Consider the following 54,737-nt stretch of genomic DNA (forward strand, 5'->3'; position numbering starts at 1 on the left):
CACCGGAAGGGGGGGGCGGCGGCGGCGGCTCAGGAGATCTTCTTGAGCAGCCGCACCAGCGTCTTGCGCTCGGCCGCGGTGAGCGGGCCCAGCGTCGCCTGCGAGATCGCGCTGACATCGGCGCGCCGCCGCTCGGCCAGCGCGCGGCCCTCCGGCGTGACCTCGAGCAGGATGCGCCGGCGGTCGGTCTCGTCGCGATGGCCGACCACCAGCCCGCGGGCCTGCAGCCGGTCGGCCACGCCCTTGATCGTCGCCACGTCCATCGCGGTGCGCCGGCCGAGCTCGTTCTGCGAGATCGGCCCGTCCTGCGCCACCGTGACGAGCGCGGAGAACTGTGTCGGCGTCAGGTCGGTGACATGCTCGGAGAAGATCGCCAGGTGCCGCTGCTGCACGCGCCGGATCAGGAAGCCCACCTGCCGCTCCAGGCTCCAGTCCTCGCCCTCGGACGCTGTCTCCCTCGCCGTGTCCATTTCTTGATCCATCTGCCGGGTTGTTGTTCACTCGAATGACGAGGCTGGACGGCATCGCCGCCCGCAGACCGGCCCCGATCCGATCCGCGTGGCTGCCCCATGACATGCCGTGCCGATCGCGATCCGTCCAGATGTTTGATCCTGCGGCATGCCCGGGCGGCCCGCCCGCCGGCGGTGCCGCGAGCGCCGCCGGACCCCGCCCCGGGCGCCGCGCGGCGCGCAAAACTGTTGACAGGGCGGGCGAAGCGGATTTTGTTAGTGTGCAAACAATTTTTCCAACAGGGCTGGCGCGATGGACTATCTTCTGGCGACGTCTCTGAACCAGGCACTGGACGCCCTTGCCGACCCCGCCGCCGGGCTGCGGGTGGTGGCCGGAGGCACCGATGTCTATCCGGCGCTGCGCGACGGCGCGCTCACCGATCCGCTGCTCGACGTCACCCGGGTGCCGGGGCTGCGCGGGATCGCCGAAACCGGGGCCGGCTGGCGAATCGGTGCGGCGACGACCTGGACCGACGTGGTGCGGGCGCCGCTGCCGCCCTGCTTCGACGGGCTGAAGGCGGCGGCGCGCGAGGTCGGCTCGATCCAGATCCAGAACGCCGGCACCGTGGCGGGCAATCTCTGCAACGCCTCGCCGGCGGCCGACGGGGTGCCGCCGCTGCTGGCGCTCGAGGCCAGCGTCGAGCTGCAGTCGCGCCGCGGCAGCCGGCTGGTGCCGCTCGGCGGCTTCGTCACCGGCGTGCGGCAGACCGCGCGGGCGCCGGACGAGCTGGTGGTGGCGGTGCATGTGCCGCGCCGCCCGGCGGCGACGCGGAGCGCCTTCCTCAAGCTCGGCTCGCGGAAATACCTGGTGATCTCGATCTGCATGGTGGCGGCGGAGATCACCCCGGACGCGGCGGGCCGGGTGGCGCGGGCGCGGGTCGCGGTCGGCGCCTGCTCGCCGGTGGCGCTGCGGCTCGAGGCGCTGGAGGCCAGGCTCGCCGGCCTGCCGGCCACCGCGGCGGCGCTGACAGAGGCGGTGACGGCGGCGGATCTCGCGCCGCTCGCCCCGATCGACGACATCCGCGGCGGCGCCGGCTATCGCCGCGACGCGGCGCTCGAGCTGGTGCGGCGCACGCTGGCGGCGGCGGCCGGCACCGGCGGCATTTCGGAGATGGGCCATGGATGATTTCGCCGACCGCCCGACGGGCGCGCTGTCCTTCACGCTGAACGGCCGCGCGGTCGAGGTCGCGAGCCTGCCCGGCGAGCGGCTCTCGGAGACGATGCGCGAGCGCTGCGGCGCGCGCGACGTGAAGATCGGCTGCAATGCCGGCGATTGCGGCGCCTGCACGGTGCTGGTCGACGGCGCCGCGGTCTGCGCCTGCCTGACCCCGGCGCACCAGGTCGCCGGCGCCCGCGTCGAGACCGCGGCGGGGCTCGCCGCCGGCGATCCGGTGGCGGAGCGGCTGAAGGCCAGCTTCGCCCGCCGCGGCGCCGCGCAATGCGGGATCTGCACGCCGGGGATGATGGCCTCGGCGGTGGCGCTGCTGCGCGCGGTGCCGGCGCCGACCGAGGCCGAGGTGCAGGACGCGCTCGGCGGCGTGCTCTGCCGCTGCACCGGCTACCGCGCGATCGTCGAGGCGGTGGTCGCGGCCGGCCGCGGCGCGGAGCCGGCGCCGGAGATCGCCGGCCGGGTCGGCGCGGCCAGCGCGCGGATCGACGGCGCGCGCAAGATCGACGGCACCGAGCTGTTCGGCGACGATGTCGCCCCGGCCGATGCGCTGGTGGTGCGGGTGCTGCGCTCGCCGCATCCGCATGCCCGCTTCAGCTTCGGCGATCTCGACGGCTTCGTCGCGGCGACGCCGGGGCTCGACTGCATCCTGACGGCGGCCGACATCCCGGGCACGAACCGCTTCGGGGTGATCCCCGGCTTCCACGACCAGCCGGTCTTTGCCGAGGGCACGGCGCGCCATCGCGGCGAGGCGGTGGCGGCGCTGGTCGGCTCGGCCGAGGCGATGCGCGGGCTCGATCTCGCCGCGGTGCCGGTGACCTGGGAGCCGCTGCCGGCGAGCCTCACCATCGACGAGGCGCTGGCCGAAGGCGCGCCGCAGCTGCACGAGGCCGCCGCCGGCAACGTGATGTGCCGCGGGCTGGTGCAGAAGGGCGATGCCGAGGCGGCGCTGGCCGCGGCCGAGGTCACGGTCGAGGGCCGCTTCGTCACCAGCTTCGTCGAGCACGGCTATATCGAGCCCGAGGCGGGCTTCGCGCAGATGGTCGGCGACCGGCTCGAGGTGCATGCCTGCACCCAGGCGCCGGTGATGGACCAGGAGGCGCTGGCGATCATCCTCGGCCTGCCGAAGGCGCGCATCCGCATCGTGCCGACCGCGGTCGGCGGCGGCTTCGGCTCCAAGCTCGACCTCTCGGTGCAGCCCTTCCTGGCGCTCGCGGCGATGCGCACCGGGCGGCCGGTGCGGATCACCTATACCCGCCAGGAATCGATGCAGTCGACCACCAAGCGCCATCCCGGCGAGATCGTGCTGAAGATCGGCGCGACGCGGGACGGGCGGCTCACCGGCTTCGACTTCGACGGCGCGTTCAACACCGGGGCCTATGCCTCCTGGGGGCCGACGGTGGCCAACCGCGTGCCGGTGCATGCCTCCGGCCCCTATCACGTGGCGGATTACCGGGCGCGCTCGGCGGCGGTCTATACCAACTGCCCGCCGGCCGGCGCGTTCCGCGGCTTCGGCGTGCCGCAATCGGCGATCGCGCAGGAATCGCTGATGGACGAGCTGGCCGGGCGGCTCGGCATCGACCCGCTGGCGCTGCGCATGCAGAACGCGCTCGGCAACGGCCAGCCCACGGCGACCGGGCAGGTCTTCGAGCAGGGCGTCGGGATCGGCGCCTGCTTCGCGGCGCTGCAGCCCGGCTGGGCGCGCGAGCGCGCGGCGGCGGAGGCCTTCAACGCCCGCGCCGCGGCGCAGGGCCAGCCGCTGCGCCGCGGCGTCGGCGTCGCCGGCGGCTGGTATGGCTGCGGCAACACCTCGCTGCCCAACCCCTCCACCATCAAGTGCGGGCTGCGCGCCGACGGCACGGTGGTGCTGCACCAGGGCGCGGTGGATATCGGCCAGGGCTCCAACACGGTGATCGCGCAGATCTTCGCCACCGCGCTCGGCGTCGGCATCGAGGCGCTGGCCCTGCTCGGCGGCGACACCGACATCACCCCCGATGCCGGCAAGACCTCGGCCTCGCGCCAGACCTTCGTCAGCGGCAATGCCGCCCGGCTCTCGGCGCTGGCGCTGCGCGAGCGGATCCTGCGCCTCAGCAACGCCGCCGAGGATGCCGCGATCCGGCTCGATCCGGGCTCCGGGCAGATCCGCATCGAGGATGGCGGGCAGGTCCACACCGTGGCGCTCGGCGACATGGCGGCGGATGCCGACGGCTATGTGCTCGCCGCCACCGAGAGCTGGGACCCGCCGATCAGCCCGCTCGACGCCAACGGCCAGGGCATCCCCTATGCCCAGTTCGGCTATGCCGCGCAGATCGCGGTGGTCGAGGTCGATACCCGGCTCGGCACGGTGCGGCCGCTGCGCTTCATCGCCGCCCATGACGTCGGCCGCGCGATCAACCCGATGCTGGTCAGGGGCCAGGTCGAGGGCGGCATCGCGCAGGGCCTCGGCATGGCGCTGATGGAGGAGTTCATCCCCGGCCGCAGCGAGAACCTGCACGACTACCTGATCCCCACCATCGGCGACATGCCGGAGGTCGAGACGCTGATCGTCGAGGAGCCGGACGCGCACGGCCCGTTCGGCGCCAAGGGCCTCGGCGAGCACGTGCTGATCCCCACCTCGCCGGCGCTGTTCAACGCCGTGCGCCATGCCACCGGCGCACGGCTGACCCGGGCGCCGGCAACGCCGGAGCGGGTGCTCGCCGCGATTCGTGAAGCAGAGAGCCGCGAGGCGGAGACCGACCGCAATGTCTGAGACCCAGAGCAAGCCCGCCGCGGCGGGCAAGATCCGCTGCGATGCCTGCCCGGTGATGTGCTACATCGCCGAGGGCAAGTCCGGCGCCTGCGACCGCTATGCCAACCATGCCGGCGAGCTGGTGCGGCTCGACCCGCTCACCGTGATCGAGGCGCGCCAGGGCACCGAGGGCGGCGTCGTGCCGTTCCTCGAGGCCGGCGATCCGGAGGACTGGGACGGCGACCTGCTGGCCGGCCAGCGCAGCTTCCTCACCGCGGTCGGCGCCGGCACCACCTATCCCGACTACAAGCCGGCGCCGTTCATCGTCAGCCAGAAGGCGGGCGATGCCGACATGGTCACCGTGGTGACCGAGGGCATCTTCAGCTATTGCGGCGCCAAGGTGAAGATCGACACCGATCGCCATATCGGCGAGGAGCGCGCCGTGGTGCGGGTCGACGGCGAGCCGATCGGCCATGTCACCACCAGCGAATACGGCTCGAAGATGCTCGCCCTCGGCGGCGTCGAGCACCTGACCGGCGGCTCCAAGAAGGAGGGCCGGGTCACCTGCGACGCGCTGATGACGCTGTGCAACCGCGGCCCGGTGGAGATGACCATCGACGACGGCGCCCGGCTCACCGTGCAGGCCGGCAGGGCGCCGGTGATCGACGGCGACACCGAGCGGCTGATGCGCGTCGGCTGCGGCTCGGCGACCATCGGGATGTTCGCCAAGCAATGGGTCGACCATGTCGACGAGGTGGTGGTGGTCGACGACCACATCACCGGGGTGATGTCGGAGCACCAGGCCGGCAAGGTGCTCGACGTGCCGCCGACCGGCATCAAGATCAAGGGCCGGCGCTCGACCCCCGGGCGCTATTTCCAGGTGGCCGATCCCGGCACCGGCTGGGGCGGCACCAACATCGACGACCCGCTGGCGATCCTCGGCCCGTTCGACGGGAAGCACGCGCGCCCCGGGCTGCGCATGCTGATGGTCTCCACCACCGGCGAGCAGCACGCCTATTACGAGCTCGACGAGAACCTCGTGCCGGTGCCGGCGGCGCTGCCCGCGGCGCTGCAGGTCAGCGTCGACCGCATCGCCGAGAACTGCGAGCCCTCGGTCTGCTCGGTGCTGTTCATGGGCGGCGCCGGCGGTTCGCTGCGCGCCGGCGTCACCGAGAACCCGGTCGGGCTCACCCGCTCGGTCAAGGACCTGCTGACCTATGTCAGCTGCGGCGGCGCGCCGGCCTATGTCTGGCCCGGCGGCGGCATCACCATCATGGCCGATGTCGAGGCGATGCCGGAGGCCTCGTTCGGCTATGTGCCGACCCCGGCGATCGTCGCGCCGATCGAGTTCACCATGCGGCTGTCGGACTACCAGGCCCTCGGCGGGCACATGGACGCGGTGGTCCGCATCGAGGATGCGCTGGCCAAGGCCGGGCGCCGCGTCGGCCGCGCCGAGGAGGCGCCCTGGCCGGTCGACGACCGGCTGTATCGCTGGGGGCGGCAGCGGTGAGCGCGGCCGGCGCGGTGTCCGGCGGCTGGCGCGAGGGGCCGGTGGCCACACTGACCCCGGACGGCACGCGCCCGCGCCTGATGCACGGGCCGATCGACCTGATCCTGCTGGCCGAGGGGCCGGAGATCTCGGTGCGCATGGCGCATCGCCGGGCCTGGGAGCGCTTCCGCACGATCCTCGAGGAGCTGGTGGCCGAGCTGCCGGCGCTGCGCGCCCCGGCGCATCCCGGCGGCCCGGCGATGCGCGGCGCGGTGGCCCGGCGCATGGCCGCCGCCACCGCGCCGCATGCCGCCGCCGGCTTCGTCACGCCGATGGCCGCGGTCGCCGGCGCGGTGGCCGACGAGGTGCTCGGCGCGATGGCCACCGTGGCCGGGCTGACCCGCGTCGCGGTCAACAATGGCGGCGACATCGCGCTGATGCTGGCGCCCGGCACCGGCTTCCGCGCCGCGATGGCCGACATGCGCGGCCCCGGCCTCGGCGCGGTGGAGATCGCCGCGGCGCAGCTGCCGCCGCATGGCCGCGGCGGCATCGCCACCAGCGGCTGGCGCGGGCGCAGCCATTCCCTCGGCATCGCCGATGCGGTCACCGTGGTGGCGCGCTCCGCCGCCGCCGCCGATGCCGCGGCGACGCTGATCGCCAATGCGGTCGATCTGCCGGGCCATCCCGCGATCCGCCGCGAGCCGGCCGCGGCGCTGGCGCCGGACAGCGATCTCGGCGACCGTGCCGTCGTCACCGCGGTCGGCCCGCTGGCCCCGGCCGACCGGCAGGCGGCGCTCGCCGCCGGGCTGGCCCGGGCCGAGGCGATGGCCGGCGCCGGCCTGATCCATGCCGCATCGCTGCATCTCGGCGGCGATGCGGTCGAGACCACCCCCGCGCCGGCCCTTCCGGGCGGCGCCAACGAGCCAGAATCCTGACGGGAGACCCAGATGGCAGCACCCGAGATCCGCAAGACCCTCGTGCAGGTGGAAGAGATCTTCCACGAGGGCGGCCCGCGGGCCGAGACCCCGCTCCTGCGCGGCGCGATCCTCAGCGTGGTGAAGAACCCCTTCGCCGGGCGCTACGAGCCGGACATCCAGCCCTGGATGGAGGACCTCAAGCCGCTCGGCATGGCCATGGCGCTGCGCCTGATCGAGGCGCTCGGGGGCGATCCGAAGCGGATCGAGGGCTATGGCAAGGCGGCGATCATCGGCCAGGCCGGCGAGATCGAGCACGGCGCGCTCTGGCACGCCCCCGGCGGCTACGCGATGCGCGAGGCGCTCGGCGAGGCGAAGGCGATCGTGCCCTCCTCGAAGAAGGTCGGCACCGTCGGCACCCGGCTCGACGTGCCGATCACCCATGTCAACGCCGCCTATGTGCGGAGCCATTTCGACGCCATCGAGGTCGGGCTCAACGACGCGCCGCGGGCCGACGAGATCGTCTTCATCCTCGCCATGACCACGGGCGCGCGCATCCACAACCGGGCCGGCGGGCTGCCGGCCGGCGAGATCAAGGGAGAGGACGGGCTGAGATGAAAGCAGACATCCGCAAGCTGGTGGTGACGGTCGAGGAGACCCGCACCGAGATGGGCCGCGCGGTGGAGCCGCCGGTGCGCAAGGCGGTGGCCGCGGCGGTGATCGCCAACCCCTTCGCCGGGCGCTATGTCGAGGACCTGACGCCGCTGATCGAGATCGGCGCCGAGCTCGGCGGGCTGCTGGGCGAGAAATGCGTCGCCGCGCTCGGCATCGAGCCGGCGGCGGCCGAGAGCTACGGCAAGGCCGCGATGGTCGGCGAGAACGGCGAGCTCGAGCATGCCGCCGCGCTGCTGCATCCGAGCATGGGCGCGCCGCTGCGCAAGGCGGTCGAGAAGGGCGCGGCGCTGGTGCCCTCGACCAAGAAGCGCGGCGGGCCGGGGCAGGATCTCGACATCCCGCTCGGGCACAAGGATGCCGCCTATGTGCGCTCGCATTTCGACGGGGTCGAGATCCGCATCAACGACGCGCCGCGGGCCAACGAGATCCTCGTCGCCATCGCGGTGACCGACAGCGGCCGGCCGTTCCCGCGCGTCGGCGGGCTGAAGGCCGACGAGATCTCCAAGGGCGACGGGCTGCGCTGAGCTCCACCCCCGCACCGGGCCTTCACCGGGCCCGCTTCGGGCCGCGGGAGCCGAGGCCCCCGCGGCCGGCGGCTCAGCCGGCGACGATCTCCGGGATCGTCTTCGCCGGCGGGGTGTTGCGGCTGCGATGGCTGCGCACCACGCCGTCGATCACGGTCATGCCGACGCCCGGCAGGTTCCCGAGCTGCACCGATTCGAGGATGGTGGCGCCCGGCGCGTGCTGGGCCTGGTCCATCAGCACGAAATCCGCCGCCCGGCCGACCTCGATGATGCCGCAGTCGAGCTCGCGCATCCGCGCGGTGTTGCCGGTGCCGAGGCAGAAGGCCAGCTCCGCCGGCAGGTCGCCGAGGCTGGACAGCAGCGCGATCATCCGCAGGATGCCGAGCGGCTGCACGCCGGAGCCCGCCGGCCCGTCGGTGCCGAGGATGATCTGGTCGAGCTTGCCGAGCTCCCTGGCGGTGCGCAGGGTCAGCAGCGCCGCGCGCTCGTTGCCGTTGTGCACGATCTCCAACCCGGCCTGGCAGGCCTCGCAGATGCAGGTGATCTGGTCGTCCGGCAGCGCCGAATGCCCGCCATTGATGTGGCCGACGACATCGGTGCCGGCCTCGAGCACCACGTCCTTGTCGATCAGCCCGGAGCCGGGGATCGAGGGGCCGCCGGTGTGGATCGTGCTCTGCAGCCCGTATTTGCGCGCCCATTCCACCATGCGCCGGGCGGTCGGCCCGTCCTTGACGCCGCCGAGCCCGACCTCGCCGAGCAGCTTGACGCCGGCATCCGCGAGGTCCTTGAAATCCTCCTCGACCATCTCGTGCTCGATCACCGGCGCGCCGGCATGGACCTTGACGCCGGAGGGGCGGAAGTTCTCGTACCAGCGCTGCGAGGCGATCGCGAGCGCCTTCAGCCCGACCACGTCCTTGGGCCGGCCGGGCAGATGCACCTCGCCGGCCGAGATCATCGTGGTGACACCGCCGTTCAGGGTCGAATCGATCCAGTGGAGCTGGTGCTGGCGGGGCGTGTAGTCGCCGATCACCGGGTGGACATGGCTGTCGATCAGGCCCGGCGCCAGCGTCACGCCCCTGGCGTCGATCACCGTGTCGGCGCCCTCGGCATCGATGTCGGCGGCGCGGCCGATGGCGGCGATGCGGCCGTCCTCGCAGAGCACCGTGTCGGCATCGAGGATGGGCTCTTCGAGCTTGCCCGAGAGCAGCAGCCCGATATTGCGGACGACGAGTCTGGATTGGGTCATGGTCCCATTGCTCCTTGAACTGCGGATCAAACCTCTGTTGGCCTGCGAATGCGGCAGGCTGCCCGCCCGCCGCCGGGGCGGCGCATCCCGGCCCTGGCGCCGAGATTACCGCCTGCGCGCCCGAATCGATGCGTTTCCTGTCCCCTTCCACATCGGTTTCGGTTAGCGCTTGACAGCTCACGCTATCCGCCGGATTGTTCGTATGCAAACGAATAAACTCGCGGCGTGAGCACCGACGAGAACCCTGGGGCGAGGGCCCCGTCAACAGCAGGGAGTCAGCAATGACACAGACGACCGGACCATCCCGCACGCGGAAATATGCCTTCGCGGCCGCCACGATCGCCGCCGCGCTCGGCCTTTCCGCCCCCGCAGCGGATGCGGCGGACAACTACATCCTCTGCGGCGGCAGCCCGGGCGGGCTCTGGTCGCTGCTCGGCGCCGGCCTCGACGCGGTGGTGAAGGCCGAGGACCCGAACGCCGCGGTCACCTACCAGACCTCGAGCGGCGGCTTCGCCAACATCGTGCAGATCAAGTCGGGCAAGTGCGATCTGGCCATCGCGCATGTCGGCGAGGCGGTGATGGCGGCCAAGGGCGTCGAGCCCTTCCCGGCGCCGGTCGACGGCTTCGCCGCGGTGGCGGTGCTCTACGACTGGGCGCCGATGCAGTGGATCGCCGACAAGGCCTGGGCCGAGGAGAACGGCATCGTCTCGCTGGCCGACCTGGCCGCGAAGAAGCCGGAGATGGACCTGGTGGTGAACCGCCGCGGCATCCTGCCCTCGATCCTCGCCGAGCGCTCGCTCGAGCTCTCCGGCACCAGCTTCGAGGACATCGAGAGCTGGGGCGGCTCGGTGCAGTTCGCCGGCTCGAAATCGGCCGCCCAGATCATGACCGACCGCAAGGCCGATGTCTGGGTCAACGCGATGTTCATCGGCGGCAGCCGGATCCGCGGCATCACCGATGTGCGCGAGACCACGCTGCTCTCGGTGCCGGCCGAGGTGACGGCGCAGATGGCCGAGGAATTCGGCTCGATGCCCTGGACCGTGAAGGCCGACGCCTATGACTGGCTCGACGGCGATGTCGAGACCTTCGGCGCCCGCGCGGTGCTGCTGATCTCCTCCGACGCCGACCCGGCCAAGGTCGAGGCGCTGACCGCGATGATCCTGAAGCACACGGACAAGGTGCAGAACGTGCACAAGGCGATGGCGCCGTTCGGCGGCGCGCTGATGTCCTCGCTGCAGGACGTGCCCTATCACCCGGGCGCCGCGGCGGCCTACAAAGCGGCCGGTCTCTGATGCAGCGCGGCGCAGACAGCGATCCGGGCACGCGGGACCGCTCCGCGCCGCAGGACGACGTGGCGGGCGCCGACGCGCCCGCTGCGGACGGCACGACGCCGGACGGCACCATCCCGGAGGTCGGCCCGGTCGCGGCCGGCGGCTTCTCGCTCGGCCGGCTCCTCTTCTCCACCGGCGCGCGGCGCCAGCTCGGCGGCCGGCTCGGCCTCGCGGTCAAGACCTATGCCGCCGGCGTCGCGGTCTGGACGCTCTACAGCGCCACGCTGGCGCGGATCGACCTGCTGGCGCTGACCGTGGTGTTCCTCTGCCTGATGCTGGTGCCGAGCTTCCTGGTGATCGGCGCCACCGAGCGCGCCGACCCGAAGCGCGCGACGATCCTCGATTTCGCGCTGGCCGCCGGCTCGCTCGCCTGCACGGTCTATTTCATCCTCACCGTCGACGACATCGCGACGCGGATCAGCCTGCTGACACCGCTCAGCGAGGTGCAGTTCTTCTTCGCCGCGCTGGTGACGCTGCTGACCATCGAGATCACCCGGCGCTCGGTCGGGCTGCTGCTCTGCCTGATCGTGCTGGTCTTCATCGCCTACAACCTGTTCGGCGACACCATCGAGGGGCCGATGGGGCACGGCGTCATCACGCTGAACCATTTCCTCGACATCAACGTCTACACCACCGACGGGCTGTTCGGCGTGCCGGTCGAGGTCTGCGCCACCTATGCCTTCCTCTTCGTGATGTTCGGCACCTTCCTCGAGCGGGCGCGCGGCGGCGACTTCTTCTTCGACATCGCCGCGGCGATCAGCGGCCGCAGCCCGGGCGGGCCGGCCAAGGTGGCGGTGGTCTCCTCGGCGCTGTTCGGCACGATGTCCGGCAGCCCGACGGCGGATGTCGCGACCACCGGCTCGATCACCATCCCGATGATGCGCCGCCTCGGCTACCGCCCGGCCTTCGCCGGCGGCGTCGAGGTCGCGGCCTCCACCGGCGGCAGCCTGCTGCCCCCGGTGATGGGCTCGGCGGCCTTCATCATGGCCGAGATCACCGGCATCGACTATCTCGACATCGCCGCCGCGGCGATCGTGCCGGCGCTGCTGTTCTATGCCGGGATCTTCGTGCAGGTGCATTGCCGGGCGCTGCGCGACGGGCTGCAGCCGCTGCCCTCGGACCGGCTGTCCAGCCTCGCCGGCACGCTGGCCTGGGGCTGGCCCTTCGTGATCCCGATCGCGGTGCTGGTCGGGGTGCTGGTCGAGGGCTATTCGCCGACCATGGCGGCGGCCTGCGCGACGCTGGCGCTGATCGTCTCCTCGCAGATCCGGCGCGACACCCGGCTGACCCCGGCGGCGATCTTCGACGCGCTGGCCAACACCACCTACCGGATGATCGGCGTCACCGGCGCCTGCGCCGCGGCCGGGCTGGTGATCGGCGGCATCACCATGACCGGGCTGGCGGCGAAGTTCTCCTACATCGCCTTCTCCTTCGCCGGCGACAGCATGATGCTGGCGCTGCTGCTCAGCGCCGGGGTGACGATCATCCTCGGGCTCGGCATGCCGACGCCCAGCGCCTATGTGCTCTCGGCGGTGCTGATCGGGCCGACCCTGGTCAACGATTTCGGCATCCCGGCGCTCAACGCGCATCTCTTCCTGATGTATTTCGCGGTGCTCTCGGCGATGACGCCGCCGGTGGCGGTGGCGGCCTATTCCGCCGCGGCGATCGCCCAGGCCAACCCGCTGCTGATCGCGGTGACGGCGGTGAAGCTCTCGGTGGTGGCCTTCGTCGTGCCGATCGCCTTCACGCTCAGCCCCGACGTGCTGGCGCCCGGCTGGTCGCCCGGCGCCTGGGTCGGCGTCGTCAGCATGCTGCTCGGCACCGCCGCGGTCGCGGTCGCCGCCGAGGGCTGGATCCGCGGCGTGATGCCGGGCTGGATGCGCCTCGTGCTCGCCGCCGCCGGGCTGCTGCTGCTCGCCCCCGGCTTCCTGCTGCCGGGGATCGGCCTCGCCGCCGCCGGTGCGGTCGTCGCGCTCCGCCGCTCCGCCGCGGTCGCCGCGCCGCCGGCCGCCTGAACGCCATCCAACTGCCCAGCAAAGACCACGAGGGACAAGGGTCATGTATGACAAGAGACGAGTTCGCCAGCTGATCGACCTGTGGCTGGACGAGGACACGGCGCATTACGACCTCACCGCGCAGATCATGGTCGAGCCCGGCAGCCGCGGCCGGTTCTTCTTCAACGCGCGGGAGCCCTTCGTGGTCTGCGGCGTCGAGGTGGCGGAGATGGTGCACCGGGCGGTGGACCCGGACTGCGGCTTCGAGATCAAGGTGGCCGACGGCACCCGGGTCGAGCCCGGCGCGGTGATCGCGGTGGTCGAGGGCGATGCCCAGGGCATCCTCACCGCCGAGCGGGTGGCGCTCAACCTGATGCAGCGGCTCTCCGGCATTGCCACGCTGACCGCGCGCTATGTCGAGGAGATCGCCGGCACCGGGGCCGAGCTGGTCGACACCCGCAAGACCACGCCGGGCCTGCGCATGCTGGAGAAGCACGCGGTGATGTGCGGCGGCGGGCGCAACCACCGGCTCGCGCTCGACAACGGCATCATGCTCAAGGACAACCACATCGCGGTCTGCGGCAGCATCACCGCGGCGGTCGGGCGGGCCAGGGCGAAGGCGCCGCTGCTGACCAAGATCGAGGTCGAATGCGACCGGCTCGAGCAGGTCGAGGAGGCGCTGGCCGCCGGCGCCGACGTGATCATGCTCGACAACATGACCAACGACGACATGCGCAAGGCGGTGGCGATGGCCGGCGGCCGGGTGCCGCTGGAATGCTCCGGCGGGGTGCGGCTCGAGACCATCCGCGCCAAGGCGGAGACCGGGGTCGACGTGGTCTCGGTCGGGCGCATCACCCAGTCCGCCGCCTGCGTCGATATCGGCCTCGACGAAGCGGTGTGACCATGCCGGGCTCCGCGCGCGACCAGGGCAAGCTCGTCGTCATCGTCGGGCCGAGCGGCGTCGGCAAGGACACGCTCATCGACGGCGCACGGGCGCGGCTGGCGGAGAACCCCGCCTTCCGCTTCGCCCGGCGCTCGATCACCCGCCCGGCCTCGGCCGGCGGCGAGGCGCACCGGGAGATCACCCCGGAGGCCTTCGAGGCGGGCGTCGCCGGCGGCGCCTTCTTCGTCCACTGGACGGCGCACGGGCTCGGCTACGGCGTGCCGGTCGCGGTGCTCGAGGACCTGCGCGCCGGGCGCAACGTGGTGCTCAACGGCTCGCGCACCGCGCTGCCGGAGATCGTGGCGCGCGCCCGGGCCGAGGGCATCGAGGTGGCGCTGATCCATGTCGATGCCTCGCCCGAGGTCGTCGCCGCCCGGCTCGAGAAGCGCGGCCGCGAGAGCGCCGACGAGATCCGCGCCCGCCGCCAGCGCAAGCCGCTGGCGCAGGTCGAGGGCGTCACCGTCGCCACCGTGATCAACGACGGCAGCGTCGAGGAGGGCATCGAGCGCTTCATCGCCGCCCTGCTCGGCGCCGCCAACCTGCCGCTGCGGCTGTTCCGCATCGCGCTGGCCCTCGGCGACGAGCCGATCTGCGTGCTCAACGCCGAGTGCAACGTGGTGGCGGCGGCCAAGCTCGACGCCGCCTCGATGGTGGAGATCAGCTCCGGCGGGCGCACCGTGCGCGCCCGGGTGGCGATCACCACCGACGATGCGCTGGTGCCGCGCGACCGCGCCGCGCTCTCGCCGCGGGCCTTCGACGAGCTCGGCGCGGCGGAGGGCGACCTGGCCTGTTTCGAGCGCTCGCCCTCGCCGAAGAGCCGCGCCGTGCTGCGCAAGAAGGTGGGCGGCGGCGTGCTCGCCCCGGACGAGATCTCGCTGGTGATGCGCGACCTGATCGAGGGCCGCTATTCGCCGGCCGAGACCGCCGGCTTCCTGGTCTCGGCCTCGACCAATCTCGGCTTCGACGAGGTGGTCTCGCTGACCCGGGTGCGGGCCGAGCACATGGCCCGCTTCGCCTGGGATGCCGAGCGGGTGGTCGACAAGCACTCGATGGGCGGGGTGCCCGGCAGCCGGATCACGCTGATCGTGATCCCGATCGTCGCGGCGCAGGGGCTGATGATCCCCAAGACCTCGTCGCGCGCCATCACCTCCGCCGCCGGCACCGCCGATGCCATGGAGGCGGTCGCCCGCGTCGATCTCGACCGCGAGGAGATGCGCACGGTGGTCGAGCAGTGCGGCGGCTGCATCGTCTGGAACGGGCGGATCAGCCATTCCCCGATCGACGACGTGATGAACGCGATCAACCGCCCGCTCGGGGTCTCCTCGCGCTATCTCGACGTCTCCTCGATCCTCTCGAAGAAGCTGGCGGCGGGGGCGACCCATGTGGTGATCGACCTGCCCGCCGGCCCCTCGACCAAGCTGCGCGACCCGGCCGATGCGAAGGAGCTGGCCGAGCTCTTCGAGCGCGTCGGCCGCGCGGTCGGGCTCGAGGTCTCGGCGCGGATCACCACCGGCGGCGCGCCGATCGGGCGCGGGGTCGGCCCGGCGCTCGAGGTGCGCGACGTGCGCGCGGTGCTCTCCGGCGATCCGGGCGCGCCGCGCGACCTGCGCGAGAAGGCGCTCGACTTCGCCGGCGCGCTGCTCGACTGGGACCCGCGCCTGCCCCCCGGCACCGGGCGCCAGCGCGCCGAGGAGCTGCTGCTCTCCGGCGCCGCGCTGGAGCGCTTCGAGGCCATCGTCGCGGCGCAGGGCGCGCGGGTGCCGGTGCAGCCGGGGGTGTTCTACCGCGAGATCGCGGCGCCGCGGCCGGGCCGCCTCGCCCGGCTCGACGGCTTCGCGGTGGCCGGCCTCGCCCGCGCCGCCGGCGCGCCGACCGACAAGTCCGCCGGGGTCGACATCCTGGCCGCGCCGGGCACCGAGCTGCGCGCCGGCGAGCCGGTGCTGCGCCTGCACGCGGCGGCGCAGAGCGCGCTCGACCGGGCGCTGAGCGAACATGACCCGGCCGGCGTTTTCGATATCGACTGAACCTTTGTCCGGGTGAACCTCCCGGCGGAACCCGCCGGGCGGCGCTTCGGACAAAGGTTCGCGCAAGGGTTCCGGCCGAACCTTCCGGCCGGACCTTCCTGGGGAACCTTCCGGGCGGATCTTGCGGCCGGACCTTCTGGCCAAACCTTGCGGGCCGACCTTCCGGCCGGACCATTCGGGCCGATCTTCCCGTCAGACCTTCTCGGCCGACCTTGCGGGCGGACCATCCGGGCACGCACCCCCGGACGGGACCGCGCGGACCGCACCGCCTCCCGGCGGCATGTCGGGCGGCCGAGGCGCCGCTTTTCCTTGACCTCGCGGCCACGATAATTCATTTGTATACAAATGAATTTGCCCAGGCGCCGCGGCACCGATTCGCGCCGCCATCGCAGAGGAGGACACCGAGATGGACCAGATCACGGGCCAGGCCCGCGAGGCCGCGCCGATCCCCGCCAATGTCTTCGCCGAGACCGTGACCGCGGTCGAGCACTACACCGACCGGCTGTTCCGCTTCCGCATGACCCGGCCGCGGAGCCTGCGCTTCCGCTCCGGCGAGTTCGTGATGATCGGCCTGCCGGGGGCCGCGAAGCCGGTGTTCCGCGCCTATTCGATCGCCAGCCCGTCCTGGGACGAGGAGCTCGAGTTCTACTCGATCAAGGTGCCCGGCGGGCCGCTCACCGAGCATCTCCAGAAGATCCAGCCCGGCGACACGGTGCTGATGAAGAAGAAGCCCACCGGCACGCTGGTGACCGACGCGCTGCTGCCGGGCAAGCGGCTCTGGATGTTCTCCACCGGCACCGGGATCGCGCCCTTCGCCTCGCTGGTGCGCGACCCCGAGACCTACGAGAAGTTCGACCAGGTGATCCTCACCCATACCTGCCGCGAGGTGGCCGAGCTGCGCTATGGCGAGACCCTGGTGGCGCAGACGCTGGAGGACCCGCTGGTCGGCGAGCTCGCCAGCGGCCGGCTCGTCCACTTCGCCACCACCACCCGCGAGGCGAGCCCGCGGATGGGCCGGATCACCGACCTGATGCGCTCCGGCGCGGCCTTCGAGGCGCTCGGCCTGCCGCCGATCTCGCCGGAGACCGACCGCGGCATGATCTGCGGCTCGATGGCGATGCTGAAGGAGACCAGGGCGATCCTCGAGGAGTTCGGTCTCGCCGAGGGCGCCAACAACCGGCCGGCGACCTTCGTGGTGGAGCGCGCCTTCGTCGACTGAGCCGGCGGCCGGCCCGGCGCTGCCGCAACGGCACGGAGGCACGGAGGCACGGCGGCACGGCGCTTGACAGCGGCCGGCGCCTCGGGGAGACGGGACGCAGCCCCGCCGTCACCCCGGAAGCCGCCATGAACCGGATCGCCCGCCTCGGCCTGCTGCTCGCCGGGCTCGCCGCGCTGACCCTGCTGCCGGCGCTGTTCCTCGGCACCGACATGCTGGCCGGGCTGCATGCCGGCGGGCTGGCGGACTGGCTGCGGGCGCAGGGCGGCTGGGCCTGGGCGGTGGCGATCGGGCTGATCCTCGGCGACGTGCTGCTGCCGATCCCCACCACCTCGGTGCTGGCGGCGCTCGGGCTGGTCTACGGGCCGCTGCTCGGCGGCGCGATCGGCACGCTGGGCTCCTTCCTCAGCGGGCTCGCCGCCTATGGCCTGGCGCGGGCGCTCGGCCGGCGCGCGGCGCTGCGGCTGATGGGCGAGGAGGGCCTCGCCGAGGCGCGCCGGCTGGTGGCGCGCTGGGGCACGCGGGTGGTGCTGATCTCGCGCTGGGTGCCGCTGCTGCCGGAATCGGTGGCGCTGTTCGCCGGGCTGGTGCCGATGCCGGCGGGGCGCTTCGCCGCCGCGCTGCTGTTCGGCGCCGCCTCGGTCTCCTTCGCCTTCGCCAGCCTCGGGCATTACGGCGCCGGGGCGCCGCTGCTGATGCTGGCGGCGGCGGCGCTGATCCCGCTCGCCACCGGGGCGCTGGCGCTGCGGTTCCTGGCCCGGCGCCACGCGCGGCGCATGGCGCGCCGCGGGCGGCCGCCGGAGCGCCAGTCGGAGCGCCAGTCGGAGCGCTAGTCGGCGCGGAAGGTGTCGATGAAGGCCATCACCTTCAGGATGTCGTCCTGGTCCATGCGCCGGCCGAAGGCCTGCATCGCGCCGGCGCCGCCGCCATAGATGATCTCGAAGCGGCCGACCTCGGTGCCGGTGCGGGCGCGGGCCCATTCCTCGTCGGTCAGGTTCGGGCCGATGCGCCCGGTGCCGTCCTTGAGATGACAGGCCTGGCACATCTTCTTGTAGATCTTCTGGCCGTCGGCGATCGCCGCGGCGTCGCCGGCATAGGGGTTCTCGCCGGTCTTGTGGAAGCTCTCCACCGCGGGCGTGATCTCCTGGTTGGTGCGGTACTTGAACTGCAGCGGCTTGTCGTTGAGCGTGGCCTTGAACTCGATGCCGTCGGCGGCGGCGGGCGCGGCGGCGGCGAGCGCCGCGGGCAGCAGCGCGGCGAGAAGGAGAAGTCGGTGCATGTGGGCTCCGGCTGGAAAGGGGTCTCAAAGGAAACGCGCCGGAGCCGCAGCCCCGGCGCGCGCATCGCCAGATCGGCGGATTACTGGACGGTCTCGGCCACCACGGCGCCCTCGGGCACCTCGTCGGCCGGCACCACGCGCCAGAGCTGGCCCGGCGGGTTGCTGTCCGGCCCCTCGTCGGCGAGGTAGAAGTTGTTGGCGTTGACGGCGATCACGTTGCCGTCCTCGTCATAGCCGCCGGCGGTGAACTGCAGCCCGGTCTGCATCATCTCCTGCAGCTGCCATTTCTCGCCGTCATGGCCGAGGCCGAAGACGCGGCCCGAGCACCAGTCGCCCATCAGGTAGACGCCGTCCATGCCGCCGTAGTTGGCCACGCCGAAGCCCTGCACCGAGCAGCCGCCGGTGTTGTCCTCGGGCGCGCCCGGATAGGGGGCGGAATGCGGATACATCGCCGCCGGCAGGGTGCCGACCACCGAGCAGTCGGTGTCCTCGGCCGGGTCGCCGGTCATCGGGTGGCAGAACGCCGCCTCCATGCGCGGCCAGCCATAGTTGCGGCCCGCGGTGCCGGCCGGCTCGAAGATGATCTCCTCCCAGTGGTTCTGGCCGACCTCGGCGATGAACATGTCGCCGGTCTTCTGGTCGAAGGCGAACTCGTAGGGGTTGCGCACGCCATAGGACCAGATCTCGGGCAGCGAGCGGGTCTTGATCTGCGCGAACTGCTCCTCGGTGATCCCGAACAGCACCATCAGCCGCTCCGAGGAGGCGTTGGCGAAGGGGTTGTCGTCCGGGATCGCATAGGGCCGGTCGGCATCGTCCGGCACGTCGACGTCGATGCGCAGGATCTTGGCCAGCGGCGTCGAGAGATCCTGGCCGGCCTCGTAGGGGTCACCCTCCCAGCCGCCATCGCCGGAGCCGATGTAGAGATAGCCGTCGGGGCCGAACTCGATCTGCCCGCCATTGTGGTTGTACCAGGGCTGCTCGATGCGCATCAGCACCTTGGCGGTGCCGTTGGCGCGGTCGGCATCGACCACGTCCGGGCTCTCCGGATCGACGGTGAAGCGCACGATCATGCCGTCGCCGTTGAACGGCAGCGAGGCGTAGTGCACGTAGAAATGCCCGTTCTCGGCAAAGTTCGGGTGGAAGGCGACCGAATAGAGCCCCTGCTCCACGAAGCCGGTCTGCACGTCGTTGCCGAGCGGGTTGATCGAGGTGAGGTCGAGGAAGGGCTCCTCGTTCACGCTGCCGTCCTTGTTGACGATCTTGATCCGGCCGATGCGCTCGACCACGAAGATCCGGCCCGAGCCGTCGCCGGCATTGGCCACGTTGATCGGGTCGAGGAAGCCGTCGGCGATCTGCACCAGGGCGATCTTCGGGTTGCCGGGAAGCGTGCCGCCGGGCTGGGCGACCTCGTCCGGGGTCTTCGGCGCATCCTTCGCCATGGCCCCAAACGCCATCAAGGCCACCGCACAGGTGGCCCCCAACAGTTTCTTCATGCTGTCCTCCCTTGTCTCGGGCCGGGCCCGATTATTTTGCGCGGTAAGGCTGCGGGAGGCGTGGGGCTTTTGCAAGCGGGAAAGGCGGAACGATCCATGACCGACGATCTCATTTTCGCGAAACCGGACGGTACTTCACGCATCGCCGTTTCGCTCTGCGGAACACGCCTCGCCCCGCTCGCTGCCCTTGTCACTGCCCTTCTTGTCCTCGCCCTGCCCGGCGCGCCGGCCGCCCGCCCCGCCGCGGGGGCCGGCGCCGCGCCCTGCCCGGCCCGGCCCTGCGCCGCGGTGGCGGCGGTGTTCGACCGCTGGCACGCCGCGCGGCGGATCCGCTACGGCTATGGCATGACCGCGAAGCCGGAGCAGGCGGCGCGCTGGTATCGCCGGGAGGCCCGCCGCGGCGATGCCCGGGCGATGCACAATTACGGCCTGATGCTGGTGCGGGGCCTCGGCGTGCCGCGCGATCTCGCGGCCGGGCGGGCCTGGCTGTTCCGCAGCTTCGCGCGGGGCGGCACCGAGCCGGCCCTGGCGCTCGGCGCCCTGGCGCGCAGCGGCACCGGGCAGCCGCCGGACCTCGCCCGCGCCGGCGCCTTCTACCGCGCCGGGGCCGAGCGCGGCGATGCCCGCGCCATGCACGCGCTCGGCAATCTCCATGCCGCCGGCACCGGGCTGCCGAAATCCGCGCGGGAGGCCTATTTCTGGTATCACCTCGCCGCCGGGCTGGGGCTCGCCGAGGCGCGCCTCGTCCGCGACGCGCTGCGCGCCGCCCTGCCCCTCGGCGCGCGCGGCGAGATCGAGGCCCGCGCCGAACGCTGGAAGGCCCGCCGCGGGCGCGACTGAGCCGGCCTCAGGCGGCGCGGCGGCGGAACGCGACCAGCGCCGCCGCGGCGAGGCTCGCCACCACGATCATCATCCCCATGCCCTCGCGCGCCGTCTCGGTCTCCCACCAGACCTCCTGGCGCCACCAGCCCGGCGTCGCCGGCCAGTACCAGGCCAGCCCGGCCAGCGCCGCGGCGAGGCTGAGCGCCAGCCCGGCGCGCGCCGCCGGGCGCCCCGAAAGCCCCGGGCGCAGCGCCGCCAGCCCGGTCCAGAGCGCGCCGGTGCCGTAGATCGCCAGCCAGAGCGGGCCGTCGGGGTCGTTGTACTGCACCGCCGCAAACAGCAGCAGCACGGCAAGGAGCAGTCCGTTGAGCGCGCGCATCGGGCCTCCGGAATGACGTGTTGATCGGGGCGGGCTTCGTCCCTAGGCTGCGTTACAAAATATGGCGCCCGCTGTCGATTGGCACGCGGGCGAGGGAGGGACGAGCATGCCAGACCAGCGCAGCCCGGCGGTCCGCGACCGCTGGGAGACATCGATCACGTGGCAGCGCTTCTCGGTGCCCTTTGCCTATCCGGTCGCCTTCACCCGCGGGCTGCTGGCGCCGGAGAACCCGCTGCTGGCCGAGACCCTGGCGCTGCGCGAGCCGGACAAGCGCCACCGCGCGCTGGTCTTCCTCGATGCCGGCGTCGCCGAGGCGCTGCCCGGCCTGGCCGGCGAGATCGCCGCCCATGCCGAGGCCCATGCCGCGGCGATCGAGCTGGTGGCGGCGCCGGTGATCGTGCCCGGCGGCGAGGCGATCAAGACCGAGCTCACCCATATCGAGGGCATCCAGGACGCGATCCACGCGCACCGGATCGACCGGCATTCCTACGTGATCGCGATCGGCGGCGGCGCGGTGCTCGACGCCGTCGGCCTCGCCGCCGCCACCGCCCACCGGGGCGTGCGCCATGTCCGCATCCCGACCACCGTGCTGGCGCAGAACGACAGCGGCGTCGGCGTCAAGAACGCGGTCAACCTGAAGGGCGTGAAGAACTACACCGGCACCTTCGCGCCGCCCTGGGCGGTGCTCAACGATCTCGACCTGCTGCACGCCCTGCCGCGGCGCGACCGGCTCTCCGGCATCTCCGAGGCGGTCAAGGTGGCGCTGATCCGCGACCCGGGCTTCTTCGCCTGGCTCGAGGCCAACGTGAACGCGCTCGCCACCTTCGACCCGGCCGCCGAGGAGCACATGATCCGCCGCTCGGCGGAGCTGCACATGCACCAGATCGCGCATGGCGGCGACCCGTTCGAGACCGGCTCGGCGCGGCCGCTCGATTTCGGCCACTGGTCGGCGCACAAGCTCGAGGCGATGACCCGCCACCATGTCCGGCACGGCGAGGCGGTGGCGATCGGGGTGGCGCTCGATGCCCGCTACTCGGTGCTGGCCGGGCTGCTGGAGCCGGGCCAGGAGGAGCGCGTCGCGGTGCTGCTCGAGGGGCTGGGCCTGCGCATCTGGCACCCGGCGCTGGCGCGGCCCGGGCGTGGCGGCCGGCCGGCGGTGCTCGACGGGCTCGACGAGTTCCGCGAGCATCTCGGCGGCGCGCTGACCGTGACGCTGCTCGCCGGCCTCGGCCGCGGCGTCGAGGTCAATGCCATCGACCCGGCACTGGTGGTGCAGGCGATGGACTGGCTCGCCGCGCGCGAGGCCGGCTGATGCGCCTGCCTGACGGACCGGGCGGGCCGCTCGGCGAGCTGACCTACTGCCTCAACATCCACCCGACCGAGAGCTGGGCGGAGCTGCGCGCGGCGCTGGCCGGGCCGACGCGCAACATCGCCCGGGCGCTGGCCGGGGAGGCCCCCTTCACCGCCGGGCTCAGAATCTCCGGCCGGGCGCTGTCGGAGCTCGCCGACCCCGCGGCGCGGGCCGAGCTGAACGCGCTGCTGGCGGAGGGCGGGCTGCGGCCCTCCACGGTCAACGGCTTTCCCTATGGCCCGTTCCACGGCACGCGGGTGAAGGAGGATGTCTACCAGCCCGACTGGCGCGGCGACACGCGGCTCGCCTACACCAACGCGCTCGCCGAGCTGATGGCGGAGCTGGCGGCGGAGGGCGAGACGGTCAGCCTCAGCACCGTGCCGGGCACCTTCCGCCCGCTCGGCGCCGGGGCCGAGGCGGAGATGGCCGGCCGCATGCTCGCCGCCGCCGCGCATTGCGCGCGCCTCGCCGGCGAGACCGGGCGGGTGGTGGCGCTCGCCATCGAGCCCGAGCCCTGCTGCTTTCTCGAGACCATCGAGGAGACGGTGGCGTTCTTCGAGGAGCACCTCTTCGCGCGCGCCGGGCTGGCCCGCTTCGCCGCGCTCTCCGGGCTGGGGCCGGCCGAGGCCGAGCCGGCGCTGCGCCGCCATCTCGGGCTCTGCTACGATGTCTGCCATGCCGCGGTGGAGTTCGAGGACGCCGCCGGCAGCATCGCCGCGCTGCGCGCCGCCGGGATCGCCATCCCCAAGCTGCAGCTCAGCGCCGCGCTGCGCATCCCCAGCGTCGATGCCGCGAGCCGCGCCGCGCTCGCCGCCTTCGACGAGCCGACCTATCTGCACCAGGTGATCTCCCGCCGCGGCAATGGCCCGCTGCGCCGCGAGACCGATCTTGCGCCGGCGCTGGCCCGCGGTGCGGAGGCCGATGGCGAGGAATGGCGGGTGCATTTCCACGTTCCGGTCTTCCTCGCCGATCTCGGCGCCTTCGCCAGCACGCAGGACTTCCTCGCCGAGATCCTCGCCCTGCACCGGCAGGCGCCGATCTCGCCGCATCTCGAGGTCGAGACCTATACCTGGGACGTGCTGCCCGAGCCGCTGCGGGCCGGCGGGCTCGAGGCGGCGGTGGCGCGCGAGCTGCGCTGGGTGACGGAGCGGCTGACGGCATGACCCTGACCACCTTCCTCAAGCTCGGCCGGCTCTCCAACCTGCCGACGGTCTGGAGCAATGCGCTGGCCGGCGCGGTGCTGGCGGCGGGCGCCGGGGCCGGGACCGGGGCCGGCACGGTGGCGCTGGCGGCGCTGGCGCTCACCTTCTTCTATGTCGGCGGCATGTGGCTCAACGACGCCTTCGACGCCGAGATCGACGCCGCGATGCGCGCCGACCGGCCGATCCCGCTCGGCGAGATCCCGCGCGAGACGGTGTTTGCCGGCGGCGGGCTGTTCCTCGTGCTCGGCATCGGCACCGCCGGGCTGCTCGGCGCCGAGGTGGCGCTGGCCGGCTATGCGCTGGCCGGGACGGTGCTGCTCTACGACTGGCTGCACAAGCGCACGGCGCTGGCGCCGGTGATCATGGGCGCGACCCGCTTCCTCAGCTATGCGCTGGCGGCGATCGCGGCGGGCGGCTTCGGCGGCGATGCGGCGCTCGGCGCGGCCGGGCTCTTCGCCTATGTGATCGGGCTCACCTATGCCGCGAAGCAGGAGGCCTATGACCGGATCGAGCGCGCCTGGCCGCTGGCGGTGCTGGCGCTGCCGCTGCTGGTCGCGGGGTGGATGGCGGCGGGCTCCGGGCTGGCGCTGGCGCTGCTGGCGGCGCTGGTCGCGGTGACGGGCCTTGCGCTGCGGCGCTTCTTCCGCCGCGCCAGGGGCGACGTGCCGAAGGGCGTGGTGACGCTGATCGCCGGCATCGCGCTCTACGACGCGGTGCTGCTGGCGGGTGCCGGCGCGCCGGTCGCGGCCGGGCTGGCGGCGGCGGCCTTCCTGCTGACGCTGGCGCTGCAGCGGGTGGTCTCGGGCACCTGAACGCGGCGCCCGGCCGGCTCAGCCAACCCCCGGCCCGAAGATGTGGTCGAGCGTCAGCGCCTTGAACCCGGTCGCCGGCACCGGGCCCTCGGGCATGAGATCCGGCTCGGAGGAGATCACCAGCGGCCCCTCGGCCGGGTCGTCGGTGAGCCGGCCATGGGTGCCCTTCACCAGATGCGTCGCCGAGGGCGAGATGATGTCGAGCAGCTGCCGGAAGCCGGCCTTGCGCTTCGCCAGCTTCCAGCCCGCGGCGAGCTTCGGGAAGCGGATCTCCGGATCGACGAAGAGCTCCACCGGGTCGTAGCCCGGCTTGCGGTGGATATCGACGGTGGCCGCGAAATCCGGCGCCTTCTCGGCATCGAGCCAGTAGTAGTAGCTGAACCAGCGGTCGGCCTCGGCCACCGCCACCAGCTCGCCGGAGCGGGGATGGTCGAGCCCGTTGGCGCGCTTGCCCTCGCGGTCCCAGACCTGCTCGACGCCGGCGAGCCCCTCGACCAGCGCCCTGACCTCGGCGATCCGCGCCGGATCGGCGACATAGACATGGGCGATCTGGTGGTCCGCCATCGCGAAGGCGGCGGAGGCGCCGGCATCGAGCACCTCGCGCCCGTGCTCCTCGGGCCGCACCGCCAGCAGCCCGGCCTCGCGCAGCGCCCGGTTGATGTGCACCGCGTCCGTGGCCCTGGTGATGCCGTATTCCGAGACCACCAGCACCCGCTGGCCCTCGCGCTCCGCCGCCTCGATCAGCTCGCCGCAGAGCGCGTCGACCTCGCGCAGGTCGGCCTGCAGGCGCGGGTGCCCGAGATCGGGGCCGAGCCGCTGCAGGTTGTAGTCGAGATGCGGCAGATAGGTCAGCGTCAGCGTCGGCCGCCGGGTCTCCATCACGTGCAGCGTCGCCTTCGCGATCCAGTCCGAGGAGGTGATGTCCGCCAGCGGCCCCCAGAAGCGGAACAGCGGGAACCGCCCGAGCCGCGCGTCGAGCTCGTCGTGCAGCGCGTGCGGGGCGGCGTAGTGGTCGGGGATCTTGCGCCCGTCGGCGGGATACATCGGCCGCGGCGTCGCCGACCAGTCGGCCGAGGCGTACATGTTGTACCACCAGAACATCTTGGCGCAGGTGAACTCGGGGTTCCGCGCCTTGCCGGCATCCCAGATCTTCTCGCCGGCGACGAGGTTGTTGGGCTGGCGCCACAGCAGCACCTCGCGCAGATCGCGGAAATACCAGCCATTGGCCACCGCGCCGTGGCCCGAGGGCATGAGGCCGGTGACCAGGGTGGACTGCGCGCTGCAGGTGACCGCCGGCGTCACCGTGGTGAGCGGGCGCATGCCGCCGCGCGCCGCGAGCCGGGCCAGATGCGGGGTGTGCGGGCCGACCAGATGCGGCGCGAGCCCGACGACGAGGATCACGAGGGTGCGGTTCATGGACCGGATCTAGGCAGGGTTCACCGCCCGATGCAATCGCCCACTTGGCCCGCGATGCCGGCGCCCATAAGCTGCGCGCCAGAGACGACCAAGGGGAGGACAGCGGCCATGACAACGGCCATCGGGCTGCTCGGCGACTGGGTGCTGGCCCGCGCGGGCGCGGAGCGCGGCTGGGTCGAGGCGAGCCTTGCCGAACTCGCCGCCGGCGCGCCGGAGCGGGCGCTGCACATCTTTCTCGGCCTCGCGCCGCGCCGCCTCGGCAAGGGCGATCTCGCGCTCGATGCGGCGGCGCTGGCGGCGGCCGAGGCGGCGCGCCCCGGCTGGCGCCCCGGCGGCTGGAGCCTCGACGGCGCGGCGCGGGTGCTCGGGCTGCTCAGCTTCCGCGGCAGCCGCCCCTTCGCCGAGACCTTCAAAGATCTCCGCCGCACCGCCGATGTCGCCGAGATGATCGCGCTCTATCGCGGCCTGCCGCTCTATCCCGGGCCGGAGGCGCTGGATTTCGAGGTCGGCGAAGGGCTGCGCTCCAACCTCCGCCCGGTCTTCGAGGCGATCGCCCACGACAATCCCTGGCCGCGCGACCATTTCGACCAGCACCGCTGGAACCACATGGTGCTGAAGGCGCTCTTCGTGGACTCGCCGCTGGCGCCGATCATCGGCCTCGACGAGCGCGCCAATCCCGAGCTCGCGCGGATCCTGATCGACTATGCCGAGGAGCGCTGGGCCGCCGGCCGGCCGGTGACGCCGGAGCTCTGGCGCCCGGTGAAGCCCTTCGCCGCGCTGCCCGAGATCCGCGCCGGGCTCGAGCGCGCCCGCGCCAGCGGCCACATGGAGGAGCTGCCGGCATGAGCCGCGAGATGTATATCGACCCGCACGCCCACATGATCTCCCGCACCACCGACGACTACGAGGCGATGGCCGCGGCCGGCGTGGTGGCGGTGATCGAGCCGGCCTTCTGGGTCGGCCAGCCGCGCACCTTCGTCGGCACCTATGTGGACTATCTCTCCTCGATCGTCGGCTGGGAGCGGTTCCGCGCCGGGCAGTTCGGCATCCGCCACTACTGCACCATCGGGCTGAACTCCAAGGAGGCCAACAACGAGGAGCTCGCCGAGGGGGTGATGGAATGGCTGCCCCGCTTCGCCCTGAAGGAGGGCGTCGTGGCGATCGGCGAGATCGGCTATGACGAGCAGACGCCGCTGGAGGACCGCTATTTCCGCGCGCAGATCGCCCTCGCCGTCGAGCTCGACCTGCCGGTGATGGTGCACACCCCGCATCGCGACAAGAAGCGCGGCACCTCGCGCTCGATGGATGTCTGCGAGGAGATGGGCATCGACCCCTCGAAGGTGGTGATCGACCACAACAACGAGGAGACCGTGGCCGAGGTGCTGCAGCGCGGCTTCTGGGCCGGCTTCTCGATCTATCCCTCGACCAAGATGGGCAACCGGCGCATGGTCGAGCTGCTGAAGCTGTATGGCGGCGAGCGCATCATCGTCGACAGCGCCTGCGACTGGGGCATCTCCGACAGCCTCGGCGTGCCCAAGACCGCGCGGCTGGCGCTGGAGAGCGGCATCGCCGAGGAGACCGTGCGCGCGGTCTGCTACGGCAATGCGCTGGCCGCCTATGGCCAGTCCGGCCAGATCGCCGAGGCCGACTGGCTCGACCCGCCGGCGATCGACCAGCGCACGCTGTTCGAGGGCAACTCGGTGCTGCGCGGCGGCCGCGAGCCGGTGATCGAGGCGCCCGGCGCGGCGCGGCGCGGCAAGCTGGAGATCGAGTAACCCGGTTACCGGCGCGCCAGAAACTTGCCGGCAAGTTTCCGGGCGGCCGGCTCAGGCCGCCTGCCCGAGCCCGCCCTTGCGGATCAGGAATTCCGCCACCGGCGCCGCGGCCCCGGCGCGCCTCAGCTCGGTGAAGAGGAAGGGCCTTCCGGCCCGCATCCGGGTCGCGTCGCGCTCCATCACCTCGAGCGAGGCGCCGACATGCGGCGCGAGATCGGTCTTGTTGATCACCAGCAGGTCCGAGCGGGTGATCGCCGGCCCGCCCTTGCGCGGGATCTCCTCCCCCGCCGCCACGTCGATGACATAGATCGTCAGGTCCGCCAGCTCCGGCGAGAAGGTGGCGGAGAGGTTGTCGCCGCCCGATTCGATCAGGATCAGCTCGAGATCGGGATGCGCCGCGCGCAGCTCGGCCACCGCGGCGAGGTTGATCGAGGCATCCTCGCGGATCGCGGTATGCGGGCAGCCGCCGGTCTCGACGCCGCGGATCCGGTCCTCCGGCAGCGCCTGCAGCCGCAGCAGCGCCTCGGCATCCTCGCGGGTGTAGATGTCGTTGGTGATCGCCGCCACCGAAAGCCGCTCGCGCAGCAGCGTGCAGAGCGCCGCGGTGAGGGTGGTCTTGCCGGCGCCGACGGGGCCGCCGATGCCGACGCGGAGGGGTCCGTGGGGAGAGATCATGTCCTGAACAGCCTCACTTCCTGGGTCTCGTGGCGCATCGCCGCGATGTCGGAGAGGAAGGCGCAGCCGCCGAGCTCGTCGAGGCTCGCCGTCTCCGCCGCCGCCGCGACGGCGCCGATCTCGGGCAGCAGCGCGGCGAGGATGCGCTGGCCCTCGGTCTGGCCGAGCGGCACCAGCCGCACCGCCGCCGAGACCAGGCTCGCCGCCATCGCCTGGAGAAAGAGCAGCACCGCCGGCCCGCGCGGGATGCCGTGCTCCGCCGCCGCCACGCCCACCGCGACCGGATAGGGCAGCGGCGCCGCGGAGCCGCCCCAGGCATCGCCGGTGACCGCGGCGAAGGCAGCGCCGATGCCCGAGGTCTCGGCCAGCCGCTCCTGCGCGGGCGCCAGCGCCTCGGCCAGCTCCGCCAGCCCGGCCAGCGCCGCCGGGTCTCCGCCCGGGTCTGCCGCCGCCGCCCAGGCATGGGCCAGCAGGATCGCGTCGTTGCGCCCGGAGCCGCGGGCGATGCAGTCCGCCATCCAGGCCCCGGTGCCGGCGGCATCCGTCACCTGCCCCGAGGCGATCGCCCATTCCAGCCCGTGGCTGTAGGCGAAGGCCCCCACCGGATAGCCCGGCGAGAGCCAGGTCGCGAGCTTGGCCAGCGCGGCCGGCTCGAGCCCGTTCATGCCTGCTCCTGCGCCGCCAGTTCCTCGATCTTCCCGGCGCGCAGATAGCTCAGCTCGCGCAGCAGCTTGATCGTCGGTTTCATGGCGAAGCACAGGCTGCCGATCACGAAGCACCAGACCGCCGGGGTCTCCCATGCCGGCCAGAAGAACAGGATGCTGCCGATCAGGAACAGCAGCGCGGCGGCGAAATCCACCACCGTATGCGCGATCTCGTAGGCCGCGTAGATCCGGGCATGGCGCGGGCTGCGCGCGTGCGCGGCGGGGTCAAACAGGGTCATGGCGATGCGGGATATGCGCGTTGGGATTGGCGTGCGGGTCGTGCGAATGGCTGTGGCCATGGGTGCGCCCGTGGCCATAGGCGCCGCCCTCCGGCTCGAAGGGCGCCTCGACATGCACCACCGCGGCGCCGAGCCGCGCCAGCATGTCCTCAAGCACATGGTCGCGCTGCACCCGGAGCCGCCCCTCGAGCACCTGGGCCGGGGTGTGCCGGTTGCCGACATGCCAGGCCAGCCGCGCCAGCCGGGCGCCCTCCGCCGCGATCTCGGCCAGCGGCTCCGGCGCCGCGCGCACCGCGATCTGCCCGCCGCCCGCGAGCACCAGCCGGTCGCCGTCGCGCAGCGAGACCGGCTCCGGCAGATCCACCAGCAGGCTGCGCCCGTCGGCCAGATCCAGCGAGCGCCGGCGCAGGTAGCGCGCCTCGTAGCCCAGCTCGACCTCGCCGGCCGGCGCCGGGTCGCCGGGCTCGGCCGGCCGCGCCGCATGGGCGACGAGCCTGCCGATCTCCTGCATCAGATTCATCTCCGCCTCCATCAATACATGAAATAGCGCTGCGCCATCGGCAGCACCTCGAGCGGCGCACAGGTTAGCAGCTCGCCATCGGCGCGCACCTCGTAGGTTTCGGGATGCACCTCGATTTCCGGCAGCGCGGCGTTCAGCAGCATGTCCGCCTTCGAGATCGCGCGGGTCCCGGCCACCGCCACCGTGGCCTTCTCCAGCCCCAGCGCCTCGCCGATCCCCGCCGCCTGCGCCGCCGCCGAGACGAAGCTGACCGAGGAGGCCGCGACGCTGCGCCCGAAGCCCGCGAACATCTTCCGCGACCAGACCGGCTGCGGCGTCGGGATCGAGGCGTTCGGATCGCCCATCTGCGCCATGACGATGCTGCCGCCGAGCAGCACCATCTCCGGCTTGACCCCGAAGAAGGCCGGCGACCAGATCGCCAGATCCGCCCGCTTGCCGATCTCGACCGAGCCGATCTCCCCCGCCATGCCATGGGCGATCGCCGGGTTGATGGTGTATTTCGCGATGTAGCGGCGCACCCGGAGATTGTCGTTCTCGCCGGTCTCCTCGGGCAGACGCCCGCGCTGCAGCTTCATCTTGTGCGCGGTCTGCCAGGTGCGGATCACCACCTCGCCGATGCGGCCCATGGCCTGGCTGTCGGAGGCGATGATCGAGAACGCCCCCATGTCGTGCAGGATGTCCTCGGCGGCGATGGTCTCGCGCCGGATCCGGCTCTCGGCAAAGGCGACATCCTCGGGGATCGCCTTGTCGAGGTGGTGGCAGACCATCAGCATGTCGAGATGCTCGTCGACCGTGTTCACCGTGAACGGGCGGGTCGGGTTGGTCGAGGAGGGCAGCACGTGCGAGAGCCCGCAGATCCGGATGATGTCCGGCGCATGGCCGCCGCCGGCGCCCTCGGTGTGGAAGGCGTGGATCGTCCGCCCCTTCATCGCGGCGACGGTGTTCTCGACGAAGCCGCTCTCGTTGAGCGTGTCGGTGTGGATCATCACCTGCACGTCCATCTCGTCGGCCACCGAGAGGCAGCAGTCGATCGCGGCGGGGGTGGTGCCCCAGTCCTCGTGCAGCTTCATCGCGCAGGCGCCGGCCTCGACCATCTCCACCAGCGCCGCCGGCTGGCTGGCATTGCCCTTGCCCGAGAGGCCGAAATTCATCGGCATGCCGTCGAGCGCCTGCAGCATCCGGCCGATATGCCAGGCCCCCGGCGTGCAGGTGGTGGCCAGCGTGCCATGCGCCGGGCCGGTGCCGCCGCCGAGCATGGTGGTGATGCCGGAATGCAGCGCATGCTCGACCTGCTGCGGGCAGATGAAGTGGATATGGCTGTCGAAGCCCCCGGCCGTGACGATCCGGCCCTCGGCCGCGATCGCCTCGGTGCCCGGCCCGATCACGATGTCGACGCCGGGCTGGGTGTCCGGGTTGCCGGCCTTGCCGATGCCGGCGATGCGGCCGTCGCGCAGCCCGATATCGGCCTTGTAGATGCCGCTGTGGTCGATCACCAGCGCATTGGTGATGACGGTGTCCACCGCCCCCCCGGCGCGGCTGACCTGGCTCTGGCCCATGCCGTCGCGGATCACCTTGCCGCCGCCGAACTTCACCTCCTCGCCATAGATCGTGTGGTCGCGCTCGACCTCGACCACGAGATCCGTATCGGCCAGCCGCAGCCGGTCGCCGGTGGTGGGGCCGAACATCGCGGCGTATTCGCCGCGCGGAATGCGGTGGGGCATCAGAGATCTCCCATCACGGCCTGGTTGAAGCCGAAGACCCGGCGCGCGCCGGCATAGGGCACCAGCCGCACCTCGCGGCGCTGGCCGGGCTCGAAGCGCACCGCGGTGCCGGCCGGGATGTCGAGGCGCATGCCCCGCGCCGCCGCCCGGTCGAAGGCCAGCGCCGCATTGGTCTCGAAGAAGTGGTAGTGCGAGCCCACCTGCACCGGCCGGTCGCCGGTGTTGGAGACCTCAAGCACCACCGCCTCGCGGCCCGCATTGAGCTCGATCTCGCCCGCGGCGGGAAACATCTCTCCGGGTATCATCGCGCCTCCCCGCGGCCGGGGAACAGCCCGCATGCCGCGTCTGGTTTCGGTTTGGATGGGGTATCGGTCCGGTCTGCCATCGGGTCGGTCTCCGCGCCGGCTCAGCGGATCGGCCGGTGCACGGTGACCAGCTTGGTGCCGTCCGGGAAGGTCGCCTCCACCTGCACCTCGGCGATCATCTCGGGCACGCCCTCCATGCACTGCGCGCGGGTCACGACATGGGCGCCGGCCTCCATCAGGTCGGCCACGCTGCGCCCGTCGCGCGCGCCCTCGACGACGAAATCGGTGATCAGCGCGATCGCCTCCGGGTGGTTCAGCGGCACGCCGCGCTCGAGCCGGCTGCGCGCCACCATGGCGGCCAGCGACACGAGCAGCTTCTCGCGCTCGCGGGGGGTGAACTGCATCTCTCAGAGCCTCCAGAGCTTGGGCAGGGGTGCGGGCCGCAGCGCCGCGATCATCGGCATCAGCGCCTGGCGGAGGGCATGGCCGTCGGCCGCCACCAGCCGCGCCGCCAGCACGCCGGGGCGCACCAGCGAGACGCCGCCGGTGGCCTCGGGCCCCGCCGGCAGCAATGCGCGCAGCGGCGCCAGATGGCATTCGGCATCCGCCGCGCACCAGACCAGCCCGGCCGCCGCCCGGGCGCCCGCGGCGGCCGCCGGGCCGGCCAGCGCCGCCATCGCATCGCCCTCGAGCCGCAGCGCCTCGGCATGGACCAGCCGGCCCTCGCGGCGGATCTGCCAGCGGTCGGAGAAGCCGATCCGGCTCAGCCGCTCGCCCATCGCGACACGGCCGAAGACCAGCGGCTCGACCGCGAGGAGCGAGGCCCCCGCGCCGAGATCCACCACCAGCCGCCGCGCCAGCGAGGAGCCGTCGAACAGGATGGTCTCCTGCGGCAGCCAGTCGATCCGCGCGCCGGGGCCGGCCGCGAGCGCGACCTCGAGCCGCCCGGTCTCGCCCGGCTGCGCGCGATAGGCCCGCTCGGCGGCCTGGGTGGTGAGCGAGAGCCAGGCGCCGGGCCCGGCCTCGGCGGTCACGGCGAAGCGGTCGCCGCCGGTGATCCCGCCCGCGGTGTTCAGCAGCACCGCCTCGAGCGGCGCGCCCGGCGGCGGCGGCGTGCCGGGAAAGAAGCCCTTGGCCGAGCCCTCGTGGCGCAGCCGCGCGAGCCGCGTGGCGCCGCCCTCGGCAGCCACGCCGAGACGCACCGCGCCGATCGCGCGCGGCTGCGCCGCAGCGCCGGCAGCCGCGCCCCTGGGCATCTCGGCAGCCTCGGCTGCTGCAGGAATGGGCCGGTGAAGCGTCATGGCGAAATATGCAGCACGCGGCCGCCGGCTTGGCAAGCGGGCAACCGACTCTCGGGGAAAAATTGCAAATCCTGCCCATTATGGAGTCAGAAGCCGCACCATATCGCACTTGCGATAGGCACATCTCGTTAATTGCTCATTTTTTAACTTTTTTCCTTGCGAATCTTCGGCGCTGCGGAATCAATGATCTCGCCAGCCGACCGGTGAGCGGTGCGGACGTGACGTGCTCGAACCGGCGGCGCTGGCGTGTGATGGCGGGGCGATGGCCAGATCGCACCTGCCGCACACTGGGTGCAACGAATTGTTGCGGGGCGGAGCCAGGAAGCTCCCCGTGCGTTCGGCAAGCCGAGGGGCGAAGGCCAGGCGCGCACCCCCGTGCGGAGGACGAGATGAAGTCAGTGAACACCACGATCCGGGGCCTTGCGCTGGCCGCCACGCTCGCGGCCGGCCTCGGTGCCGGCGCCAAGGCCGAGGAGACCATCAAGGTCGGCATCCTGCATTCGCTCTCGGGCACGATGGCGATCTCGGAGACCACGCTGAAGGACGTCATGCTGATGCTGATCGAGCAGCAGAACGCCAAGGGCGGGCTGCTCGGCAAGAAGCTCGAGGCGGTGGTGGTCGATCCGGCCTCCGACTGGCCGCTGTTCGCCGAGAAGGCGCGCGAGCTGATCGAGGTCAACGGCGTCTCGGCGGTGTTCGGCTGCTGGACCTCGGTGTCGCGCAAATCCGTGCTGCCGGTCTTCGAGGAGCTGAACTCGCTGCTGTTCTACCCCGTGCAGTACGAGGGCGAGGAGAGCCAGCGCAACGTGTTCTACACCGGCGCCGCGCCGAACCAGCAGGCGATCCCGGCGGTCGACTACCTGATGCAGGAGGAAGGCGTGGAGCGCTGGGTGCTGGCCGGCACCGACTATGTCTACCCGCGCACCACCAACAAGATCCTCGAGGCCTATCTGAAGTCCCACGGCGTCGCCGCGGAGGACATCATGGTCAACTACACGCCGTTCGGCCACTCGGACTGGCAGACCATCGTCGCCGACATCAAGGCCTTCGGCTCGGCCGGCAAGAAGACCGCGGTGGTCTCGACCATCAACGGCGATGCCAACGTGCCGTTCTACAAGGAGCTCGGCAACCAGGGCATCGAGGCGCAGGACATCCCCGTGGTCGCCTTCTCGGTGGGCGAGGAGGAGCTTGCCGGCCTCGACACCGCGCCACTGGTCGGCCATCTCGCGGCCTGGAACTACTTCATGTCGGCCGAGGCCGAGGCCAATGACGCGTTCATCGAGGCCTGGCACGCCTATATCGGCGACGAGACCCGCGTGACCAACGACCCGATGGAGGCCCACTACATCGGCTTCCAGATGTGGGTCGAGGCGGTCGAGAAGGCCGGCACCACCGATCCCGACGCGGTGATCGACGCCATCGTCGGCGTCACCGTGCCGAACCTCACCGGCGGCTATTCGGCGATGATGCCGAACCACCACATCACCAAGCCGGTGCTGGTGGGCGAGATCCAGGACGACGGCCAGTTCGAGACCGTCTGGGAGACCTCGGGCCTCGTCGTCGGCGATGCCTGGTCCGACTACCTGCCGGACAGCAAGGACCTGATCTCCGACTGGCGCGCGCCGATGTCCTGCGGGAACTTCAACACCGCGACGGGCACCTGCAGCAGCGCCGCCAACTGATCCGATCACCTGAGCCCGGCGGGGGCCCACGGGCCCCCGCCACCCCCGCCCGACGCCGAGATCCCCCCGCACGAGGCCCTGACCCATGCTGCTCCGTTTCCTGCTGGCCGCCGCGACCATTGCCGTCTTCATCGCCGCAGGCAGCCTGCTGCCGGCCCGCGCCGCGAGCCTCGAGACGCTGCTCGCCGAGCTGCCCGAGGGCGGCTATGACGAGCGCGCCGCGGTGGTGACCGCCATCGCCGGGACCGGCGACGACCGCGCCGTGGCGCTGCTCGAGGCGCTGGCCGAGGGGGATCTGCGCCAGATGAAGGATGGCGGGCAGATCGTCCGCGTGGTCCGCGAGGGCCGGACCCACACCGCCTTCGACCCGCTGACCGGCGCCGAGATCGGCGAGATCTCGTCCCGCGCCGCGAGCAAGATCAGGGTCAACAACAAGCTGCGCCGGGCGATCGCCGCGGCGCTCGGCCAGCTGACGCTGGCGAGCCCCGACCGGGCGCGCCGGCTCGCCGCCGCCGCCTCGGTGCTGAAGACCGGCGACCCGGAGCAGATCGAGGCGCTCGACGCGGCGCTGGAGACCGAGACCGACCCGGAGGTGCGCACCGCCTTCATGGATGCCCGCGCCGCCGCGGTGCTGAACGCCGCGCGGCCCACGGCGGAGAAGGTCGCCGCGATCGCGCAGCTCGCCGGGCGCAACGACCCGCAGGTGCTGTCGATCATCACCGCCGCCACCACCAGCGACGAGCCGGCGGTGGCCGCCGCCGCCGCCGATGCGCTCGACCGCATCGAGCAGGCCCGCGCGGCCTGGGGCGCGGTGCAGAACGTCTGGTACGGGCTCTCGCTCGGCTCGGTGCTGATGCTCGCCGCCATCGGGCTGGCGATCTCGTTCGGGGTGATGGGGGTCATCAACATGGCCCATGGCGAGCTGGTGATGCTGGGCGCCTACACCACCTTCGCGGTGCAGGAGCTGATCCGCAGCTTCGCGCCGGGGCTGTTCGAGGTCTCGCTGCTGATCGCGGCGCCGCTCGCCTTCCTGGTGGCCGGCGCGGTCGGGGTCGGCATCGAGCGCGGGGTCTGCCGCTATCTCCACGGCCGCCCGCTCGAGACGCTGCTCGCGACCTGGGGCATCAGCCTGATCCTGCAGCAGACCGTGCGCTCGATCTTCGGGCCGACGAACCAGCAGGTCGGCAACCCGGACTGGATGTCCGGCGCCTTCGAGATCGGCCAGCTGACGATCACCTGGAACCGGCTCTGGATCCTGCTCTTCGCGCTGGCGGTCTTCGCGCTGCTGCTGCTGATCCTCAAGCGCACGCCGGCCGGCCTGCAGATGCGCGCGGTGACGCAGAACCGCCGCATGGCCGAGGCCATGGGCATCCGCTCGGGCTGGGTCGACGCGCTGACCTTCGGCCTCGGGGCCGGCATCGCCGGGCTCGCCGGCGTCGCGCTCAGCCAGATCGACAACGTCTCGCCGAACCTCGGCCAGTCCTACATCGTCGACAGCTTCATGGTGGTGGTGTTCGGCGGCGTCGGCAATCTCTGGGGCGCCTTCGCCGGGGCCTTCACCCTCGGCATCGTCAACAAGTTCCTCGAGCCCTATGCCGGTGCGGTGCTCGCCAAGGTGCTGGTGCTGGTCTTCATCATCCTGTTCATCCAGCGCCGGCCACGGGGGCTCTTTGCCCTCAAGGGCCGGGCCGTGGAGAGCTGAGCCGATGCCGATGCCCCTCGCCAGGCCCCTGCCGACCACCCTGCCCCCCTGCACGGAGCCCGCCCGATGAAAGCCGATCCGCTTCTCGACCTGAAGAGCAAGCTCTTCCTCGCCCTGCTGGTGGCGGCCGCGATCGTGGTGCCGATGGCCAACCTCGTCGCCGCGCCGGGTTCGGACTTCTACCTGCCGAGCTTCGCGGTGGCGCTGTTCGGGAAATACCTCACCTATGCGCTGCTCGCGCTCTCGGTCGACCTGATCTGGGGCTATTGCGGCATCCTCTCGCTCGGCCACGGCGCCTTCTTCGCGCTCGGCGGCTATGCCATGGGGATGCACCTGATGCGCGAGATCGGGCCGCGCGGGGTCTATGGCGACCCGGTGCTGCCGGATTTCATGGTGTTCCTCGACTGGAAGGAGCTGCCCTGGTTCTGGTGGGGCTTCGACCAGTTCTGGTTCGCCTGCCTGATGGTGCTGCTGGTGCCGGGGGGGCTGGCCTTCGTGTTCGGCTGGCTGGCCTTCCGCAGCCGTGTCACCGGGGTCTATCTCTCGATCATCACCCAGGCGATGACCTATGCGCTGATGCTCGCCTTCTTCCGCAACGACATGGGCTTCGGCGGCAACAACGGGCTGACCGACTTCCGCGACGTGCTCGGCTTCGACCTGCGCTCCGACGCGACCCGGGCCGGGCTCTTCGTGGCCTCCGCGGCGGCGCTCGGGCTCGGCTATCTGCTGGCCCGGCGGGTCACCACCTCGCGCGCCGGCAAGGTGCTGGTCTCGGTGCGCGACGCCGAGGCGCGGGCGCGCTTCCTCGGCTACCGGGTCGAGGGCTACAAGCTGATGGTCTTCACCCTCTCGGCGATGATGGCGGGCGTCGCCGGCGCGCTCTACGTGCCGCAGGTCGGCATCATCAACCCCGGCGAGTTCTCCCCGGCCAACTCGATCGAGATCGTCATCTGGGTCGCGGTCGGCGGGCGCGGGCTGCTGCTCGGCGCGGTGCTGGGCGCGATCCTGGTCAACGGCGCCAAGACGCTGCTCACCGGCTGGGTGCCGGAGATCTGGATCTTCGTGCTCGGCCTGATCTTCGTGCTGGTGACGCTGTTCCTGCCGAAGGGCGTGCTCGGGGCCTTCGGCACGTTGTCCTGGCGCAGCGGCGGCGCGCGGCGCGGCGCCAGCGCCCAGCCGGCGGAGTGAGACCATGGAATTCGCACGCGGCTCGATGCTCTATCTCGACGACGTCTCGGTCTCCTTCGACGGCTTCAAGGCGATCAACGGCCTGTCGCTGATGCTCGCCCCCGGCGAGATGCGCGCGGTGATCGGCCCGAACGGCGCCGGCAAGACCACGATGATGGACATCATCACCGGCAAGACCCGGCCCGATCATGGCGACGTGATCTTCGACCAGTCGATCGATCTCACCCGGCACGACGAGACCGACATCGCCCGCATGGGCATCGGCCGCAAGTTCCAGAAGCCGACGGTGTTCGAGACCCATACGGTTGCCGACAACCTGCTGCTCTCGCTCGCCGGCAAGCGCGGCGTCTTCGAGACGCTGCTGGCGCAGATCACCGGCGCCGAGGCCCGCCGCATCGAGGAGATCCTCGAGACCATCCGGCTGGAGGAGCGGCGCGACGACCTCGCCGCCGACCTCTCGCACGGCCAGAAGCAGTGGCTCGAGATCGGCATGCTGCTGGCGCAGGACCCCAAGGTGCTGCTGGTCGACGAGCCCGCCGCCGGCATGACCGATGCCGAGACCATGGCCACCGCCGATCTCCTGAAGCGCATCGCCGGCGAGCACACGGTGATGGTGGTGGAGCACGACATGGAGTTCGTCCGCGCCCTCGGGGTGAAGGTGACGGTGCTCAACGAGGGATCGGTGCTGGCCGAGGGCTCGCTCGACCATGTGAGCGCCGATCCGCATGTGATCGAAAGCTATCTGGGGCGCTGAGCGATGCTGGACGTGACCGAACTCGACCTCCACTACGGCGCGGCGCAGGCGCTGCGCGCGGTCTCGCTCTCGGCGCGGCCGGGGCGGATCACCTGCGTGCTCGGGCGCAACGGCGTGGGCAAGACCTCGCTGATGCGCGCGATCATGGGCCAGGCGCGGATCTCGGGCGGCAGCATCCGCTGGGAGGGCGACGAGATCGGCCGGCTCAGCCCCTCCGACCGGGCCCGCCGCGGCATCGCCATCGTGCCCCAGGGGCGCGAGATCTTCCCGCTGCTGACGGTGGAGGAGAACCTCGAGACCGGCTTTGCCGGGCTGCCGCGCGAGCAGCGCTTCGTGCCGGACGAGATCTACGAGCTGTTTCCGGTGCTGAAGAAGATGCTGCGCCGGCGCGGCGGCGATCTCTCCGGCGGGCAGCAGCAGCAGCTCGCCATCGGCCGGGCGCTGGTGACGCGCCCGAAGCTCCTGATCCTCGACGAGCCGACGGAGGGCATCCAGCCCTCGATCATCAAGGATATCGGGGCGGCCATCTCGCTGCTGCGCTCGCGCGGCGACATGGCGATCGTTCTGGTCGAGCAGTATTTCGACTTCGCCTGGGAGCTCGCCGACGACGTGGTGGTGCTCGACCGGGGCGAGGCAATCCTGGCGAGCCCGCGGGACCGGCTCGACCGGGAGGAGGCGGCAGCGCGGGTCTCGCTTTGACAGGGAGAGCGAGGCACGCGCGCCGGGCCGAGGGGTGCGGGCGGAACCGTGGGGATGGTGCCGCCTGCAGGGGCCCCCTCGGCCCCAGGGCCGGATCGCCGGGGGTCGGTCACCCGGCGATCCGGTCCCTCAAGGCAAGGATGCGCCCGGCGATCTCGGCGCCGTATTCCTCGAGCGCGAAATGGCCGGTGTCGAGCAGGTGGAACTCGAGGTCATCGAGGTCCTGCCGGTAGGGATGCGCGCCGGCCTCGGGGAAGATCGGGTCGTTCCTGCCCCACATCAGCAGCGCCGGCGGCTGGTGCGCGCGGAAGGCGGCCTGCCATTCGGGATAGCGCCCCGGATTGCTGCCATAGTCGCGGAACAGCGCCAGCTGGATCTCCCGGTTGCCCGGCCGGTCGAGGAGGTACTGCGCGTGGAACCAGTTGTCCGGGCTGACCCGGTCGGGGTGCTGCATGCCGGCGGTATACTGCCATTTCGTGCCCTCGATGCCGAGGAAGCCGGCGAGCGGCGCCGCGGTCTCGGGGCCCGGATCGGCCCAGTGCGCGCGGAACGGGTCCCAGAACGCCTGCAGGCCCTCGTCATAGGCATTGCCGTTCTGGATCACCAGCGCCGAGACCCGCGCCGGATCGGCGGCGAACATGCGAAAGCCCACCGGCGCGCCATAATCCATCACATAGACCGCGTAGCGCCCCACCCCCTTCGCGTCGAGCAGCGCCGTCATCAGCCGGGCGAAGGTGTCGAAGCTGTAGTCGAACGCCGCCGCCGGCGGCATGTCGGAGGCGCCGAAGCCCGGATAGTCCGGCGCGATCACGTGCCAGCGCGCGGCGATGGCGGGGATCAGGTCGCGGAACATGTGGCTCGAGGTCGGGAAGCCGTGCAGCAGCAGGAGCACCGGGTCCGCCGGGTCGCCGGCCTCGCGATAGGCGATCCTGACGCCCTCGACGGTCTCGGAGCGGTATTTCACCAGGGTCGCGACCTCTCCGGCGCGGAGGTCCTCGGCGGCGGCCTCCGGCGCCGCGGCGGGCGCGAGCGCGAGGGCGAGCGCCAGAGCCGGGGCGCCGGCGAGGCGGGACAGGATGGCGGGCAGGCGGGTCATCGGGGTCTCCTTTCGGGGGCAGGTCCTGAAGGGCAGCAAGGGCACACCGCTCCCGCAGCCGCCCGCGCGGGGCGGGCGGCGGGGCACGGCGCATCCGGAGCCGGAGGCGGAACCGGGGCCGGGGCCGGGGACGGGGGCTCAGCCGGCGCCGGGCTCCAGCACCGCGAGGCGCTCCCTGAGCCAGGCGTTCTCCGCCTCGAGCCGGGTGAATTCCCGGCGCACCGGGGCGAGATGCGCCTCGAGCTCGGCGATGGTCAGGCGCTGCGGGATATGCGCCGGGCAGTTCCAGTCGAGCCCGGCGATCTCGATCAGCACCGCCCGCTCGGGCCGGCCGGGATAGCCCTCGACCGCGAGGCGGGCGACCAGTTCGGGGTCGTCGGCGAGGTCGACGCTGCGCGCCCGGCCCATCACCTTGAGCCGGCGGCGGTTGGGATAGTCCATCAGGATCAGCGAGATCCGCCCGTCGCCGCCGAGATTGCCGATGCTCACATACTGCCGGTTGCCGCGCAGGTCGGCATAGCCGATGGTCCGGTCGTCGAGCACCCTGAGAAAGCCCGGCGGGCCGCCGCGGAACTGCACATAGGGCCAGCCGGTCTCGGAGACGGTGGCCTGGTAGAAGCCGTCGCGGGCGGCGATGAAGGCCGCCTCCTCCGGGCCGAGCCGGTCGGCGGGCTCGGCCTCCGGCGCGAGGAAGCGGTCATAGACGCGGGCCGACCCGGCGAGGGCCTGCGCGGCGCGGACGGCCGGGGTGAAGGCGATCTCTGCAAAGGCGCGGGCCATCGCGGCCTCCTGTGCTCTGTTGCTGGGCGGGCGCGGGTTTCCGCGCCGGTGCGGCGAAGATGGAGGACTCCATGCGCAGGATTAATCCGTGTAACATGCACTTGATTGTTTCATTTGGTGAAATGGTATGGACCGGTTTTCCGAGTTGCAGGCTTTCGTCGCGGTCGCCGAGGCAGGGGGCTTCAACGCCGCCGCGCGCCGGCTGAACCGCTCGGCGCCGACGGTGACGCGCCTGGTCGCCGGGCTCGAGGCGCGGATCGGCACGCGGCTGTTCTCGCGCACCACGCGGCAGGTGGCGCTGACCGAGGCCGGCGAGCGGCTGTTCCGCGACGCCCGCGGGGTGCTCGAGGACCTCGCCCGGGCCGAGGCCGCGGCGGCCGGCGCGCATGCGGCGCCGCAGGGGCTGCTCTCGGTCACCGCGCCGGTGATCTTCGGCCGGCGCTATGTCGCGCCGCTGCTGCGCAGCTTCACCGACCGGCACCCGCAGGTGAGCGCCCGGGCGGTCTTCGTCGACCGCATCGTGAACCTGATCGAGGAGGGGCTCGACGTCGCGGTCCGGGTGGGGGAGCTGGCCGAATCGAGCCTCACCGCGGCGCGGGTCGGCGCGGTGCGGCGCGTGGTGGTGGCCTCGCCGGCCTATGTCGCGGCGCATGGCCGGCCGGCGGCGCCCGAGGAGCTCGCCGCCCACCGCATCGCCGCGGCCAGCCCCGGCACCGGCGACGAGCCCTGGAGCTTCGTCGCCGGCCCGCGGCGCCGGAGCGTGGCGGTCGGCCCGGCGCTGATGGCCAACAGCCTCGACGTGGCGATCGATGCGGCGCTGGATGGCTGGGCGATCACCCGGGTGCTGTCCTACCAGGTCGCGGATGCGCTGGCCGATGGCCGGCTGGTCGAGCTGCTGCCCGGCTTCGAGGACCGCCGCCTGCCGGTGCATCTGGTGCATGCCGAGGGACCGCTGCGCGCCGCCAAGATCCGCGCCTTCGTCGACCATGCCGCCCGCGCGCTGCGCGCCGAGGCAGCCGGCTGGGCCGCCTGAGCCGCGCCCGCCTGCCGGAACGCCTGCCGGCATGGCCGCTCCGCCGGAGCCTCACGCGAGCCCTGCCCGAGAGGCCCCACCCCGTTGCCGGAGACGGGGCATGGCAGCGGCGCGTCGGACGGCCCCGGCAACACCTCGCCCGCCGCCGACGACGGCCATGCCCCGGACGCCCGGGCGATCCGGACGAATGCCGGGAATGCTGCGGCGCGCCCGATCGCGGGGGGCCCAGCGCGACCATGCGTCCACCGGCGCCCGCCGCGCGGGAGCGGCCGCCGGGGCGGTTCAGGCGAACAGGTCGGCGGCCAGCGCGCCGCGGCGCCCGATCACCCGGGCGGCGAGATCCGCCGCGCGCATCGCCGCCGTCTCGAGATCGGCGCCGGTGAGCAGTGCCGCCAGCAGCCCGGCATCGAAGCTGTCGCCGGCCGCGGTGCTGTCCACCACCGCTGCCACCGCGGGCGGGCTGACCTCCGCCGCCCCGGTCTCGGCCGACCAGAGCGTGACCGGCGCCTGCCCGTTCTTCACCGCGACGGTCCCCGCCCCGAGATCGCGGTAGCGCGCCACCGTCTCCCGCGGCGCGGCATCGCCGAACAGCCCCTGCTCCTCGTCGAAGGAGGGCAGCACGATGTCGGCCACGCCGGCGCCGAGGGCGAGCCCCGCCTTCATCGCCGCCTCGTCCTCCCAGAGCCGCGGCCGCAGATTGGTGTCGAAGGCGACCCGCGCCCCCGCCGCCCGCGCCCGGCCGAGCGCCGCGGCCAGCGCCGCGCGCCCCTCCGGCGGCAGCACCGCCAGGGTGATCCCGGTGAAGAACAGCAGATCTCGCCCGGCCAGCACCCGGTCGAGCCAGTCCGGGTCCTCGGCGAGCCGGCGCGCCGCCGACTGCCCGCGCCAGTAGGCGAAGCTGCGCTCGCCGCGGTCGAGCGAGATCATGTAGAGCCCCACCGTGCAGCCGGGCAGGCGGCGGACCGCGGCGGTATCGACCCCCTCGCCCTCGATGAAGCCGAGCATGGCGGCGGAGACCGCATCGTCGCCCACCGCGGTGGCATAGCCCACCTGCCAGTTCGCCGGCAGCAGGCGCCGGGCATACCAGGCGGTGTTGAAGCTGTCCCCCGCATAGCCCATGCGGAACAGCCCGCCCTCCGCCGGCGCCATCTCCACCATGCACTCGCCGATGCTGAGCAGGCTGCCCCCCGCGCGCCCCGTGCCCCCCGTACCCCCCGCGCTCAGCATGGCACGAAATCCAGCTGCACCTTCATCGCGCGGCTGCGGTCGAGCGCGGTCTCGAAGGCGGCGCCATGCTCGGCGAGCGGGAAGCTGTGGGTCAGCAGCGGGCCGACATCGATCCGCCGCGCCTGCATCAGGGCGACCGCGGTGGCAAACTCGGGATGGAAGCGGAACGAGCCGCGGAGCTCGATCTCCTTGGCGGTGAGCTGCATCATCGGCACCGGGAGATCCCCCGAGAGGCCGAGCTGCACCGCCACGCCGCGCGGGCGCAGCGCCGCGATGCCGAGGGCCAGCGCCGGCGCCGCGCCGGAGCATTCGAGCAGCACGTCGAAGCTGCCCTTGCCCGCGCAGTCGTCGGCCAGCGCCTCCGGGTCGCTCGCGGTGTCGTGCACCCGTGCGGCGCCCGCCGCGGCGGCGAAGGAGAGCACCCCGGCGGCGATGTCGGTGGCGACGATCTCGCCGGCGCCGGCGGCGCGCGCCGCCATGATCGCCAGCACCCCGATCGGGCCGCAGCCGGTCACCAGCACGCGCCGGCCGAGCATCGGCCCGGCCCGGTTCACCGCATGCAGCCCCACCGCCAGCGGCTCGGCCATGGCGGCCTCGGCGGCGGTCAGCCCCTCGGCGCGCACGCATTGCGCGGCCTCGGCCACCAGCACCTCTCGGAAGGCGCCCTGTATGTGCGGCATCGGCATGGCGGAGCCGTAGAACCGCATCTCGAGGCAGTGATTCGGCAGTCCCGCGAGACACTGGCGACAGGCGCCGCAGGGCCGCGAGGGCGAGACCGCGACGAGATCGCCCTCGGCGAAGCCCGTCACCCCCGCGCCCAGCGCCTCGACATGGCCGGCGACCTCGTGGCCGAGGATCATCGGCTCGCGCAGGCGCACCGGGCCGAAGCCGCCATGGGCATAGTAGTGCAGGTCGGAGCCGCAGATCCCGCCGCGCGCCATGCGGATGCGCAGCTGCCCCGGCCCCGGCGGCTCTGCCGTGCAGTCGGCCAGGCGCAGATCCCTGGCCCCGTGGACATAGAGTGCCTTCATGTTCCCTCCCGCCGGCCCGGTCGGCTTTCTGTCCGAGGGCTCTTGCATGCTTCGGTAAATGGTATACCATTTTGTGCGGCCGGCACAACGCAGCCTTTGCGGAGAACGACCGGCCTCGCCCGGACGCTCACGGCACCCGGGCGGCAAGCATATCTGGGGAGGCACATGCAGCTGTTCGATCTCGGGGGGCGGACCGCCCTCGTCACCGGCTCGTCCACGGGCATCGGCTTCAGCCTCGCGCGCGGACTGGCGGCGCATGGCGCGCGGCTGGTGCTGAACGGGCGCAACCGCGAGAAGCTGGCCGCCGCCGCCGAGGCGCTGCGCGGCGAGGGCGCCGAGGTGCGGGAGCTGCCCTTCGACGTGACCGACGGCGCCGCCGCCGCCGCCGCCATCGACGGCCACGAGGCGGCGCAGGGGCCGATCGACATCCTCGTCAACAATGCCGGGATGACCCATCGCTCGCCGCTCGAGGATTTCCCGCCCGAGCAGTTCGACCGGATCATGGCGACCAATGTCGCCTCGATCTTCCATGTCAGCCGCGCGGTGGCGCGCCACATGATCCCCCGCGGCCGCGGCAAGATGATCAACATAGCCAGCGTGCAGTCCGCGCTGTCGCGCCCCGGCATCGCGCCCTATTGCGCCTCGAAGGGGGCGGTGGCCAATTTCACCAAGGGCATGGCGACCGACTGGGCGCCGAAGGGGCTCAACTGCAACGCCATCGCGCCGGGCTATTTCGAGACCGAGCTGACCGCGCCGCTGGTCGCCGATGCCGAATTCTCCGGCTGGCTCCGCAAGCGCACCCCGGCCGGGCGCTGGGGCAAGGTGGAGGACCTGACCGGCGCCTGCGTCTTCCTCGCCTCGCCGGCCTCGGATTTCGTCAACGGCCATGTCCTCTACGTGGATGGAGGGATCACCGCATGTCTCTGAGCGAAGAGCAGAAGCGCTTCTATGCCGAGAACGGCTATCTCCTGGTGGAGAACGCCGTCAGCCCGGAGCAGCTGGCGCGGCTGCGCGAGATCACGGCGGGGCTGATCGAGCGCTCGCGCGGCGTGACCGAGAGCGACGAGGTCTATGATCTCGACGCCGGCCACGGGCCGGACAGCCCCCGCCTGACCCGGATCAAGCTGCCGCACCGGCGCGACCCCTATTTCTGGGAGGTGCTGCGCAACTCGCGCATGACCGAGGTGCTCGGCGACCTGCTCGGCCCGGACACCGCGCTGCTCACCTCCAAGCTCAACACCAAGGCGCCCGGCGGCGGCGCGGCGGTGGAATGGCACCAGGACTGGGCCTTCTACCCCCACACCAACGACGACCTGCTGGCCTTCGGCCTGATGCTCGAGGATGTCGACGCGGCCAACGGCCCGCTGATGGTGATCCCCGGCACGCATCGCGGCCCGGTGCTGAGCCATCGCCAGAACGGCGTCTTCTGCGGCGCCATCGACCCGGACGACCCGCTGTTCGAGCGCGACCGCGCGGTGACGCTGACCGGCCCGGCCGGCGCGATGACCGTGCACCATGCGCGCCTCCTGCACGGCTCGGCGCCGAACCGCAGCGACCGGGCGCGCAGGATCCTGTTCTACGAGATCGCCAAAGGCGATGCCTGGCCGATCCTCGGCGCCAATTCCTATTTCCACGCGCTCGGCCAGCGCGGCTTCTGGGACGACCTGCAGGAGCGCATGATCACCGGCAGCCCCTGCCTCGCGCCGCGCCTCGAACCGGTGCCGGTGGAGATGCCGCTGCCGCCGGCGCCGGACATCTCCTCGATCTTCCGGACCCAGGCCTCGGCCGGGGCGAAGAGCGCCTTCGCCTGAGGGCGGGGGCCAGCAAGCACCTAACCGGAGGGCCGCGGCGCGCCCGCGGCCGGGACCACCGGCCAGGGAGGGCCAGCGATGAGCGACACACGGGCGAACCGGAAGTTCCGGTCACAGGAATGGTTCGACAACCCCAACAATCCGGGCATGACCGCGCTCTATCTCGAGCGCTACCAGAACCAGGCCTTCACCCGCGACGAGCTGCAGGGCGAGCGCCCGGTGATCGGCATCGCGCAGACCGGCTCCGACCTCGCGCCCTGCAACAAGATCCATGTCTTCCTGGTGGACCGGGTGAAGGCCGGCATCCGCGACGCCGGCGGGGTGCCGATGGAGTTTCCCGTCCACCCGATCCAGGAGACCGGCAAGCGGCCCACCGCGGCGCTCGACCGCAACCTCGCCTATCTCTCGCTGGTCGAGGTGCTGCACGGCTACCCGATCGACGGGGTGGTGCTGACCACCGGCTGCGACAAGACCACCCCGGCGATGCTGATGGGCGCCGCCACCGTCGACCTGCCGGCGATCGCGCTCAATGGCGGGCCGATGCTCGACGGCTGGTGGCGCGGCAAGCGGGCCGGCTCCGGCACCGTGGTCTGGGAGAGCCGGCGCCTGCTCGCCGAGGGGCAGATCGACTATGACGAGTTCATCAGCCGGGTCTGCGCCTCCGCCCCCTCGCTCGGGCATTGCAACACCATGGGCACGGCGAGCACGATGAACGCCATGGCCGAGGCGCTCGGCATGAGCCTCACCGGCAATTCGGCGATCCCGGCGCCGTTCCGCGAGCGCATGGAGATGGCCTATGCCACCGGCCGGCGCATCGTCGAGATGGTGCACGAGGACCTGAAGCCCTCCGACATCCTGACCCGCGACGCCTTCGAGAACGCCATCGTCACCAACTCCGCCATCGGCGGCTCGACCAACGCCCCGCCGCATCTGCAGGCGGTGGCGCGCCATGCCGGCGTCGCGCTCGATGTGAAGGACTGGGAGACGGTCGGCTTCGAGGTGCCGCTCATCGTCAACATGCAGCCCGCGGGCAGCTATCTCGGCGAGAGCTTCTTCCGCGCCGGCGGCGTGCCCGCGGTGATGGGCGAGCTGATGAAGGCCGGGCGCATCCGGCCGGGCGCGATGACCGCCACCGGCCGCACCATGGGCGAGAACCTCGAGGGCCGCGAGAGCCTCGACCGCGAGGTGATCACCACCTGCGCCGCGCCGCTGCGCGAGAAGGCGGGCTTCCTCGTGCTCTCGGGCAACCTCTTCGACAGCGCGCTGATGAAGACCAGCGTGATCTCGGAGGATTTCCAGCGCCGCTTCCTCTCCGAGCCGGGGGCCGAGGGGGTGCTGGAGGCCCGCGCCGTGGTCTTCGAGGGGCCGGAGGACTATCACGACCGGATCAACGACCCCGCCCTCGGGATCGACGCGCGCACCATCCTCTTCATCCGCGGCGTCGGCTGCGTCGGCTATCCCGGCTCGGCCGAGGTGGTCAACATGCAGCCGCCCGACGCGGTGATCCGTGCCGGCATCAATCACCTGCCGACGGTGGGCGACGGGCGTCAGTCCGGCACCTCGGAAAGCCCCTCGATCCTCAACGCCTCGCCGGAGGCGGTGGTCGGCGGCGGCCTCGCCTATCTGCAGACCGGCGACCGGGTGCGGCTCGACCTCGGCGCGCGGCGGCTCGATGCGCTGGTGGACGAGGCCGAGTGGCAGGCCCGCAAGCAGGCCTGGCAGGCGCCGGAGATCACCCACCAGACGCCCTGGCAGGAGATCTACCGCACCCATGTCGGCCAGCTCGCCGATGGCGGCTGCCTCGAGCTCGCCACCGCCTATCACCGGGTCGCCAGGGACCTGCCGCGCGACAATCACTAGCGAAGGGGGCGCGCCCCCCTCACCGCCCGGCCCGCGCGAGCCGCGCCCGGTAGCGCTCGCGCTGCCAGATGTAGATCCCGGCGGCGATGATGATCAGCCCGCCGCCGAGGGTCCAGATCGTCGGCCAGGTGTCGAACACCACGACCCCGGCCACCGCCGCCAGCAGGATCTGGATGTAGACCACCGGCGCCAGGATCGAGGCATCGGCGAAGCGCAGCGCCGAGGTCGCCGCGATGTGGCCGACCGCGCCGAACACGCCGATCAGCAGCAGCACCGCATAGCCGGTGCCGGTCTCCGGCCAGATCCAGAGCGGCAGCGCCACCGGGGCGAGGCAGAGCGCCGCCAGCCCCGAGGACCAGAGCTGGCTGGTGGCGTTCGACTCCACCCCCGCCAGCATCCGCGTCATCACGATGTAGAGCGAGGCCGCGGTCAGCGCCCCCAGCGAGTAGAACATCGCCGGGTCGAAGGCCACGCCCCAGGGCTGCATCACCACCAGCACGCCGATGAAGCCGACGCAGACCGCAGCGATCCGGTGGATGCCCACCCGCTCGCCGAGGATCGGGATCGCCAGCAGCGTCACCACGATGGGCCCGGCGAACATGATCGTCGTGGTCACCGTGATCGGCAGGTATTTCAGCGCGGTGAAGTTGAGCGCCGTGCTGCCGAACAGGAACAGCGAGCGCAGGAACTGCTTCACCGGGCTGTTCGAGCGGAACGCGCCGATGCCCTCCTGCGGCAGGTAGGTCACCAGCGCCACGACGAAATGCCCGGCATAGCGCACGAAGACCACCTGCATCGCCGGCAGCCCCGCGAGGATGAGCCATTTCGCCGAAGTGTCGATCAGCGTGAAGAAGAACACCGCCGTCGCCATCACCGAGACGCCGAGGGCGATGCGGTCCTCCCGCGGGGCGACGCTGCGCGCGAGCGCCATCAGCCGACGGTCCAGCCGCCGTCGATCACATGCGCCTGGCCGGTGGTGAAGGCGCTCTCGTCGGAGGCGAGATAGACCGCCAGCGCCGCGATCTCCTGCGGCGTGCCGATGCGGCCCATGGGCTGGCGCGCCACGAAGGCCTTGTGCGCCGCCTCGTAGTCGCCGGTGGCGCGCAGCCGGTCATGCAGCGAGGGGCTGTCGACCGTGCCGGGGCAGATGCAGTTGCAGCGCACCCCGGTGGTCACATGGTCGAGCGCCACCGATTTCGTCATGCCGATCACCGCCGCCTTGCTCATGCCGTAGATGAAGCGGTTCGGCGCGGCGATGATCGAGCCGACGGCCGAGGAGATGTTGATGATCGAGCCCGAGCCGCGGGCCACCATCGCCGGCAGCGCCGCCTGCATGGCGTGGAACTGCGAGCGCATGTTGAGGCTGACCGCGAAGTCGAAATCCTCGTCGCTGGCATCCGCGATGGTGCCGTGATGCACGAAGCCCGCGCAGTTGGCGAGGATGTCCGGCGCCGCCGCCCTGATGGCGCCCTGCAGCGCCGCCTTGTCGGTGGCATCGAGCGCGAAGCTCTCTGCCGCGGCGAGCCCCTCGAGCAGCCCGGCGTTGAGATCGGTGGCCACCACCGCCGCGCCCTCGGCCGCGAAGGCCTCGGCGATCGCCCGCCCGATCCCCTGCCCCGCCGCTGTGACGAATGCCGTCTTGCCTGCAAGTCTCATGCTCTCAATCCTTCAGCCGTTGCGAGAGGTAATCCACCATCTCGGGCACCATCTTGTCGCCGAAGCCGCCGTCGCGCGCCTCCGACAGCAGCGCATCCGCCGCCCCTGACATCCGCGAGCGCGCGCCGAGCCCCTCGGCCATGCTGCGGTAATAGCCGACATCCTTGGCCGCGTTGGCAACGGAAAAGGCCAGATCGACCTTGCCCTCGGCGGCGTAGTTCCTGATGAAGTCCATCATGCCGGAGCGCAAGGGGCCCGCCGACATCACGCCATAGAGCGTGTCGCGCTCGATCCCCGCCGCATCGGCCATGGCAAAGGCCTCCGCCATCGCCATCGCGGTGGTCATGCCGAAGAAGTTGTTGATCAGCTTCACCGAATGGCCGGCGCCGCTGTCGCCGAGATGGAACACGTTCTCGCCCAGCACGTCGAGCACCGGCTTGGCGCGCTCGTAGGCCGCGCTGTCGCCGGCGCACATGATGTTGAGCAGCCCGTCCACCGCATGGGCCGGGGTGCGGCCGAGCGGGGCATCGAGATAGGCCGCGCCCTTCGCCGCCATCTCGGCGGCGATCTTCTGCGTCGAGCCCGGCAGCGAGGTGCCGAAATCGATCACGATCTGCCCCGGCCGCAGGCCGGCGAGCACGCCGTCGTCGCCATAGACCCGGGCCTCGACATGCGCCGAGGTGCCCATGCAGAGCATCACCATGTCGCAGCGCTCGGCGATCTCGCGGGCGCTCCCGGCCTCCGAACCGCCGCGGGCCAGCGCCGCCTCGATGCCGGCGCGGTTGCGGTTGCCGAGCACCGTCACCGCAAAGCCGTTCTTCTGCAGGCACTCGACCATGGCGGAACCCATGAGGCCGAGACCGATGAATCCGATCGTCGGTTTGTCCATCGTCCTTCTCCATTGTTGGCGGCCGTCCCCGCGGGGTGCGGGGCGGCCGTTGCGGGCGGTCGCCGAGCCGGGCCGGAAGACCCGACCCGCCTACATCACCGCGCCGATCTGCCAGGGCACGAACTCGTAATCGCCGAGCCCCTGCGCCTCGGATTTCGTCTCGGTCCCGCTCGCCACCGCGAGCAGCGTCTCGTAGATCTCGCGGCCGACCGCCTCGACCGTGGCGCCGCCGGTGAGGATGCGCCCGGCATCGATGTCCATGTCCTCGGGCATCCGGGCGAAAAGCTCGGCATTGGTGGCGATCTTCAGCGAGGGTGCGGGCTTCGCGCCGAAGGCCGAGCCGCGCCCGGTGGTGAAGGCCACGAGGTTGCAGCCGCTGGCGATCTGCCCGGTGACCGAGGCCGGGTCGTAGCCCGGGCTGTCCATGAAGACGAAGCCCCGCGCGGTCACCGGCTCGGCATAGCGATAGACCCCCATCAGCGGCGTGGTGCCGCCCTTGGCGGCGGCGCCGAGGCTCTTCTCGAGGATCGTGGTCAGCCCGCCCTTCTTGTTGCCGGGGGAGGGGTTGTTGTCCATCGAGCCGTGGTTGCGGGCGGTATAGTCCTCCCACCAGCGCACCCGCTCGATCAGCTTCTCGCCGATCTCCCGGGTCGCGGCGCGGGCGGTGAGCAGGTGCTCGGCGCCGTAGATCTCCGGCGTCTCGGCCAGCACCCCGGTGCCGCCCTGCGCCACCAGCAGGTCGCAGGCATGCCCCAGCGCCGGGTTGGCGGTGACGCCGGACCAGGCATCCGAGCCGCCGCATTGCAGCGCCACCATCAGCTCCGAGGCCGGGCAGGGCTCGCGCCGCGCCGCGTCGACGATCGGCAGCATCGCCTCGATCCTGGCGATGCCGAGTTCCACGGTGCGCCGCAGCCCGCCGACATCCTGGATGTTCATGCGCTGGAACAGCGGGCCCGGGGTCAGCCCCATCGCCTCCACCAGCCAGTCGATCTGGTTCATCTCGCAGCCGAGCCCGGCCATCAGCACGCCGCCCACATTGGGGTTGCGGGCATAGCCCCACATCACCCGCTGCAGCGCCTCGAAGCCCTCGCTGCCGGCGCCGGCCATGCCGCAGCCGGTGCCGTGCACGAAGGCGGCGACGCCATCGACATTGGGGAAGGCCGCCAGCCGCTCCGGCGTGAAATGCCCGGCGATCATCCGCGCCGCGGTCGCCGAGCAGTTCACCGAGGTGAGCACCGCGATGTAGTTGCGCGTGCCGCAGCGGCCATTGGCCCGGCGATAGCCCATGAACGTGTCGGCCTCGGCCGCCGGGGTCGCCGGGCGCAGATTGGTGGCGAACTCGTAGGCCGTCTCGACATTGCGGAATTCGAGATTGTGGTCGTGGACATGCGCGCCCTGCGGAATGTCCGCCGCGGCATAGCCGATCAGCTGGGCGTATTTCCGCACCGGGGCGCCGGCGGGGATCGGCTCGGCGGCCATCTTGTGGCCGCGCGGGATCAGCTGGGCGGCGCCCTCCTCGCCGACCGCGAGGGGCGAGATCGCGGTCACCACGTTGTCGGCCTCGGCAAGCCGGACGGTCCTGGGGGCGGGTGTCGGTGCAGTCATCGGGGTGGTCCTCGGGCTGGCGCGCGGGGCGCAGGCGGGCGGGTATGCTCAGGCGCAGACGGGGCTGTCCGCCTGCCAGCGGTGGATCGGGACATGCGGCCGGCCGGCCAGCCTCTCGCGGGCCTCGAGCCAGAGCGCGCGCCAGTCCCGCCAGTCGGTCAGCACACGCCCGGGCGCGGCCCGGGAGCGCGCGACGAAATCGGGAAAATGCGCGCGGCCGGTCGGCTGTCCGGTCACGTTGTAGCGCAGGTCGAAGGACCAGCGGAAGCGCCGCGAGCGGTTCGGCAGCGAGGCATGCGGCGTCAGCGGGTGGAACAGCACCGCGCCGCCGGCCGGCACCGGCAGCGGCCGGGCAAGGCTCTCGTCGAGGAAGCCCGGCGCGATCGCGGTCTGGCGCTGCGGGCAGTGCGGATACATCGCCGGCCTGCCCGGCACGGCCTGCAGGCAGCCGTTCTCGACGGTGGCATCGGTGATCGCGAGCCAGACCGTGACCATCCGCGTCGCGTCGCCCTCGGCATGGGCCACCGCGCGATCCTGATGCCAGTCGGTGCCGCCGACATGGGCGCGGATCTCGCCCGGATGCAGCGCCGCCGCGGGGGGCTTGATGCGGACATGCTGGATCGGGTTCGAGGTGATCTCCGGCCCGATCAGGCATTCCACCGCGTCGAGCACGCGCGGGCAGGTCACCATCTCGAAGACCGCCGGGCCGAAATGGAAGGGCGTGTCGGGGGTGATCGCATCGCCCGGCAGCGAGATGTCCATCGGCTGGAACCAGTCGCAGCCGGCGGCATAGCTCGCGGCGAGCTTCTGCCAGAAATCGAGGCCCTGCCCCGGCGGCACGCGGCCCTCCGCCTCCCAGCCGGCATGGAGCCGGTCGAGCAGCGCGGCATATTCCGCCCGGATGCGCCCGAGCAGCCCGCCCGGCAGCAGGTCGGGCACGACGATCACGCCGTCGCGCTCGAAGCTCTCGATCTGCTCCCGGGTCAGCATGGGCGGGGTCTCCGGAGGGGTCAGGGGCGCAGGCGCTCGAGCCGCTCCCAGTCGAACACGACGCCGTGGCCGGGGCGGTCGGGGGCCAGCGCATGGCCCTCCTCGATGACCAGCGGCGCCTCGATATACTGCTCGAGGCCGAACCCGTGCGCCTCGAGATAGCTGCGGTTGGGGCAGGCCGCGAGCAGCTGCACCGTGATGTCGTGCGCGCCGTGCGAGGTCACCGGCAGGTGATGCGCCTCGGCCAGCCGGGCGATCTTCATGAAGGGGGTGACGCCGCCGCAATTGGTCACGTCCGGCTCGGGAAAGCTGACCCCGCCGCTGGCGATCACGGTCCTGAAGTCCCAGAGGCTGCGCAGGTTCTCGCCGGTGGCCACCGGGATGCCGCCCTCGGCGAGCACGCGGGCATGGCCGGCCGGGTCGTCCGGCGGGATCGGCTCCTCGAACCAGACGAGGTCGAACTCGCGGAAGGCCCGCGCCGCGCGGATCGCGCCGTCCACCGTGTAGGCCATGTTGGCATCGACCATCAGGGGCATGTCCGGCCCGAACTCGGCGCGCATCGCGGCGATCTTGGCGACATCCTCGCGCAGCAGCGGGCGGCCCACCTTCATCTTGATCGCGCGGTGCCCGGCGGCGCGGTTCTCGTAGGTCTGCGCCACCAGCTCGTCCGGCGTGAGGTCGATGTCGATCCCTCCGGCATAGGCCGGCACCTTCGGGTCATAACCGCCGAGCAGCCGCCACAGCGCCAGGCCGGCGCGCCTCGCCTTCAGGTCCCACAGGGCCATGTCGAGCGCCGAGAGCGCCAGCACCGTCGGCCCGCCGCGCCCGCCATAGTGGAAGGCCCACCAGAGATCCTTCCAGATCGCCTCGATCAGGTCGGCATCGCGCCCGGCCACCCGCGGCGCCATCTCGCGGCCGAGGATGTCGGCCGCCGCCCCGCCATTGACGCCGCAGGTGAAGGTGTAGCCCACCCCCTCGGCGCCGTCGGCGTCGCGCACCCGGGCGGTGACCACCTCGAAGCCCGCCATCCGCCCGTGCATGCTGTCCTCCAGCGCGCGCGGCAGCGGGATCAGGTAGTGATCGGCCCGGGTCTCGCGGATCTCGGCCATCGCTGCCCCCTATCGCAGGAACAGCGTGACGATCGGCGGCCAGATCAGCAGCACCGAGAGCGCCAGCAGCTGGATGCCGATGAACGGCAGGAAGCCGCGGAAGATGTCGGTCAGCGAGATGTTCGCCGGCGCCACCGACTTCAGGTAGAACGCCGCCGGCCCGAAGGGTGGCGAGAGGAAGCTGACCTGCATGTTCATGCAGAACACCACGCCGAACCAGATCGCGACATAGCGCTTGTCCATCTCGCCGATCAGGCCGAGCTCCTCCGCCGGCAGCTTGAGCACGATCGGCAGGAACACCGGCATGATCAGCAGCACGATGCCGACCCAGTCCATGAACATGCCCATGATGAGGAAGATCAGCATCATCACGAGGATGATCCCCATCGCCGGCAGATCGGCGCCGACGATCATGTTCGCCACATAGGTCGGCCCGCCGGCCAGGGTGTAGGCCGCCGCCAGCGAGGCCGCGCCGATGGTCACCCAGATGATCGTGCCGGTGGATTTCAGCGTGCGCATCACGCTGTCCCAGATGATCTCGAGCGTCATCTCCCGGCGCACCAGCCCGATGGTGAAGACCGCGATCACCCCCATGCCGGCGGCCTCGGTGATGCCGGTGATGCCGCCATAGATCGAGCCGAGCACCACGCCGATGACGATCAGCGGCGCCACCAGCCCCTTGCCCATCAGCCAGCCGAGCCGGGTGCGCTCGACCCCGAGCACGCCGAAGATCAGCACCAGCGCGAGCACGCCGGCGCCGATCAGCCAGGGCAGGTCGGAGACCATGCCGAGCGGCACCGGATCGACCCCCTCGGTCACGAGATTCGCCCCGGTGGCGGTGAAGAACAGCACCCGCACCGTCAGCACCGC

At 72.0% G+C, this 54,737-nt stretch carries 52 protein-coding genes (1 of these 52 running past the window's edge); 27 read left to right on the plus strand and 25 right to left on the minus strand.

Annotation, left to right across the window (positions count from 1 at the left end; genetic code table 11):
* Positions 1 to 29 precede the first annotated feature (29 nt).
* A complete protein-coding gene (locus QSJ97_RS16585; RefSeq protein WP_285673082.1) occupies positions 30 to 470 on the minus strand; it encodes a MarR family winged helix-turn-helix transcriptional regulator in 441 nt (146 codons plus the stop codon).
* 292 nt (positions 471 to 762) lie between these two features.
* Here QSJ97_RS16585 and QSJ97_RS16590 point away from each other — a divergent pair, with 292 nt between their 5' ends.
* Genes QSJ97_RS16590 through QSJ97_RS16615 form a run of 6 tightly spaced genes read left to right on the plus strand, consistent with a single transcriptional unit; the run spans position 763 to position 8,007 of the window.
* A complete protein-coding gene (locus QSJ97_RS16590; RefSeq protein ID WP_285673084.1) occupies positions 763 to 1,635 on the plus strand; it encodes an FAD binding domain-containing protein in 873 nt (290 codons plus the stop codon).
* Entirely contained in the window at positions 1,628 to 4,426 is a 2,799-nt protein-coding gene (locus QSJ97_RS16595) for a molybdopterin-dependent oxidoreductase (RefSeq protein WP_285673086.1), read from the plus strand. The genes QSJ97_RS16590 and QSJ97_RS16595 overlap by 8 nt, the downstream gene beginning before the upstream one ends.
* Complete coding sequence (locus tag QSJ97_RS16600; RefSeq protein WP_285673087.1) at positions 4,419 to 5,915, plus strand: 6-hydroxynicotinate reductase; 1,497 nt, start codon at positions 4,419 to 4,421, stop codon at positions 5,913 to 5,915. Before QSJ97_RS16595 ends, QSJ97_RS16600 begins: the two co-directional genes overlap by 8 nt.
* Positions 5,912 to 6,829 (plus strand): UPF0280 family protein, encoded by a 918-nt coding sequence (locus tag QSJ97_RS16605; protein ID WP_285673088.1) that lies wholly within the window; start codon positions 5,912 to 5,914, stop codon positions 6,827 to 6,829. Before QSJ97_RS16600 ends, QSJ97_RS16605 begins: the two co-directional genes overlap by 4 nt.
* A gap of 12 nt (positions 6,830 to 6,841) precedes the next feature.
* Complete coding sequence (locus tag QSJ97_RS16610) at positions 6,842 to 7,426, plus strand: amino acid synthesis family protein (RefSeq protein ID WP_285673090.1); 585 nt, start codon at positions 6,842 to 6,844, stop codon at positions 7,424 to 7,426.
* A complete protein-coding gene (locus tag QSJ97_RS16615; protein ID WP_285673091.1) occupies positions 7,423 to 8,007 on the plus strand; it encodes an amino acid synthesis family protein in 585 nt (194 codons plus the stop codon). The genes QSJ97_RS16610 and QSJ97_RS16615 overlap by 4 nt, the downstream gene beginning before the upstream one ends.
* A 73-nt stretch (positions 8,008 to 8,080) precedes the next feature.
* Here the strand turns inward: QSJ97_RS16615 and QSJ97_RS16620 are convergent, their stop codons facing one another.
* On the minus strand, positions 8,081 to 9,253 hold the full coding sequence (locus QSJ97_RS16620) for an amidohydrolase family protein (protein ID WP_285673092.1): 1,173 nt from the start codon (positions 9,251 to 9,253) through the stop codon (positions 8,081 to 8,083).
* 281 nt (positions 9,254 to 9,534) lie between these two features.
* Between QSJ97_RS16620 and QSJ97_RS16625 the strand changes: the two genes are divergently transcribed.
* The 6 genes from QSJ97_RS16625 to QSJ97_RS16650 all read left to right on the plus strand — a co-directional run bounded on the left by QSJ97_RS16625 (position 9,535) and on the right by QSJ97_RS16650 (position 17,594).
* Positions 9,535 to 10,545, plus strand: coding sequence for a TAXI family TRAP transporter solute-binding subunit (locus QSJ97_RS16625; protein WP_285673094.1), 1,011 nt, complete (start codon positions 9,535 to 9,537; stop codon positions 10,543 to 10,545).
* Positions 10,545 to 12,599 carry a TRAP transporter permease gene (locus QSJ97_RS16630; protein WP_285673095.1) on the plus strand — a complete coding sequence of 685 codons (2,055 nt, stop codon included), beginning with the start codon at positions 10,545 to 10,547 and terminating at the stop codon, positions 12,597 to 12,599. Before QSJ97_RS16625 ends, QSJ97_RS16630 begins: the two co-directional genes overlap by 1 nt.
* Positions 12,600 to 12,642: 43 nt before the next feature.
* Positions 12,643 to 13,479, plus strand: a complete 837-nt coding sequence (gene nadC, locus QSJ97_RS16635) for a carboxylating nicotinate-nucleotide diphosphorylase (protein WP_285673096.1) — start codon at positions 12,643 to 12,645, stop codon at positions 13,477 to 13,479.
* Positions 13,480 to 13,481: 2 nt separating this feature from the next.
* A complete protein-coding gene (phnN, locus tag QSJ97_RS16640) occupies positions 13,482 to 15,545 on the plus strand; it encodes a phosphonate metabolism protein/1,5-bisphosphokinase (PRPP-forming) PhnN (RefSeq protein WP_285673097.1) in 2,064 nt (687 codons plus the stop codon).
* Between the two features lie 406 nt (positions 15,546 to 15,951).
* On the plus strand, positions 15,952 to 16,764 hold the full coding sequence (locus tag QSJ97_RS16645; RefSeq protein ID WP_285673099.1) for a ferredoxin--NADP reductase: 813 nt from the start codon (positions 15,952 to 15,954) through the stop codon (positions 16,762 to 16,764).
* Positions 16,765 to 16,889: 125 nt separating this feature from the next.
* A complete protein-coding gene (locus tag QSJ97_RS16650; RefSeq protein ID WP_285673100.1) occupies positions 16,890 to 17,594 on the plus strand; it encodes a TVP38/TMEM64 family protein in 705 nt (234 codons plus the stop codon).
* Here QSJ97_RS16650 and QSJ97_RS16655 read toward each other — a convergent pair.
* The gene (locus QSJ97_RS16655; RefSeq protein ID WP_285673102.1) at positions 17,591 to 18,040 is read right to left on the minus strand and encodes a c-type cytochrome; all 450 of its coding nucleotides are present in this window, start codon (positions 18,038 to 18,040) and stop codon (positions 17,591 to 17,593) included. The two genes, QSJ97_RS16650 and QSJ97_RS16655, sit on opposite strands and share 4 nt — an antisense overlap.
* An 80-nt stretch (positions 18,041 to 18,120) precedes the next feature.
* The gene (locus QSJ97_RS16660; RefSeq protein ID WP_285673103.1) at positions 18,121 to 19,494 is read right to left on the minus strand and encodes a PQQ-dependent sugar dehydrogenase; all 1,374 of its coding nucleotides are present in this window, start codon (positions 19,492 to 19,494) and stop codon (positions 18,121 to 18,123) included.
* A gap of 135 nt (positions 19,495 to 19,629) precedes the next feature.
* Between QSJ97_RS16660 and QSJ97_RS16665 the strand changes: the two genes are divergently transcribed.
* The gene (locus QSJ97_RS16665; RefSeq protein WP_285673104.1) at positions 19,630 to 20,373 is read left to right on the plus strand and encodes a tetratricopeptide repeat protein; all 744 of its coding nucleotides are present in this window, start codon (positions 19,630 to 19,632) and stop codon (positions 20,371 to 20,373) included.
* Between the two features lie 7 nt (positions 20,374 to 20,380).
* On the opposite strand, the gene QSJ97_RS16670 is transcribed toward QSJ97_RS16665, so the two are convergent.
* Positions 20,381 to 20,734, minus strand: a complete 354-nt coding sequence (locus QSJ97_RS16670) for a transmembrane 220 family protein (RefSeq protein ID WP_285673105.1) — start codon at positions 20,732 to 20,734, stop codon at positions 20,381 to 20,383.
* Positions 20,735 to 20,840: 106 nt separating this feature from the next.
* On the opposite strand from QSJ97_RS16670, the gene QSJ97_RS16675 reads away from it, so the two are divergent.
* From QSJ97_RS16675 to QSJ97_RS16685, 3 genes are read left to right on the plus strand one after another with little or no spacing between them, the layout of a single operon-like run.
* On the plus strand, positions 20,841 to 22,046 hold the full coding sequence (locus QSJ97_RS16675; RefSeq protein ID WP_285673106.1) for a 3-dehydroquinate synthase: 1,206 nt from the start codon (positions 20,841 to 20,843) through the stop codon (positions 22,044 to 22,046).
* A complete protein-coding gene (gene eboE, locus QSJ97_RS16680) occupies positions 22,046 to 23,248 on the plus strand; it encodes a metabolite traffic protein EboE (RefSeq protein WP_285673108.1) in 1,203 nt (400 codons plus the stop codon). Before QSJ97_RS16675 ends, eboE begins: the two co-directional genes overlap by 1 nt.
* Complete coding sequence (locus tag QSJ97_RS16685) at positions 23,245 to 24,099, plus strand: UbiA family prenyltransferase (protein WP_285673109.1); 855 nt, start codon at positions 23,245 to 23,247, stop codon at positions 24,097 to 24,099. Before eboE ends, QSJ97_RS16685 begins: the two co-directional genes overlap by 4 nt.
* Positions 24,100 to 24,117: 18 nt before the next feature.
* Here the strand turns inward: QSJ97_RS16685 and QSJ97_RS16690 are convergent, their stop codons facing one another.
* Positions 24,118 to 25,515, minus strand: a complete 1,398-nt coding sequence (locus QSJ97_RS16690) for an alkaline phosphatase family protein (protein ID WP_285673110.1) — start codon at positions 25,513 to 25,515, stop codon at positions 24,118 to 24,120.
* 108 nt (positions 25,516 to 25,623) lie between these two features.
* On the opposite strand from QSJ97_RS16690, the gene QSJ97_RS16695 reads away from it, so the two are divergent.
* Positions 25,624 to 26,361, plus strand: coding sequence for an EboA domain-containing protein (locus tag QSJ97_RS16695; protein ID WP_285673112.1), 738 nt, complete (start codon positions 25,624 to 25,626; stop codon positions 26,359 to 26,361).
* Positions 26,358 to 27,290: a TatD family hydrolase gene (locus QSJ97_RS16700; RefSeq protein ID WP_285673113.1), complete on the plus strand. Its 933-nt coding sequence runs from the start codon at positions 26,358 to 26,360 to the stop codon at positions 27,288 to 27,290. The genes QSJ97_RS16695 and QSJ97_RS16700 overlap by 4 nt, the downstream gene beginning before the upstream one ends.
* Positions 27,291 to 27,341: 51 nt before the next feature.
* Here the strand turns inward: QSJ97_RS16700 and ureG are convergent, their stop codons facing one another.
* The 8 genes from ureG to QSJ97_RS16740 form a co-directional block, all read right to left on the minus strand.
* A complete protein-coding gene (gene ureG, locus QSJ97_RS16705; protein ID WP_285673115.1) occupies positions 27,342 to 27,965 on the minus strand; it encodes an urease accessory protein UreG in 624 nt (207 codons plus the stop codon).
* On the minus strand, positions 27,962 to 28,630 hold the full coding sequence (locus QSJ97_RS16710) for an urease accessory protein UreF (RefSeq protein ID WP_285673116.1): 669 nt from the start codon (positions 28,628 to 28,630) through the stop codon (positions 27,962 to 27,964). The genes ureG and QSJ97_RS16710 overlap by 4 nt, the downstream gene beginning before the upstream one ends.
* On the minus strand, positions 28,627 to 28,908 hold the full coding sequence (locus QSJ97_RS16715) for a YrhK family protein (protein WP_285673117.1): 282 nt from the start codon (positions 28,906 to 28,908) through the stop codon (positions 28,627 to 28,629). Before QSJ97_RS16715 ends, QSJ97_RS16710 begins: the two co-directional genes overlap by 4 nt.
* Positions 28,895 to 29,428: an urease accessory protein UreE gene (locus QSJ97_RS16720; protein ID WP_434220928.1), complete on the minus strand. Its 534-nt coding sequence runs from the start codon at positions 29,426 to 29,428 to the stop codon at positions 28,895 to 28,897. Before QSJ97_RS16720 ends, QSJ97_RS16715 begins: the two co-directional genes overlap by 14 nt.
* A gap of 11 nt (positions 29,429 to 29,439) precedes the next feature.
* Complete coding sequence (ureC, locus tag QSJ97_RS16725; RefSeq protein WP_285673118.1) at positions 29,440 to 31,149, minus strand: urease subunit alpha; 1,710 nt, start codon at positions 31,147 to 31,149, stop codon at positions 29,440 to 29,442.
* Positions 31,149 to 31,454 carry an urease subunit beta gene (locus tag QSJ97_RS16730; RefSeq protein WP_285673119.1) on the minus strand — a complete coding sequence of 102 codons (306 nt, stop codon included), beginning with the start codon at positions 31,452 to 31,454 and terminating at the stop codon, positions 31,149 to 31,151. The genes ureC and QSJ97_RS16730 overlap by 1 nt, the downstream gene beginning before the upstream one ends.
* A 101-nt stretch (positions 31,455 to 31,555) precedes the next feature.
* Positions 31,556 to 31,858: an urease subunit gamma gene (locus QSJ97_RS16735; protein ID WP_285673120.1), complete on the minus strand. Its 303-nt coding sequence runs from the start codon at positions 31,856 to 31,858 to the stop codon at positions 31,556 to 31,558.
* A 3-nt stretch (positions 31,859 to 31,861) separates the two neighbouring features.
* A complete protein-coding gene (locus QSJ97_RS16740) occupies positions 31,862 to 32,710 on the minus strand; it encodes an urease accessory protein UreD (RefSeq protein ID WP_285673121.1) in 849 nt (282 codons plus the stop codon).
* Between the two features lie 434 nt (positions 32,711 to 33,144).
* Here QSJ97_RS16740 and urtA point away from each other — a divergent pair, with 434 nt between their 5' ends.
* The 5 genes from urtA (at position 33,145) to urtE (ending at position 38,780) form a co-directional block, all read left to right on the plus strand.
* Positions 33,145 to 34,437 carry an urea ABC transporter substrate-binding protein gene (gene urtA, locus QSJ97_RS16745; protein ID WP_285673123.1) on the plus strand — a complete coding sequence of 431 codons (1,293 nt, stop codon included), beginning with the start codon at positions 33,145 to 33,147 and terminating at the stop codon, positions 34,435 to 34,437.
* Positions 34,438 to 34,522: 85 nt separating this feature from the next.
* Entirely contained in the window at positions 34,523 to 36,139 is a 1,617-nt protein-coding gene (urtB, locus tag QSJ97_RS16750; protein ID WP_285673124.1) for an urea ABC transporter permease subunit UrtB, read from the plus strand.
* Positions 36,140 to 36,205: 66 nt separating this feature from the next.
* Positions 36,206 to 37,327 carry an urea ABC transporter permease subunit UrtC gene (gene urtC, locus QSJ97_RS16755; RefSeq protein WP_285673126.1) on the plus strand — a complete coding sequence of 374 codons (1,122 nt, stop codon included), beginning with the start codon at positions 36,206 to 36,208 and terminating at the stop codon, positions 37,325 to 37,327.
* Between the two features lie 4 nt (positions 37,328 to 37,331).
* A complete protein-coding gene (urtD, locus tag QSJ97_RS16760; protein ID WP_285673127.1) occupies positions 37,332 to 38,081 on the plus strand; it encodes an urea ABC transporter ATP-binding protein UrtD in 750 nt (249 codons plus the stop codon).
* 3 nt (positions 38,082 to 38,084) lie between these two features.
* On the plus strand, positions 38,085 to 38,780 hold the full coding sequence (gene urtE / locus QSJ97_RS16765) for an urea ABC transporter ATP-binding subunit UrtE (protein ID WP_285673128.1): 696 nt from the start codon (positions 38,085 to 38,087) through the stop codon (positions 38,778 to 38,780).
* Between the two features lie 109 nt (positions 38,781 to 38,889).
* On the opposite strand, the gene QSJ97_RS16770 is transcribed toward urtE, so the two are convergent.
* Together QSJ97_RS16770 and QSJ97_RS16775 are read right to left on the minus strand one after the other, a co-directional pair.
* On the minus strand, positions 38,890 to 39,876 hold the full coding sequence (locus QSJ97_RS16770) for an alpha/beta fold hydrolase (RefSeq protein ID WP_285673129.1): 987 nt from the start codon (positions 39,874 to 39,876) through the stop codon (positions 38,890 to 38,892).
* Positions 39,877 to 40,014: 138 nt separating this feature from the next.
* Positions 40,015 to 40,656: a pyridoxamine 5'-phosphate oxidase family protein gene (locus QSJ97_RS16775; protein WP_285673130.1), complete on the minus strand. Its 642-nt coding sequence runs from the start codon at positions 40,654 to 40,656 to the stop codon at positions 40,015 to 40,017.
* Between the two features lie 127 nt (positions 40,657 to 40,783).
* Here QSJ97_RS16775 and QSJ97_RS16780 point away from each other — a divergent pair, with 127 nt between their 5' ends.
* Positions 40,784 to 41,689 (plus strand): LysR family transcriptional regulator, encoded by a 906-nt coding sequence (locus QSJ97_RS16780; protein WP_285673131.1) that lies wholly within the window; start codon positions 40,784 to 40,786, stop codon positions 41,687 to 41,689.
* A gap of 282 nt (positions 41,690 to 41,971) precedes the next feature.
* On the opposite strand, the gene QSJ97_RS16785 is transcribed toward QSJ97_RS16780, so the two are convergent.
* Together QSJ97_RS16785 and QSJ97_RS16790 are read right to left on the minus strand one after the other, a co-directional pair.
* On the minus strand, positions 41,972 to 42,916 hold the full coding sequence (locus QSJ97_RS16785) for a sugar kinase (protein ID WP_285673132.1): 945 nt from the start codon (positions 42,914 to 42,916) through the stop codon (positions 41,972 to 41,974).
* Entirely contained in the window at positions 42,910 to 43,947 is a 1,038-nt protein-coding gene (locus QSJ97_RS16790) for an L-idonate 5-dehydrogenase (RefSeq protein ID WP_285673133.1), read from the minus strand. Before QSJ97_RS16790 ends, QSJ97_RS16785 begins: the two co-directional genes overlap by 7 nt.
* Before the next feature lie 165 nt (positions 43,948 to 44,112).
* Here QSJ97_RS16790 and QSJ97_RS16795 point away from each other — a divergent pair, with 165 nt between their 5' ends.
* The 3 genes from QSJ97_RS16795 to QSJ97_RS16805 all read left to right on the plus strand — a co-directional run bounded on the left by QSJ97_RS16795 (position 44,113) and on the right by QSJ97_RS16805 (position 47,618).
* Positions 44,113 to 44,874, plus strand: coding sequence for an SDR family oxidoreductase (locus tag QSJ97_RS16795; protein ID WP_285673134.1), 762 nt, complete (start codon positions 44,113 to 44,115; stop codon positions 44,872 to 44,874).
* Positions 44,865 to 45,758 (plus strand): phytanoyl-CoA dioxygenase family protein, encoded by an 894-nt coding sequence (locus QSJ97_RS16800; RefSeq protein WP_285673135.1) that lies wholly within the window; start codon positions 44,865 to 44,867, stop codon positions 45,756 to 45,758. The genes QSJ97_RS16795 and QSJ97_RS16800 overlap by 10 nt, the downstream gene beginning before the upstream one ends.
* A gap of 78 nt (positions 45,759 to 45,836) precedes the next feature.
* The gene (locus tag QSJ97_RS16805; RefSeq protein ID WP_285673136.1) at positions 45,837 to 47,618 is read left to right on the plus strand and encodes an IlvD/Edd family dehydratase; all 1,782 of its coding nucleotides are present in this window, start codon (positions 45,837 to 45,839) and stop codon (positions 47,616 to 47,618) included.
* Between the two features lie 19 nt (positions 47,619 to 47,637).
* On the opposite strand, the gene QSJ97_RS16810 is transcribed toward QSJ97_RS16805, so the two are convergent.
* From QSJ97_RS16810 to QSJ97_RS16840, 7 genes are all read right to left on the minus strand, one after another.
* Positions 47,638 to 48,549, minus strand: a complete 912-nt coding sequence (locus tag QSJ97_RS16810; RefSeq protein ID WP_285673137.1) for a DMT family transporter — start codon at positions 48,547 to 48,549, stop codon at positions 47,638 to 47,640.
* The gene (locus QSJ97_RS16815; RefSeq protein ID WP_285673138.1) at positions 48,549 to 49,274 is read right to left on the minus strand and encodes an SDR family oxidoreductase; all 726 of its coding nucleotides are present in this window, start codon (positions 49,272 to 49,274) and stop codon (positions 48,549 to 48,551) included. Before QSJ97_RS16815 ends, QSJ97_RS16810 begins: the two co-directional genes overlap by 1 nt.
* A 4-nt stretch (positions 49,275 to 49,278) precedes the next feature.
* A complete protein-coding gene (locus QSJ97_RS16820; RefSeq protein WP_285673139.1) occupies positions 49,279 to 50,163 on the minus strand; it encodes an NAD(P)-dependent oxidoreductase in 885 nt (294 codons plus the stop codon).
* Between the two features lie 90 nt (positions 50,164 to 50,253).
* Positions 50,254 to 51,768 carry a UxaA family hydrolase gene (locus QSJ97_RS16825; RefSeq protein ID WP_285673140.1) on the minus strand — a complete coding sequence of 505 codons (1,515 nt, stop codon included), beginning with the start codon at positions 51,766 to 51,768 and terminating at the stop codon, positions 50,254 to 50,256.
* Between the two features lie 48 nt (positions 51,769 to 51,816).
* On the minus strand, positions 51,817 to 52,758 hold the full coding sequence (locus QSJ97_RS16830) for a phytanoyl-CoA dioxygenase family protein (RefSeq protein ID WP_285673141.1): 942 nt from the start codon (positions 52,756 to 52,758) through the stop codon (positions 51,817 to 51,819).
* A gap of 20 nt (positions 52,759 to 52,778) precedes the next feature.
* Positions 52,779 to 53,867, minus strand: coding sequence for a mandelate racemase/muconate lactonizing enzyme family protein (locus QSJ97_RS16835; protein WP_285673142.1), 1,089 nt, complete (start codon positions 53,865 to 53,867; stop codon positions 52,779 to 52,781).
* 9 nt (positions 53,868 to 53,876) lie between these two features.
* Positions 53,877 to 54,737: the 3' portion of a TRAP transporter large permease gene (locus QSJ97_RS16840; protein ID WP_285673143.1), read on the minus strand. Its footprint extends 771 nt past the window's final position; 861 of the gene's 1,632 nt are visible here — the last part of the coding sequence; its start codon lies beyond the right edge, outside the window — the gene reads right to left on this strand; it ends in the stop codon at positions 53,877 to 53,879.

The organism is Paralimibaculum aggregatum, from assembly GCF_030270585.1.
GTDB lineage: Bacteria > Pseudomonadota > Alphaproteobacteria > Rhodobacterales > Rhodobacteraceae > Thermohalobaculum > Thermohalobaculum aggregatum.

Excerpts from the sequence above, each read along its gene's own strand:
- QSJ97_RS16585 (WP_285673082.1), bottom strand. The coding sequence starts at position 470 with ATGGACACGGCGAGGGAGACAGCGTCCGAGGGCGAGGACTGGAGCCTG.
- QSJ97_RS16665 (WP_285673104.1), top strand. The coding sequence starts at position 19,630 with ATGACCGACGATCTCATTTTCGCGAAACCGGACGGTACTTCACGCATC.
- QSJ97_RS16730 (WP_285673119.1), bottom strand. The coding sequence starts at position 31,454 with ATGATACCCGGAGAGATGTTTCCCGCCGCGGGCGAGATCGAGCTCAAT.
- QSJ97_RS16785 (WP_285673132.1), bottom strand. The coding sequence starts at position 42,916 with ATGCTGAGCGCGGGGGGTACGGGGGGCACGGGGCGCGCGGGGGGCAGC.
- urtA (WP_285673123.1), top strand. The coding sequence starts at position 33,145 with ATGAAGTCAGTGAACACCACGATCCGGGGCCTTGCGCTGGCCGCCACG.
- urtC (WP_285673126.1), top strand. The coding sequence starts at position 36,206 with ATGAAAGCCGATCCGCTTCTCGACCTGAAGAGCAAGCTCTTCCTCGCC.
- QSJ97_RS16800 (WP_285673135.1), top strand. The coding sequence starts at position 44,865 with ATGTCTCTGAGCGAAGAGCAGAAGCGCTTCTATGCCGAGAACGGCTAT.
- QSJ97_RS16650 (WP_285673100.1), top strand. The coding sequence starts at position 16,890 with ATGAACCGGATCGCCCGCCTCGGCCTGCTGCTCGCCGGGCTCGCCGCG.
- QSJ97_RS16630 (WP_285673095.1), top strand. The coding sequence starts at position 10,545 with ATGCAGCGCGGCGCAGACAGCGATCCGGGCACGCGGGACCGCTCCGCG.
- QSJ97_RS16625 (WP_285673094.1), top strand. The coding sequence starts at position 9,535 with ATGACACAGACGACCGGACCATCCCGCACGCGGAAATATGCCTTCGCG.
- QSJ97_RS16600 (WP_285673087.1), top strand. The coding sequence starts at position 4,419 with ATGTCTGAGACCCAGAGCAAGCCCGCCGCGGCGGGCAAGATCCGCTGC.
- QSJ97_RS16700 (WP_285673113.1), top strand. The coding sequence starts at position 26,358 with ATGAGCCGCGAGATGTATATCGACCCGCACGCCCACATGATCTCCCGC.
- QSJ97_RS16830 (WP_285673141.1), bottom strand. The coding sequence starts at position 52,758 with ATGCTGACCCGGGAGCAGATCGAGAGCTTCGAGCGCGACGGCGTGATC.
- QSJ97_RS16660 (WP_285673103.1), bottom strand. The coding sequence starts at position 19,494 with ATGGCGTTTGGGGCCATGGCGAAGGATGCGCCGAAGACCCCGGACGAG.
- QSJ97_RS16735 (WP_285673120.1), bottom strand. The coding sequence starts at position 31,858 with ATGCAGTTCACCCCCCGCGAGCGCGAGAAGCTGCTCGTGTCGCTGGCC.
- eboE (WP_285673108.1), top strand. The coding sequence starts at position 22,046 with ATGCGCCTGCCTGACGGACCGGGCGGGCCGCTCGGCGAGCTGACCTAC.
- urtD (WP_285673127.1), top strand. The coding sequence starts at position 37,332 with ATGGAATTCGCACGCGGCTCGATGCTCTATCTCGACGACGTCTCGGTC.
- QSJ97_RS16670 (WP_285673105.1), bottom strand. The coding sequence starts at position 20,734 with ATGCGCGCGCTCAACGGACTGCTCCTTGCCGTGCTGCTGCTGTTTGCG.
- QSJ97_RS16770 (WP_285673129.1), bottom strand. The coding sequence starts at position 39,876 with ATGACCCGCCTGCCCGCCATCCTGTCCCGCCTCGCCGGCGCCCCGGCT.
- QSJ97_RS16715 (WP_285673117.1), bottom strand. The coding sequence starts at position 28,908 with ATGACCCTGTTTGACCCCGCCGCGCACGCGCGCAGCCCGCGCCATGCC.
- urtE (WP_285673128.1), top strand. The coding sequence starts at position 38,085 with ATGCTGGACGTGACCGAACTCGACCTCCACTACGGCGCGGCGCAGGCG.
- QSJ97_RS16775 (WP_285673130.1), bottom strand. The coding sequence starts at position 40,656 with ATGGCCCGCGCCTTTGCAGAGATCGCCTTCACCCCGGCCGTCCGCGCC.
- QSJ97_RS16685 (WP_285673109.1), top strand. The coding sequence starts at position 23,245 with ATGACCCTGACCACCTTCCTCAAGCTCGGCCGGCTCTCCAACCTGCCG.
- QSJ97_RS16620 (WP_285673092.1), bottom strand. The coding sequence starts at position 9,253 with ATGACCCAATCCAGACTCGTCGTCCGCAATATCGGGCTGCTGCTCTCG.
- QSJ97_RS16790 (WP_285673133.1), bottom strand. The coding sequence starts at position 43,947 with ATGAAGGCACTCTATGTCCACGGGGCCAGGGATCTGCGCCTGGCCGAC.
- QSJ97_RS16615 (WP_285673091.1), top strand. The coding sequence starts at position 7,423 with ATGAAAGCAGACATCCGCAAGCTGGTGGTGACGGTCGAGGAGACCCGC.
- urtB (WP_285673124.1), top strand. The coding sequence starts at position 34,523 with ATGCTGCTCCGTTTCCTGCTGGCCGCCGCGACCATTGCCGTCTTCATC.
- QSJ97_RS16810 (WP_285673137.1), bottom strand. The coding sequence starts at position 48,549 with ATGGCGCTCGCGCGCAGCGTCGCCCCGCGGGAGGACCGCATCGCCCTC.
- QSJ97_RS16690 (WP_285673110.1), bottom strand. The coding sequence starts at position 25,515 with ATGAACCGCACCCTCGTGATCCTCGTCGTCGGGCTCGCGCCGCATCTG.
- QSJ97_RS16805 (WP_285673136.1), top strand. The coding sequence starts at position 45,837 with ATGAGCGACACACGGGCGAACCGGAAGTTCCGGTCACAGGAATGGTTC.
- phnN (WP_285673097.1), top strand. The coding sequence starts at position 13,482 with ATGCCGGGCTCCGCGCGCGACCAGGGCAAGCTCGTCGTCATCGTCGGG.
- QSJ97_RS16815 (WP_285673138.1), bottom strand. The coding sequence starts at position 49,274 with ATGAGACTTGCAGGCAAGACGGCATTCGTCACAGCGGCGGGGCAGGGG.
- QSJ97_RS16825 (WP_285673140.1), bottom strand. The coding sequence starts at position 51,768 with ATGACTGCACCGACACCCGCCCCCAGGACCGTCCGGCTTGCCGAGGCC.
- QSJ97_RS16820 (WP_285673139.1), bottom strand. The coding sequence starts at position 50,163 with ATGGACAAACCGACGATCGGATTCATCGGTCTCGGCCTCATGGGTTCC.
- nadC (WP_285673096.1), top strand. The coding sequence starts at position 12,643 with ATGTATGACAAGAGACGAGTTCGCCAGCTGATCGACCTGTGGCTGGAC.
- QSJ97_RS16595 (WP_285673086.1), top strand. The coding sequence starts at position 1,628 with ATGGATGATTTCGCCGACCGCCCGACGGGCGCGCTGTCCTTCACGCTG.
- QSJ97_RS16720 (WP_434220928.1), bottom strand. The coding sequence starts at position 29,428 with ATGAATCTGATGCAGGAGATCGGCAGGCTCGTCGCCCATGCGGCGCGG.
- QSJ97_RS16835 (WP_285673142.1), bottom strand. The coding sequence starts at position 53,867 with ATGGCCGAGATCCGCGAGACCCGGGCCGATCACTACCTGATCCCGCTG.
- QSJ97_RS16655 (WP_285673102.1), bottom strand. The coding sequence starts at position 18,040 with ATGCACCGACTTCTCCTTCTCGCCGCGCTGCTGCCCGCGGCGCTCGCC.
- QSJ97_RS16590 (WP_285673084.1), top strand. The coding sequence starts at position 763 with ATGGACTATCTTCTGGCGACGTCTCTGAACCAGGCACTGGACGCCCTT.
- QSJ97_RS16740 (WP_285673121.1), bottom strand. The coding sequence starts at position 32,710 with ATGCCCAGGGGCGCGGCTGCCGGCGCTGCGGCGCAGCCGCGCGCGATC.
- QSJ97_RS16645 (WP_285673099.1), top strand. The coding sequence starts at position 15,952 with ATGGACCAGATCACGGGCCAGGCCCGCGAGGCCGCGCCGATCCCCGCC.
- ureG (WP_285673115.1), bottom strand. The coding sequence starts at position 27,965 with ATGATCTCTCCCCACGGACCCCTCCGCGTCGGCATCGGCGGCCCCGTC.
- QSJ97_RS16780 (WP_285673131.1), top strand. The coding sequence starts at position 40,784 with ATGGACCGGTTTTCCGAGTTGCAGGCTTTCGTCGCGGTCGCCGAGGCA.
- QSJ97_RS16610 (WP_285673090.1), top strand. The coding sequence starts at position 6,842 with ATGGCAGCACCCGAGATCCGCAAGACCCTCGTGCAGGTGGAAGAGATC.
- QSJ97_RS16675 (WP_285673106.1), top strand. The coding sequence starts at position 20,841 with ATGCCAGACCAGCGCAGCCCGGCGGTCCGCGACCGCTGGGAGACATCG.
- QSJ97_RS16710 (WP_285673116.1), bottom strand. The coding sequence starts at position 28,630 with ATGAACGGGCTCGAGCCGGCCGCGCTGGCCAAGCTCGCGACCTGGCTC.
- ureC (WP_285673118.1), bottom strand. The coding sequence starts at position 31,149 with ATGCCCCACCGCATTCCGCGCGGCGAATACGCCGCGATGTTCGGCCCC.
- QSJ97_RS16795 (WP_285673134.1), top strand. The coding sequence starts at position 44,113 with ATGCAGCTGTTCGATCTCGGGGGGCGGACCGCCCTCGTCACCGGCTCG.
- QSJ97_RS16695 (WP_285673112.1), top strand. The coding sequence starts at position 25,624 with ATGACAACGGCCATCGGGCTGCTCGGCGACTGGGTGCTGGCCCGCGCG.